The organism is Streptomyces sp. NPDC127177 (genome assembly GCF_042672475.1).
In the GTDB taxonomy this organism is placed as follows: Bacteria; Actinomycetota; Actinomycetes; order Streptomycetales; family Streptomycetaceae; genus Streptomyces.
This window is the reverse complement of the sequence record NZ_JBHXUW010000020.1, coordinates 1-57,671: the sequence shown is the minus strand read 5'-3', so window position 1 is coordinate 57,671 and position 57,671 is coordinate 1. Positions and strand designations below refer to the sequence as shown.

The 57,671-nt window shown below is 70.6% G+C and carries 48 protein-coding genes, 1 pseudogene and 1 riboswitch (1 of these 50 running past the window's edge); of the genes and pseudogenes, 36 read left to right on the top strand and 13 right to left on the bottom strand.

Features of this window, described 5'->3' with window-relative positions:
- The 3 genes from dprA to ACFVJX_RS14925 form a co-directional block, all read left to right on the top strand.
- Nucleotides 1–685 carry the 3' portion of a DNA-processing protein DprA gene (dprA, locus tag ACFVJX_RS14935; protein ID WP_384131442.1) on the top strand. It extends 590 nt beyond the left edge of the window, so only the last 685 of its 1,275 coding nucleotides appear in the window; the start codon falls outside the window, past its left edge; its stop codon occupies nt 683–685.
- 325 nt (nt 686–1,010) lie between these two features.
- Nucleotides 1,011–1,847 (top strand): RNA polymerase sigma factor WhiG, encoded by an 837-nt coding sequence (gene whiG / locus ACFVJX_RS14930; RefSeq protein ID WP_073739112.1) that lies wholly within the window; start codon nt 1,011–1,013, stop codon nt 1,845–1,847.
- A gap of 118 nt (nt 1,848–1,965) precedes the next feature.
- Nucleotides 1,966–2,544, top strand: coding sequence for a TetR/AcrR family transcriptional regulator (locus ACFVJX_RS14925; protein WP_384131543.1), 579 nt, complete (start codon nt 1,966–1,968; stop codon nt 2,542–2,544).
- Nucleotides 2,545–2,869: 325 nt separating this feature from the next.
- Here ACFVJX_RS14925 and ACFVJX_RS14920 read toward each other — a convergent pair.
- Nucleotides 2,870–3,554, bottom strand: a pseudogene (locus tag ACFVJX_RS14920) (M23 family metallopeptidase); the annotation flags it as partial.
- A gap of 277 nt (nt 3,555–3,831) precedes the next feature.
- Here ACFVJX_RS14920 and rpsB point away from each other — a divergent pair.
- The 9 genes from rpsB to ACFVJX_RS14875 all read left to right on the top strand — a co-directional run bounded on the left by rpsB (nt 3,832) and on the right by ACFVJX_RS14875 (nt 13,742).
- Nucleotides 3,832–4,779, top strand: coding sequence for a 30S ribosomal protein S2 (gene rpsB / locus ACFVJX_RS14915; RefSeq protein ID WP_384131445.1), 948 nt, complete (start codon nt 3,832–3,834; stop codon nt 4,777–4,779).
- A 98-nt stretch (nt 4,780–4,877) separates the two neighbouring features.
- A complete protein-coding gene (tsf, locus tag ACFVJX_RS14910; RefSeq protein ID WP_384131448.1) occupies nt 4,878–5,714 on the top strand; it encodes a translation elongation factor Ts in 837 nt (278 codons plus the stop codon).
- A gap of 158 nt (nt 5,715–5,872) precedes the next feature.
- Nucleotides 5,873–6,649: a UMP kinase gene (gene pyrH, locus ACFVJX_RS14905; RefSeq protein WP_384131451.1), complete on the top strand. Its 777-nt coding sequence runs from the start codon at nt 5,873–5,875 to the stop codon at nt 6,647–6,649.
- Nucleotides 6,650–6,817: 168 nt separating this feature from the next.
- Nucleotides 6,818–7,375 carry a ribosome recycling factor gene (frr, locus tag ACFVJX_RS14900; protein WP_030928366.1) on the top strand — a complete coding sequence of 186 codons (558 nt, stop codon included), beginning with the start codon at nt 6,818–6,820 and terminating at the stop codon, nt 7,373–7,375.
- Nucleotides 7,375–8,460 carry a phosphatidate cytidylyltransferase gene (locus ACFVJX_RS14895; RefSeq protein WP_384131453.1) on the top strand — a complete coding sequence of 362 codons (1,086 nt, stop codon included), beginning with the start codon at nt 7,375–7,377 and terminating at the stop codon, nt 8,458–8,460. Before frr ends, ACFVJX_RS14895 begins: the two co-directional genes overlap by 1 nt.
- Before the next feature lie 104 nt (nt 8,461–8,564).
- Nucleotides 8,565–9,671 (top strand): 23S rRNA (adenine(2503)-C(2))-methyltransferase RlmN, encoded by a 1,107-nt coding sequence (gene rlmN, locus ACFVJX_RS14890; protein ID WP_384131456.1) that lies wholly within the window; start codon nt 8,565–8,567, stop codon nt 9,669–9,671.
- A gap of 41 nt (nt 9,672–9,712) precedes the next feature.
- Nucleotides 9,713–9,829: riboswitch (TPP riboswitch) on the top strand.
- Nucleotides 9,830–9,910: 81 nt separating this feature from the next.
- Nucleotides 9,911–11,014 carry a thiamine ABC transporter substrate binding subunit gene (locus ACFVJX_RS14885; RefSeq protein ID WP_384131459.1) on the top strand — a complete coding sequence of 368 codons (1,104 nt, stop codon included), beginning with the start codon at nt 9,911–9,913 and terminating at the stop codon, nt 11,012–11,014.
- A gap of 86 nt (nt 11,015–11,100) precedes the next feature.
- Nucleotides 11,101–12,714, top strand: a complete 1,614-nt coding sequence (locus tag ACFVJX_RS14880) for an ABC transporter permease (RefSeq protein WP_384131545.1) — start codon at nt 11,101–11,103, stop codon at nt 12,712–12,714.
- A gap of 2 nt (nt 12,715–12,716) precedes the next feature.
- Nucleotides 12,717–13,742: an ABC transporter ATP-binding protein gene (locus ACFVJX_RS14875; RefSeq protein ID WP_384131462.1), complete on the top strand. Its 1,026-nt coding sequence runs from the start codon at nt 12,717–12,719 to the stop codon at nt 13,740–13,742.
- A gap of 13 nt (nt 13,743–13,755) precedes the next feature.
- Here ACFVJX_RS14875 and ACFVJX_RS14870 read toward each other — a convergent pair whose 3' ends face one another.
- Nucleotides 13,756–14,349 carry a LuxR C-terminal-related transcriptional regulator gene (locus ACFVJX_RS14870; RefSeq protein ID WP_385744757.1) on the bottom strand — a complete coding sequence of 198 codons (594 nt, stop codon included), beginning with the start codon at nt 14,347–14,349 and terminating at the stop codon, nt 13,756–13,758.
- Here ACFVJX_RS14870 and ACFVJX_RS14865 point away from each other — a divergent pair.
- Complete coding sequence (locus tag ACFVJX_RS14865; RefSeq protein ID WP_385744754.1) at nt 14,339–14,512, top strand: hypothetical protein; 174 nt, start codon at nt 14,339–14,341, stop codon at nt 14,510–14,512. The two genes, ACFVJX_RS14870 and ACFVJX_RS14865, sit on opposite strands and share 11 nt — an antisense overlap.
- A gap of 157 nt (nt 14,513–14,669) precedes the next feature.
- Here the strand turns inward: ACFVJX_RS14865 and ACFVJX_RS14860 are convergent, their stop codons facing one another.
- The 5 genes from ACFVJX_RS14860 to ACFVJX_RS14840 all read right to left on the bottom strand — a co-directional run bounded on the left by ACFVJX_RS14860 (nt 14,670) and on the right by ACFVJX_RS14840 (nt 19,996).
- A complete protein-coding gene (locus ACFVJX_RS14860; RefSeq protein WP_384131463.1) occupies nt 14,670–15,791 on the bottom strand; it encodes an LOG family protein in 1,122 nt (373 codons plus the stop codon).
- Between the two features lie 171 nt (nt 15,792–15,962).
- The gene (locus ACFVJX_RS14855) at nt 15,963–17,150 is read right to left on the bottom strand and encodes a hypothetical protein (protein WP_384131466.1); all 1,188 of its coding nucleotides are present in this window, start codon (nt 17,148–17,150) and stop codon (nt 15,963–15,965) included.
- On the bottom strand, nt 17,132–17,869 hold the full coding sequence (locus ACFVJX_RS14850; protein ID WP_384131469.1) for an ABC transporter ATP-binding protein: 738 nt from the start codon (nt 17,867–17,869) through the stop codon (nt 17,132–17,134). Before ACFVJX_RS14850 ends, ACFVJX_RS14855 begins: the two co-directional genes overlap by 19 nt.
- Nucleotides 17,870–18,125: 256 nt before the next feature.
- Nucleotides 18,126–19,505, bottom strand: coding sequence for an aspartate aminotransferase family protein (locus ACFVJX_RS14845; RefSeq protein ID WP_384131472.1), 1,380 nt, complete (start codon nt 19,503–19,505; stop codon nt 18,126–18,128).
- Nucleotides 19,490–19,996: an Lrp/AsnC family transcriptional regulator gene (locus ACFVJX_RS14840; protein WP_384131475.1), complete on the bottom strand. Its 507-nt coding sequence runs from the start codon at nt 19,994–19,996 to the stop codon at nt 19,490–19,492. Before ACFVJX_RS14840 ends, ACFVJX_RS14845 begins: the two co-directional genes overlap by 16 nt.
- 163 nt (nt 19,997–20,159) lie before the next feature.
- Between ACFVJX_RS14840 and ACFVJX_RS14835 the strand changes: the two genes are divergently transcribed.
- From ACFVJX_RS14835 to ACFVJX_RS14820, 4 genes are all read left to right on the top strand, one after another.
- On the top strand, nt 20,160–21,599 hold the full coding sequence (locus tag ACFVJX_RS14835) for a gamma-aminobutyraldehyde dehydrogenase (protein WP_384131478.1): 1,440 nt from the start codon (nt 20,160–20,162) through the stop codon (nt 21,597–21,599).
- Nucleotides 21,600–21,808: 209 nt separating this feature from the next.
- Entirely contained in the window at nt 21,809–22,972 is a 1,164-nt protein-coding gene (locus ACFVJX_RS14830; protein ID WP_384131548.1) for a spermidine/putrescine ABC transporter substrate-binding protein, read from the top strand.
- Nucleotides 22,973–23,261: 289 nt separating this feature from the next.
- Nucleotides 23,262–25,028 carry a glycosyl hydrolase family 28-related protein gene (locus tag ACFVJX_RS14825; protein WP_384131481.1) on the top strand — a complete coding sequence of 589 codons (1,767 nt, stop codon included), beginning with the start codon at nt 23,262–23,264 and terminating at the stop codon, nt 25,026–25,028.
- 39 nt (nt 25,029–25,067) lie between these two features.
- A complete protein-coding gene (locus tag ACFVJX_RS14820) occupies nt 25,068–26,990 on the top strand; it encodes a glycosyl hydrolase family 28-related protein (protein ID WP_384131484.1) in 1,923 nt (640 codons plus the stop codon).
- A 70-nt stretch (nt 26,991–27,060) separates the two neighbouring features.
- On the opposite strand, the gene ACFVJX_RS14815 is transcribed toward ACFVJX_RS14820, so the two are convergent.
- The 3 genes from ACFVJX_RS14815 to ACFVJX_RS14805 all read right to left on the bottom strand — a co-directional run bounded on the left by ACFVJX_RS14815 (nt 27,061) and on the right by ACFVJX_RS14805 (nt 29,693).
- Nucleotides 27,061–27,867, bottom strand: a complete 807-nt coding sequence (locus ACFVJX_RS14815) for an SAM-dependent methyltransferase (RefSeq protein ID WP_384131487.1) — start codon at nt 27,865–27,867, stop codon at nt 27,061–27,063.
- A gap of 63 nt (nt 27,868–27,930) precedes the next feature.
- On the bottom strand, nt 27,931–28,635 hold the full coding sequence (locus ACFVJX_RS14810; protein ID WP_384131490.1) for a glycerophosphodiester phosphodiesterase: 705 nt from the start codon (nt 28,633–28,635) through the stop codon (nt 27,931–27,933).
- A gap of 23 nt (nt 28,636–28,658) precedes the next feature.
- Entirely contained in the window at nt 28,659–29,693 is a 1,035-nt protein-coding gene (locus ACFVJX_RS14805) for an adenosine deaminase (protein ID WP_384131493.1), read from the bottom strand.
- 119 nt (nt 29,694–29,812) lie between these two features.
- On the opposite strand from ACFVJX_RS14805, the gene ACFVJX_RS14800 reads away from it, so the two are divergent.
- Entirely contained in the window at nt 29,813–30,649 is an 837-nt protein-coding gene (locus tag ACFVJX_RS14800) for a DUF4190 domain-containing protein (protein ID WP_384131495.1), read from the top strand.
- Between the two features lie 90 nt (nt 30,650–30,739).
- On the opposite strand, the gene ACFVJX_RS14795 is transcribed toward ACFVJX_RS14800, so the two are convergent.
- Nucleotides 30,740–31,291 (bottom strand): NADAR family protein, encoded by a 552-nt coding sequence (locus ACFVJX_RS14795; protein ID WP_384131551.1) that lies wholly within the window; start codon nt 31,289–31,291, stop codon nt 30,740–30,742.
- Between the two features lie 216 nt (nt 31,292–31,507).
- Between ACFVJX_RS14795 and ACFVJX_RS14790 the strand changes: the two genes are divergently transcribed.
- From ACFVJX_RS14790 to ACFVJX_RS14755, 8 genes are all read left to right on the top strand, one after another.
- Nucleotides 31,508–33,022: a gamma-aminobutyraldehyde dehydrogenase gene (locus ACFVJX_RS14790; protein WP_384131497.1), complete on the top strand. Its 1,515-nt coding sequence runs from the start codon at nt 31,508–31,510 to the stop codon at nt 33,020–33,022.
- Nucleotides 33,023–33,051: 29 nt separating this feature from the next.
- Nucleotides 33,052–34,302 carry a spermidine/putrescine ABC transporter substrate-binding protein gene (locus ACFVJX_RS14785; protein ID WP_384131499.1) on the top strand — a complete coding sequence of 417 codons (1,251 nt, stop codon included), beginning with the start codon at nt 33,052–33,054 and terminating at the stop codon, nt 34,300–34,302.
- Nucleotides 34,303–34,356: 54 nt separating this feature from the next.
- Nucleotides 34,357–35,505 (top strand): ABC transporter ATP-binding protein, encoded by a 1,149-nt coding sequence (locus ACFVJX_RS14780; RefSeq protein ID WP_384131501.1) that lies wholly within the window; start codon nt 34,357–34,359, stop codon nt 35,503–35,505.
- Nucleotides 35,502–36,428, top strand: a complete 927-nt coding sequence (locus ACFVJX_RS14775) for an ABC transporter permease (RefSeq protein WP_384131504.1) — start codon at nt 35,502–35,504, stop codon at nt 36,426–36,428. The genes ACFVJX_RS14780 and ACFVJX_RS14775 overlap by 4 nt, the downstream gene beginning before the upstream one ends.
- On the top strand, nt 36,428–37,231 hold the full coding sequence (locus tag ACFVJX_RS14770) for an ABC transporter permease (RefSeq protein WP_384131507.1): 804 nt from the start codon (nt 36,428–36,430) through the stop codon (nt 37,229–37,231). The genes ACFVJX_RS14775 and ACFVJX_RS14770 overlap by 1 nt, the downstream gene beginning before the upstream one ends.
- A 23-nt stretch (nt 37,232–37,254) precedes the next feature.
- Nucleotides 37,255–38,670 (top strand): NAD(P)/FAD-dependent oxidoreductase, encoded by a 1,416-nt coding sequence (locus ACFVJX_RS14765; protein ID WP_384131510.1) that lies wholly within the window; start codon nt 37,255–37,257, stop codon nt 38,668–38,670.
- 137 nt (nt 38,671–38,807) lie between these two features.
- The gene (locus ACFVJX_RS14760; protein ID WP_384131513.1) at nt 38,808–39,266 is read left to right on the top strand and encodes a hypothetical protein; all 459 of its coding nucleotides are present in this window, start codon (nt 38,808–38,810) and stop codon (nt 39,264–39,266) included.
- A gap of 88 nt (nt 39,267–39,354) precedes the next feature.
- Complete coding sequence (locus tag ACFVJX_RS14755) at nt 39,355–41,184, top strand: chitinase (protein WP_384131516.1); 1,830 nt, start codon at nt 39,355–39,357, stop codon at nt 41,182–41,184.
- Here ACFVJX_RS14755 and ACFVJX_RS14750 read toward each other — a convergent pair.
- Together ACFVJX_RS14750 and gabT are read right to left on the bottom strand one after the other, a co-directional pair.
- Complete coding sequence (locus ACFVJX_RS14750; protein ID WP_384131519.1) at nt 41,135–41,980, bottom strand: phosphatase PAP2 family protein; 846 nt, start codon at nt 41,978–41,980, stop codon at nt 41,135–41,137. The genes ACFVJX_RS14755 and ACFVJX_RS14750 overlap by 50 nt on opposite strands.
- 211 nt (nt 41,981–42,191) lie before the next feature.
- Complete coding sequence (gabT, locus tag ACFVJX_RS14745) at nt 42,192–43,532, bottom strand: 4-aminobutyrate--2-oxoglutarate transaminase (RefSeq protein WP_384131522.1); 1,341 nt, start codon at nt 43,530–43,532, stop codon at nt 42,192–42,194.
- 244 nt (nt 43,533–43,776) lie between these two features.
- Here gabT and ACFVJX_RS14740 point away from each other — a divergent pair, with 244 nt between their 5' ends.
- From ACFVJX_RS14740 to ACFVJX_RS14695, 10 genes are all read left to right on the top strand, one after another.
- The gene (locus ACFVJX_RS14740) at nt 43,777–46,275 is read left to right on the top strand and encodes an ATP/GTP-binding protein (RefSeq protein WP_384131525.1); all 2,499 of its coding nucleotides are present in this window, start codon (nt 43,777–43,779) and stop codon (nt 46,273–46,275) included.
- 121 nt (nt 46,276–46,396) lie between these two features.
- Nucleotides 46,397–47,962 carry a PucR family transcriptional regulator gene (locus ACFVJX_RS14735; RefSeq protein ID WP_384131528.1) on the top strand — a complete coding sequence of 522 codons (1,566 nt, stop codon included), beginning with the start codon at nt 46,397–46,399 and terminating at the stop codon, nt 47,960–47,962.
- Between the two features lie 235 nt (nt 47,963–48,197).
- On the top strand, nt 48,198–49,643 hold the full coding sequence (locus tag ACFVJX_RS14730; protein WP_384131531.1) for an aldehyde dehydrogenase family protein: 1,446 nt from the start codon (nt 48,198–48,200) through the stop codon (nt 49,641–49,643).
- 249 nt (nt 49,644–49,892) lie between these two features.
- On the top strand, nt 49,893–51,854 hold the full coding sequence (locus tag ACFVJX_RS14725) for an acyl-CoA dehydrogenase family protein (RefSeq protein ID WP_384131534.1): 1,962 nt from the start codon (nt 49,893–49,895) through the stop codon (nt 51,852–51,854).
- Nucleotides 51,855–51,939: 85 nt separating this feature from the next.
- Nucleotides 51,940–53,184 carry a 3-phosphoshikimate 1-carboxyvinyltransferase gene (gene aroA, locus ACFVJX_RS14720; RefSeq protein WP_384195836.1) on the top strand — a complete coding sequence of 415 codons (1,245 nt, stop codon included), beginning with the start codon at nt 51,940–51,942 and terminating at the stop codon, nt 53,182–53,184.
- Nucleotides 53,185–53,206: 22 nt separating this feature from the next.
- A complete protein-coding gene (locus ACFVJX_RS14715) occupies nt 53,207–53,701 on the top strand; it encodes a nucleotidyltransferase domain-containing protein (RefSeq protein WP_384136863.1) in 495 nt (164 codons plus the stop codon).
- Nucleotides 53,702–53,779: 78 nt separating this feature from the next.
- The gene (locus tag ACFVJX_RS14710) at nt 53,780–54,544 is read left to right on the top strand and encodes a hypothetical protein (protein ID WP_384136861.1); all 765 of its coding nucleotides are present in this window, start codon (nt 53,780–53,782) and stop codon (nt 54,542–54,544) included.
- A 73-nt stretch (nt 54,545–54,617) separates the two neighbouring features.
- Complete coding sequence (gene dxr / locus ACFVJX_RS14705) at nt 54,618–55,880, top strand: 1-deoxy-D-xylulose-5-phosphate reductoisomerase (protein ID WP_384136859.1); 1,263 nt, start codon at nt 54,618–54,620, stop codon at nt 55,878–55,880.
- Entirely contained in the window at nt 55,877–57,187 is a 1,311-nt protein-coding gene (locus tag ACFVJX_RS14700; protein WP_384136857.1) for a M50 family metallopeptidase, read from the top strand. Before dxr ends, ACFVJX_RS14700 begins: the two co-directional genes overlap by 4 nt.
- A gap of 184 nt (nt 57,188–57,371) precedes the next feature.
- Nucleotides 57,372–57,671 (top strand): flavodoxin-dependent (E)-4-hydroxy-3-methylbut-2-enyl-diphosphate synthase (locus tag ACFVJX_RS14695; RefSeq protein ID WP_385744737.1); only part of this gene is annotated, 300 nt, incomplete at its 3' end.

The window sequence follows — 57,671 nt, the reverse complement described above, 5'->3', positions numbered from 1 at the left end:
CTTCGGTGTCGACGGGGCCGCTCACCGGGGCGCGCTCGCCGCGGGTGGGGCGACGACGGCGGTGCTGGCCTGCGGGGTGGACGTCGCCTACCCCCGCGGGCATGCCGAACTGATCGGGCGCATGGCCGAACAGGGACTGGTGATCGGCGAACTGCCACCCGCCGATCACCCCACCCGGACCAGATTCATCCTCCGGAACAGGGTGATCGCCGCGTTGACGCGGGGGACCGTCGTGGTCGAGGCCGAACACCGCAGCGGCTCCCTGGTCACGGCGCGCTGCGCCCAGCGGCTCGGCCGCTTCACCATGGGCGTCCCGGGGCCCGCCACCAGCGGTCTGTCGGCAGGTGTCCATGAACTGCTGCGGGGCGAGGGCGTGCTGGTGACGGATGCCGCGGAAGTCGCCGAACTGGTGGGAGACATGGGGGAACTCGCACCGTCGCGACGCGGTCCGGTGCTCCCGCGCGATCTGCTCGACGCGGTCTGCACCCGGGTGCTCGACGCGTTGCCTGGCCGCGGCGCCACCGACGTACGCGAGGTGGCCCGTACCGCGGGAACGAGTGCCGACGAGGCGCTCGCCAGGCTGTACGAACTGCACTCACTGGGGTTCGTCGAACGTCAAGGCGAGGGATGGCAGTTGACGCGAAGGCCCACTTGCAATGACGACGCGCGGCGAGGCGGTTCTTGACCTGGGGCATTCGGGTGAAAAGGTGATGCCGATGACCTCGGCGGATCGTTCGGCAGCGCCTCCGGGACCGGCGCGGGACGCGTCGGTCCCGGAGGTGGCCATGTCCTCGTCCGCGTGCGCCGCCGCGTCCTCGGTGGCCGTCGGAGCGGTCTGCGGTCCGGCGTCCCGCGCGGCACCCGCTGCCGTGTCCGTTCGCCCGGAATCGCACTGCTCCGATCCCATATCCTGCGCGCACTGCGACACTTCAGTCACGCTACGCTCACAAGGATCCTGCCCCAGACGTACATCCCCCAGCACTTCACAGCAGAACGGCTCAAGGCACCACATGCCCCAGCACACCTCCGGGTCTGACCGCGCGGCAGTACCACCGGCTGCGCGTGGCACTGTGCGCCCTCCCGCCCCCTCCTCGCTCGACGAGTTGTGGCGTTCGTACAAGACGACGGGCGACGAGCGGCTGCGGGAGCAGCTGATCCTGCACTACTCGCCCCTGGTGAAGTACGTCGCCGGCCGGGTGAGCGTCGGCCTGCCCTCCAACGTCGAGCAGGCCGACTTCGTCTCCTCCGGGGTCTTCGGGCTGATCGACGCGATCGAGAAGTTCGACATCGAGCGTGCGATCAAGTTCGAGACGTACGCGATCACCCGTATCCGGGGCGCGATGATCGACGAACTCCGGGCCCTGGACTGGATCCCGCGCTCCGTGCGACAGAAGGCGCGGGCCGTCGAGCGCGCCTACGCCACGCTGGAGGCGCGGCTGCGGCGCACTCCGTCGGAGGCGGAGGTCGCTGCGGAGATGGAGATCGGGCTGGAGGAACTCCACGCGGTTTTCAGCCAGTTGTCGCTGGCGAACGTGGTCGCGCTGGAAGAGCTGCTCCATGTGGGCGGCGAGGGCGGTGACCGGCTGAGCCTGATGGACACGCTTGAGGACACCGCCGCCGACAATCCGGTGGAGGTGGCCGAGGGCCGTGAGCTCAGAAGGCTGCTCGCCCGGGCGATCAACACCCTCCCCGACCGCGAGAAGACGGTCGTCACGCTCTACTACTACGAGGGCCTGACCCTCGCAGAGATCGGCAACGTCCTCGGCGTCACGGAGAGCCGGGTCAGCCAGATCCACACCAAGTCGGTACTGCAGCTGCGGGCGAAACTGGCCGACGCCGGACGCTGAGACGGCCCCCGGGCGCCGCCCGGCCGGCCCTGCTCCAGCCACGGATCGGGGCCGCCCGCCCCCTGACGGGCACCGGCCGCCGTAGAGTGGAGCCGTGCCCAGGATTCGAGCGGCCTCCGTGGCCGAGCACCGGACCATGCAGCGCGGCGCCCTCCTGGACGCAGCGCGTTCCCTGCTGTCCGAGGGAGGCACGGAGGCCTTGACCTTCCCCGCCCTCGCCGAGCGCACGGGCCTCGCCCGGTCCTCCGTCTACGAGTACTTCCGCTCCCGCGCCGCCGTCGTCGAGGAGCTCTGCGCCGTCGACTTCCCCGTCTGGGCGGCGGAGGTGGAGAGCGCGATGGAGCGGGCGGGGACGCCGGAGGAGAAGATCGAGGCGTACGTACGACGGCAGCTCGATCTAGTCGGGGACCGGCGCCACCGGGCCGTCGTCGCCATCTCCGCGAGCGAGCTGGATGCCGGCGCCCGGGAGAAGATCCGCGCCGCGCACGGCGGGCTGATCGCCATGATCGTCGAGGCGCTCGTCGATCTGGGCCACGAGCAGCCCCGGCTGGCGGCCATGCTGCTGCAGGGCTCTGTGGACGCCGCGGTGCGCCGTATCGAGCTGAGTGTGGCGGAGGAGCCCGGAGTGATCGCGGACACCGCCGTCGCCATGATCCTCCGCGGTGTCCGGGGCGCGGCCCCCGGCGGACAGGACTGACGCCGGCGCATCGCCGCGACCCCCGGCAGCAGCACGCAACCGGCGGATGTGCCTGCCGGAAGCAGCACCCCGGCCGGAAGTGCCGCCCCTGTCGGACTCCCCGCCCGGGGCGGAGGCGCTGTCCCTGCCGGAGTTGCCGCCAGGGGCGGAATCAGTGCCTCTGCCGGGGTCGCCGCCCTGGCCGTAAGCAGCGTCTCTGCCGGGGTCGCCGCCCCTGCCGTAAGCCGCGCCCCTGCCGGACTCCCCGCCCCGGCCCGATGTGCCGCCCCGGCCGCCATCACCGTCTCGGAGGCCGGGTTCGTGCTGGATTGCGGTGGTACAGATGAATCCGGTTCGGGTACGCCGGTCACTGGCAGCAGACGGGAGGGTCCGCGTCGCAGCAGTGAGGGTGGCAGCAACGACAGCGGGTCCAGATAGGCCTCCGCGCGCCGCAGCCCCCAGTGCAGACAGCCGGACGGACAGTGGAACGGCCCTTGCGCCATGACCGCCACCACCTGTCCCGCGGTGACCTCGTCCCCCTTCGTGACCAGCGGCCGCACCGGCTCGTACGTGGTCCGCAGCGGCGGATCGCCCGTCCCGGCCAGCTCGATCGCCAGCACTCCGCGCCCTGCGACGGCGCCCGCGAAAGAGACCCGGCCGGAAGCGGCCGCGAGCACCGCCGTCTCCGGTCCGGCGGCGAGATCCACCCCGCGGTGCCCGCGCCCGTAGTCCGTGGCGGGCGGCTCCCAGCCCCGCACGACGGAGGGCCGGCCCTCCAGCGGCCAGACCCGTCCGCGGTCCGGCGGCGGACCGGGCGGAGCGGGCGCGGTGATGTCCGCGGCCGGCCGCTCGGCTTCGGTGGCCGCCGCCCCGCACCACCACCCCGACGCGAGCAGCGCCGTGGCGATCGCCGCCGAGGCGACCCGCAGCAGGCGCCGAGGTCCGCCAGGGCCGCGGCGCGGCCTCCCGCCCTGCGCACCGCGGCTGCCGGTCCGGACCCGGCATCCGGGCCGGTCAGATGTGTTTCGCATGGCCCAACCGTCCCCCGGCGACCCGGTTCGTGGGGGATCATGGACCGGATCTGTGGAGTACCGGCCGGTTGTGGACAGCGCCGTCACCTGGCACTCGACGGGTCCCGTACACTTCTTGTGGCGATCCGGGTCACCGGGTCGACTTCGCACGCCCCGCCATCTCCCTCTCTTCGGAGCTGGCCGCGCTCCTCGGTCCCTCGTGGCACGGCGCGTCGGGGCGTCAGGCGCGACAGCAAACCTGCGGTCGCGATAACCGAGTACCTCAAGGAGTACGGCCATGGCCGTCGTCACGATGCGGGAGCTGCTGGAAAGCGGCGTCCACTTCGGTCACCAGACCCGTCGTTGGAACCCGAAGATGAAGCGCTTCATCTTCACGGAGCGCAACGGCATCTACATCATCGACCTGCTCCAGTCGCTGTCGTACATCGACCGCGCCTACGAGTTCGTCAAGGAGACCGTCGCCCACGGCGGCTCCATCATGTTCGTGGGTACGAAGAAGCAGGCCCAGGAGGCCATCGCCGAGCAGGCGACGCGCGTCGGCATGCCGTACGTCAACCAGCGTTGGCTCGGTGGCATGCTCACCAACTTCTCCACCGTCTACAAGCGCCTTCAGCGTCTGAAGGAGCTCGAGCTCATCGACTTCGAGGACGTGGCCGCCTCCGGCCTCACCAAGAAGGAGCTCCTGGTCCTCTCCCGCGAGAAGGCCAAGCTGGAGAAGACCCTCGGTGGTATCCGCGAGATGCAGAAGGTGCCGAGCGCCGTCTGGATCGTCGACACCAAGAAGGAGCACATCGCCGTCGGTGAGGCGCGCAAGCTCCACATCCCGGTCGTCGCGATCCTGGACACCAACTGCGACCCCGACGAGGTCGACTACAAGATCCCGGGCAACGACGACGCGATCCGGTCCGTCACCCTGCTCACCCGCGTGATCGCCGACGCCGTCGCCGAGGGCCTCATCGCCCGCTCCGGCGCTGCGACCGGCGACTCGAAGCCGGGCGAGAAGGCCGCCGGCGAGCCGCTCGCCGAGTGGGAGCGTGACCTGCTCGAGGGCGACAAGAAGGCCGACGCCGAGGTCCAGACCTCCGCCGAGACCGAGAAGGTCGCGGACGCCGAGGCCGCCGACGCCCCGGCCGCCGAGGCTGCTGCCGAGGCCCCCGCCACCGAGACGCCGGCCGCCGAGGCCCCCGCTGCCGAGGCTCCGGCCGCGGACGCCGAGCAGGCCTGACACCCGTCACGGCTGACGACGGCGGGGGCCGGTGCGCAGGCACCGCCCCCGCCGTTCACCCGTAGATCTTTCAGACTTCGAGAGAGAAATACAGACTCATGGCGAACTACACCGCCGCTGACGTCAAGAAGCTCCGTGAGCTCACCGGCGCCGGCATGATGGACTGCAAGAAGGCGCTCGACGAGGCCGACGGCAACGTCGACGGAGCCGTCGAGGCACTCCGTATCAAGGGCCAGAAGGGCGTCGCCAAGCGCGAGGGCCGTTCTGCCGAGAACGGCGCGGTCGTCTCCGTCGTCTCCGATGACAAGACGTCCGGCGTCCTGCTCGAGCTGAAGTGCGAGACCGACTTCGTCGCCAAGGGTGACAAGTTCCAGGCCGTCGCCAACGCGCTCGCCGCTCACGTCGCCGCGTCCTCCCCGGCCGACATCGAGGCGCTCCTCGCCTCCGAGATCGAGCCCGGCAAGACCGTGCAGGCGTACGTGGACGAGGCCAACGCCAACCTCGGCGAGAAGATCGTCCTGGACCGCTTCGCGCAGTTCACCGGCGCCTTCGTCTCCGTGTACATGCACCGCACCATGCCCGACCTGCCGCCGCAGATCGGTGTCCTGGTCGAGCTCGACAAGGCCGACGCCGACCTGGCGAAGGGCCTTGCCCAGCACATCGCCGCCTTCGCGCCGAAGTACCTCTCCCGCGAGGACGTCCCGGCCGAGGTCGTCGAGACCGAGCGTCGTGTCGCCGAGGAGACCACGCGCGCCGAGGGCAAGCCCGAGGCCGCGCTCCCGAAGATCGTCGAGGGTCGCGTCAACGGCTTCTTCAAGGAGGCCACCCTCCTCGGCCAGCCGTACGCGCTGGACAACAAGAAGACCGTCCAGAAGGTCCTGGACGAGGCCGGTGTCACCCTGAAGCGCTTCGCGCGCATCAAGGTCGGCATCTGAGTCCGTCCGCGAAAAACGGTGGACCCCGATAGGGTCTGGTGCAGTCGACGGCCGCACACCGCCGTACGACCGCAGATCTGACGAGGAGGCCATTGCCGCTGAGGGACATCCGACCCACCGGCAATGGCCTTCTTCGTATGTGCACGAGGAGAGTCTCCATGAACAAGGGCGCGGACGCCGCAACAGGTGACCACAGGCGCGACGACGGCAAGGTGTCCGGACGCTTCATGCTGAAGCTGTCCGGAGAGGCGTTCGCCGGCGGCGGGGGTCTCGGTGTCGACCCCGACGTCGTGCACGCCATCGCACGCGAGATCGCGGCGGTCGTCCGGGACGGCGCGGAAATCGCGATCGTCATCGGCGGCGGCAACTTCTTCCGTGGCGCCGAGCTCCAGCAGCGCGGCATGGACCGGGCCCGGTCCGACTACATGGGCATGCTCGGCACGGTCATGAACTGCCTGGCGCTCCAGGACTTCCTGGAGAAGGAGGGCATCGACTCCCGCGTCCAGACGGCCATCACCATGGGTCAGGTCGCGGAGCCGTACATCCCGCTGCGCGCCGTACGGCACCTGGAGAAGGGGCGCGTCGTCATCTTCGGCGCCGGTATGGGCATGCCGTACTTCTCCACCGACACCACCGCGGCACAGCGCGCCCTGGAGATCGACGCCGAGGCCCTGCTGATGGGCAAGAACGGTGTGGACGGGGTCTACGACTCCGACCCGAAGACCAACCCCGGAGCGGTGAAGTTCGACGCGCTGGAGTACAGCGAGGTGCTCGCCCGCGATCTCAAGGTCGCCGACGCCACCGCCATCACGCTCTGCCGTGACAACCAGCTGCCGATCCTCGTCTTCGAACTGACGACCGCGGGCAATATCGCCCGTGCCGTCAAGGGTGAGAAGATCGGCTCGCTCGTGAGTGACCAGGGCACCCGGGCCTGAGAACCGGGGGACCGAGCCGGGGAGACCCGGTGAGTTCCCGGGGCCCACGGGAGGGCCCCGAATGATGGACAACGGCCTGCCGGTCGGACACCGTGCAGGTGAGGACGCGACGCAGGACCCGCCGGGCCCGAGCACGCCGGGCCCACTCAAGACACGCAGGAGCACGTGGTGATCGAAGAAACCCTCCTCGAGGCCGAGGAGAAGATGGAGAAGGCCGTCGTGGTCGCGAAAGAGGACTTCGCCGCGATCCGCACCGGCCGTGCGCACCCGGCGATGTTCAACAAGATCGTCGCCGACTACTACGGTGCGCTGACCCCGATCAACCAGCTGGCCTCGTTCTCGGTGCCCGAGCCCCGTATGGCCGTCGTGACGCCGTTCGACAAGAGCGCGCTGCGCAACATCGAGCAGGCCATCCGCGACTCCGACCTCGGCGTCAATCCGAGCAACGACGGCAATATCATCCGGGTGAACTTCCCCGACCTCACCGAGGAGCGTCGTCGCGACTACATCAAGGTCGCGAAGACGAAGGCCGAGGACTCCAAGATCTCGATCCGGGCCGTCCGCCGCAAGGCCAAGGAGACCCTGGACAAGCTGGTCAAGGACAAGGAGTCCGGCGAGGACGAGGTACGCCGCGCCGAGAAGGAGCTCGACGACACCACCGCGAAGTACGTCGCGCAGGTGGACGAGCTGCTGAAGCACAAGGAAGCCGAGCTGCTCGAAGTCTGATGAACGACTCTTCCTGGGGCGCCCCGCAGGGCGCCGGTCAGTGGACCGCTCCCGAGATGCGGTCCGCTCCGGCGGGTCCTGCATACGATGTGCATAACGCCCAGCAGACTCGGCCCATGCCCATCGTGCCGGACGTTCCCGACGCAGGTAGAGACGCTGACGACCGTGATGACAGGGACCAGGGGGCCGGACGCCTGAGCGGCGGCCTCCTGTTCCGCGACGAGAAGCCGCAGGAGCCCATGTCCACCGCGCCACCACCCCCGCAGAAGAAGCGTGCGGGCCGTGATCTCGGATCCGCCATAGGGGTCGGCGTTGGGCTGGGTGCCGTCGTCGTCGCCTCGCTCTTCATCGTCAAGGCCGTCTTCGTCGGTGTGGTCGTGGTCGCCGTCGTCGTCGGTCTCTGGGAGCTCACCTCCCGGCTGGAGGAGCGCAAGGGGATCAAGGCCCCGCTGATCCCTCTCGCCGTCGGCGGTGCGGCCATGGTCGTCGCCGGTTACGCGCGAGGGGCCGAGGGCGCCTGGGCCGCCATGGCGCTGACCGCCCTCGCGGTGCTGGTCTGGCGGATGACCGAACCGCCGGAGGGCTACCTCAAGGACGTCACGGCCGGGGTGTTCGCCGCGTTCTACGTCCCCTTCCTGGCCACCTTCGTCGCCATGCTGCTGAGGGCGGACGACGGGCCGCAGCGGGTCCTGACGTTCCTGCTGCTGACCGTGGTCAGTGACACCGGCGCGTACGCCGTCGGCTGGCGGTTCGGCAAGCACAAGCTCGCCCCGAGGATCAGCCCCGGAAAGACCCGCGAGGGCCTCTTCGGAGCCGTCACCTTCGCCATGGTGGCCGGAGCCCTGTGCATGCAGTTCCTGATCGACGGCGGCTCCTGGTGGCAGGGCCTGCTGCTCGGCCTCGTGGTCGCGGCCAGCGCCACCCTCGGTGACCTGGGCGAGTCCATGATCAAGCGGGATCTCGGGATCAAGGACATGGGCACGCTGCTCCCCGGGCACGGCGGGATCATGGACCGGCTGGACTCCCTGCTGCCGACCGCCCCGGTGGTCTGGCTGCTGATGGTGATTTTCGTCGGCTCCAGCTGACCTACCGCTGAGTCACCCATTCTGACCTGCGATTTTATGAGTGAGGGTCCGTTGTCCACAGGGCGGCGGGCCCTCACTGTTCTGTCTGCGACACTGGAAGAACCATGCCTAAGCCCGGAGAACTCACTTTTGTCGCGCCCCGCGGAGCCAAGAAGCCGCCGCGGCACCTCGCCGACCTCACGCCCGCCGAGCGCAAGGAAGCCGTCGCCGCGACCGGCGAGAAGCCCTTCCGCGCGCAGCAGCTCTCGCAGCACTACTTCGCGCGGTACGCGCACGACCCGTCGGAGTGGACCAACATCCCCGCCGCGTCGCGGGACAAGCTCGCCGAGGCGCTGTTCCCCGAGCTGATGTCCGTGATCCGCCACATCAGCTGTGACGACGACACCACCCGCAAGACGCTGTGGAAGCTGCACGACGGGACGCTGGTCGAGTCCGTCCTGATGCGCTACCCCGAGCGGGTCACGATGTGCATCTCCTCGCAGGCGGGCTGCGGGATGAACTGCCCGTTCTGCGCCACCGGGCAGGCCGGCCTCGACCGCAACCTCTCGACCGCGGAGATCGTCCACCAGATCGTGGACGGCATGCGGGCGTTGCGCGACGGCGAGGTCCCGGGAGGCCCGGCGCGGCTCTCCAACATCGTCTTCATGGGCATGGGCGAGCCGCTCGCCAACTACAACCGCGTGGTCGGGGCGATCCGCCGGCTGACCGACCCCGAGCCCGACGGGCTGGGGCTGTCGCAGCGCGGGATCACCGTCTCCACAGTCGGCCTGGTGCCGGCGATGCTGCGGTTCGCCGACGAGGGCTTCAAGTGCCGTCTCGCCGTGTCGCTGCACGCCCCCGACGACGAGCTGCGCGACACCCTCGTACCGGTCAACACCCGGTGGAAGGTGCGCGAGGTGCTGGACGCCGCGTGGGAGTACGCGGAGAAGTCCGGACGCCGCATCTCCATCGAGTACGCGCTGATCCGCGACATCAACGACCAGGCCTGGCGCGGCGACCGGCTGGGCCGGCTCCTCAAGGGCAAGCGGGTGCACGTCAACCTGATCCCGCTGAACCCCACGCCCGGCTCGAAGTGGACCGCCTCGAGGCCCGAGGACGAGAAGGCCTTCGTCGAGGCCATCGCCGCCCACGGGGTGCCGGTGACCGTGCGGGACACCCGCGGTCAGGAGATCGACGGGGCCTGCGGGCAGCTGGCGGCATCCGAGCGCTGAGGCCGAAAACGGCCGTGTAGCCTGGGGCTCGAATCAACTTCATATTCCGACAGGGGAGCGCCACAGCGCTGAGAGTGCGGCACCGAGGACAGGTTGGCCGCAGACCCTCTGAACCTCGCCCGGGTCATTCCGGGTAGGAAGTTCGGACCTTACTCAAGCTGTTGCGCCCTGCCCGCTTCCGGTTCTCCACCGGCGCGGGCAGGGCCGCGTCTCTTCCTGGTCATCCCAGGAGGAATCACATGAGCACCACCAAGAAGATCGCGGTGACGGCCGTCGCCGCCGCGCTCGGAGCCACGGCGCTCGCCGGATGCGGAAGCTCCGACGACTCGGCGTCCGGCTCCGGACCCTCCGGGGGTTCCGGCTCCAAGACCGTCACACTCGTCAGCCACGACTCCTTCAACGCCTCCAAGGGCGTACTGAAGGAGTTCACCCGGGAGACCGGCTACACCGTCAAGGTGCTGAAGAGCGGAGACGCGGGCGCCGCCCTCAACCAGGAGATCCTGACCAAGGGCTCGCCCCGGGGCGATGTGTTCTTCGGCGTCGACAACACCCTCCTCTCGCGCGCCCTCGACAACGGTCTCTTCACGCCGTACGCGGCCAAGGGGCTCGGCCAGGTCGCGGACGACGTCCAGCTGGACGCGGCGAAGCACCGGGTCACCCCGGTCGACACCGGCGACATCTGCGTCAACTACGACAAGAAGTACTTCGCCGACAAGAAGCTCGCGCCGCCGAAGTCCTTCGACGACCTGGCGAAGCCCGCGTACAAGGACCTCCTCGTCACCGAGAACGCCGCGACCTCATCGCCCGGCCTCGGCTTCCTCCTCGGGACCGTCGCCACGTACGGCAAGGACGGCTACCAGGACTACTGGAAGAAGCTGAAGAACAACGGCGTCAAGGTCGTCGACGGCTGGGAGCAGGCGTACAACGAGGAGTTCTCCGGCTCCGCGGGCGGCAGGAAGGCCAAGGCCGACCGGCCGCTCGTCGTCAGCTACGCCTCCAGCCCGCCCGTCGAGGTGCTGTACGCGGACCCGAAGCCGAAGACCGCCCCGACCGGGGTCGCCACCGGGACGTGCTTCCGCCAGATCGAGTTCGCCGGTCTGCTGGACGGTGCCAAGAACGAGGCGGGCGGCAAGGCCCTGCTGGACTTCCTGATCGGCAAGAAGTTCCAGGAGGACATGCCGCTCAACATGTTCGTCAGCCCGGTGACCAAGGGGGCGAAGGTGCCGGACCTCTTCACGAAGTTCGGCGCCACCGTCGGCAAACCGACGACCGTCGCACCGGACACGATCGCCAAGAACCGTGAGCAGTGGGTCCAGTCATGGTCCTCGCTCGTAGTGAAGTAGCGAAGCCTCCCGTACGCGGACCGGGCGCGGGCGGGAAGGGCGCGCGCGCCCGGGCGCGGCGCGGGAGCGCGGTGCGGCTCGGCCTGATGGCCGTGCCCGTCGCCTTCTTCGCGCTGTTCTTCGCCTACCCCGTCGTCGCGATCGTCGGACGCGGACTCAAGGCCGACGGCGTCTGGCAGTTCGGTCGGTTCGGCGAGGTGCTGACCCGGCCGGACATCCTGGACGTCCTCTGGTTCACCCTCTGGCAGGCGCTCGCCTCGACCGCGCTGACCCTGCTGATCGCCCTGCCGGGCGCCTACGTGTTCGCCCGGTTCGACTTCCCGGGCAAGCAGTTGCTGCGGGCGGTCGTCACCGTGCCGTTCGTCCTGCCGACCGTCGTCGTGGGCACCGCGTTCCTCGCGTTGCTCGGCCGCGGCGGCCTCCTCGACGACCTGTGGGGCGTACGGCTCGACACCACCGTGTGGGCGATCCTGCTGGCCCACGTCTTCTTCAACTACGCCGTCGTCGTACGTACCGTCGGCGGGCTCTGGTCGCAGCTCGACCCCCGCCAGGAGGAGGCCGCACGGGTCCTGGGCGCCGGGCGCTTCGCCGCCTGGCGGCGCGTCACCCTTCCGGCGCTCGCCCCAGCCCTGGCCGCCGCGGCGCTGATGGTCTTCCTCTTCACCTTCACCTCGTTCGGCGTCGTGCAGATCCTCGGCGGTCCCGGCTTCTCCACCCTGGAGGTGGAGATCTACCGGCAGACCGCGCAACTGCTGGCCCTGCCCACGGCCGCCGTGCTGACGCTGGTGCAGTTCGCCGCCGTCGGCGCCATCCTCGCCGTGCACGCCTGGACCGTTCGGCGCAGGGAGACCGCGCTGAGGCTGGTCGACCCTTCGCAGACCGCCCGCAGGCCGCGCGGCCCGGGCCAGTGGGCGTTGCTCACCGGGGTTCTGCTGACCGTGCTGGTGCTCATACTGCTGCCGCTCGCCGTGCTGGTGGAGCGCTCGCTCGACCTGTCCGGCGGCCATGGCTTCGCCTACTACCGGGCGCTGGCATCGGCGGACGCGAACAGTGGGACGTTCCTGGTCGCGCCCCTCGAAGCGATCTGGAACTCGCTCCAGTACGCCCTGGCCGCCACGGCCATCGCACTCGTCGTCGGGGGCCTGGCCGCGGCGGCGCTGACCAGGCGCGCCGGACGGCTGGTCCGGGGCTTCGACGCCCTGCTGATGCTGCCCCTCGGGGTCTCCGCCGTCACCGTCGGCTTCGGCTTCCTGATCACGCTGGACAAGCCGCCGCTCGACCTGCGGACCTCCTGGATCCTGGTGCCGCTCGCCCAGGCGCTGGTCGGGGTGCCGTTCGTCGTACGGACCATGCTGCCGGTGCTGCGCGCGGTGGACGGCAGGCTCCGCGAGGCGGCCGCGGTGCTCGGCGCCTCACCGCTGCGGGCCTGGCGGGAGGTGGACCTGCCGCTGGTGCGCCGGGCGCTGCTGGTCGCGGCGGGCTTCGCGTTCGCCGTGTCGCTCGGCGAGTTCGGTGCGACGGTGTTCATCGCACGGCCCGACAACCCCACGCTCCCGGTCGCCGTCGCGCGGCTGCTGGGACGGTCCGGGGATCTCAACTACGGGCAGGCGATGGCCCTCAGCACCATTCTGATGCTCGTGTGCGCGATTTCGCTGCTGCTGCTCGAACGTATCCGCACCTACCGATCCGGGGAGTTCTAGGGATGCTGACACTCGAATCGGCCACCGTCCGTTTCGGTGAACGGGCCGCGCTCGACAGTGTGGACCTGGAGGTCGCCGAGCACGAGATCGTCTGCGTGCTGGGGCCGAGCGGCAGCGGGAAGTCGACCCTCCTCCGGGTGGTCGCCGGGCTCCAGCACCCCGACGGCGGGCGGGTCCTGCTCGACGGCGCGGACCAGGCCGGCGTGCCCGTGCACCGGCGGGGACTTGGCCTGATGTTCCAGGACCACCAGCTGTTCCCGCACCGGGACGTCGGTGCCAACGTCGCCTTCGGACTGCGGATGCACGGCGTGAGCCGGAGCGAACAGGACCGTGAGGTCGCCGAACTCCTCGATCTGGTGGGGCTGCCCGGCGCCGAACGGCGGGCCGTCGCCGCACTCTCGGGCGGCGAACAGCAGCGTGTCGCCCTGGCGCGGGCGCTGGCCCCCCGGCCCAAGCTGCTGATGCTGGACGAACCACTGGGCCAGCTGGACCGCAGCCTGCGCGAACGCCTCGTCGTCGAACTGCGCACCCTGTTCGGACGCCTGGGCACCACAGTGCTCGCCGTCACCCACGACCAGGGCGAGGCGTTCGCACTGGCCGACCGGGTCGTCGTGATGCGCGACGGACGCATCGCCCAGGTCGGCTCCCCCGTCGAGGTCTGGCAGCAGCCCGCATCGGCCTTCGTCGCCCGCTTCCTCGGCTTCGACAACGTGGTGGAGGCCACCGTCACCGGTGAGACGGCCGATACGGAATGGGGCAAGGTGCCGGTGCCCGCAGGATCACAGCAGGGCTCCTGCGATCTGCTGGTGCGACCGGCCGGGGTGCTGATCGGCGCCCCCGAGGACGGCCTGCGCTGCACCGTGGCCGCACGCACCTTCCGGGGCAATCACGTCGCCGTGACGCTGCACCCCGAGCACGGGCCGTCCCTGGACGCCGAGTGCCCGTTGCGCGCCACACCACAGGAGGGCGCCTCGGTCGGCGTCACCTTCGACGCGTCGGAGAGCGTCGTGCTGCCCGCCCTTTTCTGACCGGGCCGTTGGATCATCCGCCCGCGCCCCGCCCCGCCGACGGTGTCCCGCCCGCACCGCCCCCCGCCACTACCAGGCCCAGTTCGTACGCCAGGATCACCGCCTGCGCCCGGTCCCGCAGCTCCATCTTCGCGAACAGCCGGTTGATGTGGGTCTTGACCGTGTGCGCGGTGATGGTGAGCCGGTCGGCGATGTCCGCGTTCGACAGGCCCCGGGCTATCAGCACCAGCACCTCCACCTCGCGCCCGGTCAGTCCCTCGACCGAGCGCGCGGGCGGAGCGGCGACCCGCTGCCGGGTGAACTCCGCGATCAGCCGGCCCGTGACGTCCGGGGAGAGCAGTGCCTGCCCGTCGGCCACCACCCGCACCGCGTGCAGCAGTTCGGGAAACGTCGCGTCCTTCAGCAGGAAACCGCTGGCGCCCGCCGTCAGCGCGTCGTACACGTACTCGTCGAGCCCGAACGTCGTCAGCATCAGCGCCCTGGTCGCACCGCCCGAGCCGGCGATGATCTCGCGCGCCGCGTCGATGCCGTTCAGCCCCGGCATCCGGATGTCGAGCAGGGCCGGGGTGACCGGGCACCTGGTCGACGGGCGGGACGTGCCGGGCATCGCGGCCCGGCTCGTCGGTCTCCTCCGCGACCGCGACACCGCCGCCGCGATGGGGGAGAAGGGGCGCGCCCGCGTGCGGGCGGAGTGGGGCTGGGACGGGACGTACGAGCGGCTGGCGGGGCTGCTGGCCGATGGCCAGGGGCGGGGCGGAGACGGGCGTTGAACGATGCCCCGCCCCGGCCATCTCACGGACAGCCGGGCGGGCTCCCGGGGGTTTTCTTCAGGGTGGGTGTGGTGTTCCCGGCCGGTGCTGCTTCGTCGGCAGCCGGGCGGGATCCCGAGGGTTCTCTCCAGGGGGCGGGCGGTATTCCCGGCCGGTGTTACTTCGCCGACAGCCGGGCCAACTCCTCGGGTGCTTCCTCCACCGTGTCGACCAGCGCGATCCGGGACTCCATCGGCCGGTCCGCGGCCAGTGCCCGCAGCAGGGGCCACGCGGGCAGCTCCCGGGTCCAGTGGTCCCGTCCCACCAGCACCATCGGAACCGGTTCACCGCGTGAGCCGTAGTAGTTCGGGGTGGTGCTGTCGAAGATCTCCTGGACGGTGCCCGCCGCGCCCGGAAGGAAGATCACTCCTGCCGTCGAGCGGGCCAGCAGCCCGTCCTCGCGCAGGGCGTTGGCGAAGTACTTGGCGATGTGGTCGGCGAACGGGTTCGGCGGCTCGTGGCCGTAGAACCAGGTGGGGATGGAGACGGAGCCGCCGCCGTCCGGCCACCGCTCCCGCACGGCGAACGCCGCCAGCGCCCAGTCGGAGACGGACGGGACGAACGAGGGCGCCGCGGCCAGGAGTTCGCAGGCCTTGTCCAGCATGGCGTCGGAGTGCGGCGCGGCGTAGGCGCCGAGGTTCGCCGCCTCCATCGCGCCCGGCCCGCCGCCGGTGGCCACCGTCAGACCGCTGCGGGCCAGGGTCCGGCCGAGGCGGGCCGCGGCCGTGTACGCGTCGCTGCCCCGGGCCGTGGCGTGACCGCCCATCACACCGACCACCCGCGCCCCGACGAGGAGTTCGTCCAGCGCGTCGGAGACCGCGTCGTCGTGGAGTGCGCGCAGCATCGACGCGAACGCGTCACCGTTGGACCGGGTCCGCTGGAACCAGCGGTAGGCGCGGGCGTCCGGCGTCCCCTCGTAACCGCCCTTCGTCAGCCCGTCGTAGAGCGCGTCGGGGGAGTAGAGCAGGCCCCGGTACGGGTCGAAGGGGAGACCCGGCACCGGCGGGAAGACGAACGCGCCGTCGGCCCGTACCTTCGTCGCCGCGTCGGGCTCCATGGGGCAGCCGAGGAAGACGGCGCCCGATGTGTCGGCCGCCAGCAGGGCGGCACTGCGCTCCGTCAGGTCGACCGACTGGACGCGGTGTCCGGCCAGCGAACCGGCGGCCACCGCCTCGTCGAACGCGGTGAGCGACTCGATCTCGGCGCCCGGGGCGGGAAAACTCTCGTCCGGATAGTCCACGTCCTCATGCTACGGAGCGGAGAGCGCCCGGCCCCGGCCGGGTTCGGAGGCCCCGGCCGGGGCCAAGAGGGCCAGGAGACCGGGCGAACCGGACAAGGCCCGCCCGGCGAGAATCCGCCCGGCGACGGCCCGCCCGTCGACGACCCGTCAGCCGGTCAGCCGGTCACTCCGTCAGCCCGTCAGTGGAAGAGCGGCCAGCTCGGCGATCGCCCAGGTCAGCGGGGCGAAGACGAGCAGCAGTACCGCCGCTCGCAGCGCCGTCGCGGCCCGCAGTGCCGACGCCGGGGCGCCCAGCCGCAGCAGGGCCCTGGCCGTTTCCGCGCGGGCCTGCCGTGCCTCCAGCGCCGACGTCAGCAGTGTCGCCGTCGTGCAGCCGATGACGAGCACGGCGCCGAGCGCGGTGAGCGGTCCGAACGGCCGGGGGCCCGTCCCGTACAGCGCGAACGCGGCGATGACCGCCGAGAGCACCGCGCAGACGACGCCCAGCGGCCGGCCGATCCGGCGCGCCTCGTCCATCAGCACCCGGCCCGCCAGCAGACGTACCGCCCCCGGGCGCACCGCCTGGAGCAGCCGTCCGGCGAGATAGGTCAGCCCGGGGCCGGCCGTGGCGAGGCCGATCGCCGTCAGGGTCCACCCCACCAAAACCCAGGCCGGGGTGGAGTCGAGCTTTCCGGGGAGGGGGAACGGGCTGCCCGCCGAACCGCGGCTCGCGTACGCCTCGACGGCGAGGCCGGCGGCGGTCAGGGCCACGCCCCACGGCAGCCCGGTCGGCGGCGCTGCCGGGGCCGGGACCTGCTCCTCGGGCGGCACCAGGTCCTGCGAACCGTCCTGCACGCCGGCGGCCCGCACCGGCCGGGTGCGCAGCGCCACCGCGCTCGCCGTCGCCGCCGCCGCGGGCACCAGCGTCAGCAGGAGCACGACGGCTGCCAGCGGCAGTGACGCGTCCGCACCCAGCAGCCCGGCCGCGGCGCCGTCGAACGGCAGCCCCGTCAGATCGCCGCGCAGATGCAGGAAGAACAGCAGCGCCACCATGGAGCCAAGGGTGCACGAGACAGCGGTGGAGACCGCGGCGAGCACACTGAGCCGGACCGGTCCGAGGCCGACGGCTGACAGCCCGGCGCGCGGGCGGGTGCCCGGGTCCGTCCGGGCCACGGCTACCGCGAACTGCACGGTGGCGGCCAGCGGGACGAAGCACCACAGCAGCCGCAGCACGGAGCCGGCGGAGTGCGCCGGATGCCCGGATGCGTACCCCAGGGTGCACAGGAGGAGGAAGCCGACCCCGGCGGACGCGGCCGCGACCAGCAGCCGCCTCATCAGGACCAGTGGGTGGGAACCGCGGGCTAGACGGAGAGCGAGCACGCCGCGCGGCCCTCCGTGTCGGTCTTGGCGGGCAGCGCGACCGTGGCGACCCGGCGCCCGTCCAGCAGCGGCACCGCGCGGTCCGCGAGTGCGGCGATCTCCGCGTCGTGCGTGGCGAGGACCACCGTGATGCCGTGCGAGCGGGCCGCGCTCGTCAGGGTGCGCAGCACATGGGTGCGATCGGTGCGGTGCAGGGTCGCGGTCGGCTCGTCGGCGAAGATCACCGCGGGGGCGGTGGTCAGCGCGCGGGCCACCGAGATCCGCTGTCGCTGGCTCTGCTGCAGGGTGTGCGGCCGCTTCTTGGCGCACGTGCCGATGTCCAGCCGCTCCAGCCACTCCATGGCGGCCTTCTTGGCCTCCCGGTGCGAGACACCGCGCAGCAGCAGCGGCAGGGCGGTGTTCTCCCAGGTGTTCAGCTCCGGGACGAGCTGGGGCTCGGGGGCGATCCAGCCGAACTTGTCGCGGCGCAGCCGTTCACGCAGTCGGGGCCCCATGGTGTGGACGGGGACGCTGTTGAACCACACCTCGCCCTGGGCGGGCACCAGTTGGCCGGACAGGCAGTGCAGCAGGGTCGTCTTCCCGCTGCCGCGCGGGCCGGTCACGGCGAGGATCTCGCCGTCGCGGACCCCCAGGGAGACCCCGCCGAGCGCGGGTGAGCCGTTGTGGGAGTGGTGCAGGGAACGCGCCCAGATCACGTCGTTGTCCGGCGGGGCCACCATGGCGTACACCTCGGTTCAGATCAGATATCCCGTTCCCCCGTACGGGGGAACGAAGAGGGGGGCCGATCGGTCACTCGGCACCGTAAGGATTCGGACCGCGGTGTGCGCACAGCACGCGGCCCGGGTGCGCCTCTTCCCACTCGACTGGGCGCATCCGGGCCGCGTGGGCCGTATGAAATGACCGCTGACGGACCATCGGGGGACGGTCAAGCGGTGGTCAAACCGGGCTCGCTCGATCACCCGATCGACATCTGGTTCAGAGCTTCGTCCAGGCCTCCGTCAGGACGGACCGCAGAATGCCCTCGATCTCGTCGAACGTGGACTGGTCGGAGATCAGCGGCGGGGCGAGCTGGACGACCGGGTCGCCGCGGTCGTCGGCCCGGCAGTACAGGCCGCTGTCGTACAGCGCCTTGGAGAGGAAGCCGTACAGGACGCGCTCGGTCTCCTCGTCGGTGAACGTCTCCTTGGTGACCTTGTCCTTCACCAGCTCGATGCCGTAGAAGAAGCCGTTGCCGCGGACGTCACCGACGATCGGCAGGTCGAGCAGCTTCCGCAGCGTGGTGAAGAAGGCGTTCTCGTTGTCGAGGACGTGCTGGTTGAGGCCCTCGCGTTCGAAGATGTCGAGGTTGGCGAGGCCGACCGCGGCGGAGACCGGGTGGCCGCCGAAGGTGTAGCCGTGCAGGAAGGTGTTGTCACCCTCGTAGAACGGCTCGGCGAGCCGGTCGGAGATGATGCAGGCACCGATCGGTGAGTAGCCCGAGGTCATGCCCTTGGCGCAGGTGATCATGTCCGGCACGTAGTCGAACTTGTCGCAGGCGAACATCGTGCCGAGCCTGCCGAAGGCGCAGATGACCTCGTCGGAGACGAGCAGCACGTCGTACTTGTCGCAGATCTCGCGGACGCGCTGGAAGTAGCCGGGCGGGGGCGGGAAACAGCCGCCCGCGTTCTGTACGGGCTCCAGGAAGACGGCCGCGACGGTGTCCGCGCCCTCGAAGAGGATCTCCTGCTCGATCTGGTCGGCGGCCCAGCGGCCGAAGGCCTCCGGGTCGTCACCGAAGAGCGGGGCGCGGTAGATGTTGGTGTTCGGCACCTTGTGCGCGCCGGGGACCAGCGGCTCGAAGGGGGCCTTGAGGGCCGGCAGGCCGGTGATGGACAGCGCGCCCTGCGGGGTGCCGTGGTAGGCGACCGCGCGCGAGATGACCTTGTACTTGGTCGGCTTGCCCGTGAGCTTGAAGTACTGCTTCGCCAGCTTCCAGGCGGTCTCGACGGCCTCGCCGCCGCCGGTGGTGAAGAAGACCTTGTTGAGGTCGCCCGGGGCGTAGCCGGCGAGGCGCTCGGCCAGCTCCACTGCCTTGGGGTGGGCGTAGGACCACACCGGGAAGAAGGCCAGCTCCTGCGCCTGCTTGTAGGCCGCCTCGGCGAGCTCGTGCCGGCCGTGGCCGGCGTTGACCACGAACAGGCCGGACAGCCCGTCGAGGTAGCGCTTGCCCTGATCGTCGAAGATGTAGGTGCCCTCGCCACGCACGATGGTGGGAACGCTTGCGTTCTCGTAGTCCGACATGCGGGTGAAGTGCATCCACAGGTGGTCGTACGCGGTCCGGCTCAGGTCCTTGCTCACGGCTATCGGGTTCCCCACATATAGGTCTGCTTCTTGAGCTTGAGGTAGACGAAGCTCTCGGTGGAGCGCACCCCGGGAATGGCCCGGATGCGGGTGCTGATCGTCTCCAGCAGGTGGTCGTCGTCCTCGCAGACGATCTCCACCATCAGGTCGAAGGAGCCCGCGGTCATCACCACGTACTCGCACTCGGTCATGGCCGACAGGGCTTCCGCGACGGGGTCGAGGTCTCCCTCGACCTTGATCCCGACCATCGCCTGACGTCTGAAGCCCACGGTGAGCGGGTCGGTGACGGCGACGATCTGCATCACGCCCTGGTCGAGCAGCTTCTGGACGCGCTGGCGCACGGCCGCCTCGGACAGGCCGACGGCCTTGCCGATCGCGGCGTACGGACGACGCCCGTCCTCCTGGAGCTGCTCGATGATTGCGAGGGACACGGCATCGACCGACGGGGACGACCCGTTCCCGGTCCTGGAGTCTGCGCTGCGGCTGGCCACGGAGTCACTGTGCACCGGGACTCGTCTGTCTTGCAACCCTCAATCGATGAAATTCGTTGTCGATGGGTCCAGATCTCACCGAATCCGAAGTTGGCGGCGGGTGGGTATGTCGAAAGCGTTACCCGAGCGACTACGCTGGACGTCTCACCCATTGGACTTGAGAGCAGGAGGGCCGGCTGTGACCACCGAGGTGCGCCGTCTGCGCAACTACATCAACGGAGAGTTCCGCGACGCTGCCGACGGGCGGACCATCGACGTGGTCAACCCGGTGACGGAAGAGGTCTACGCGACATCACCGCTCTCCGGCACGGCCGATGTCGATGCCGCCATGGACGCCGCCGCCGCTGCCTTCCCCGCCTGGCGCGACGTCACGCCCGCCGAGCGTCAGCGCGCCCTGCTGAAGATCGCGGACGCCTTCGAGGAGCGCGCCGAGGACCTCATCGCGGCCGAGTCCGAGAACACCGGCAAGCCGGTCGGGCTCACCCGTACCGAGGAACTCCCGCCGATGGTCGACCAGATCCGCTTCTTCGCGGGGGCGGCCCGGCTGCTGGAGGGCCGCTCGGCCGGCGAGTACATGGAGGGGCTGACCTCCATCATCCGCCGTGAGCCGGTCGGCGTCTGCGCGCAGGTCGCGCCGTGGAACTACCCGATGATGATGGCCGTCTGGAAGTTCGCCCCGGCGCTCGCCGCGGGCAACACCGTCGTCATCAAGCCGTCCGACACCACCCCGGCATCCACCGTGCTGATCGCCGAGATCATCGGCCAGATCCTGCCCAAGGGTGTCTTCAACGTCATCTGCGGTGACCGTGACACCGGCCGCGCGATGGTCGAGCACCCGACCCCGGCGATGGCTTCCATCACCGGTTCGGTACGGGCGGGCATGCAGGTCGCCGAGTCCGCGGCCAAGGACGTCAAGCGGGTCCACCTGGAGCTCGGCGGCAAGGCGCCGGTCGTGGTGTTCGAGGACACCGACATCGCCAAGGCCGTCGAGGACATCTCGGTCGCGGGCTACTTCAACGCCGGTCAGGACTGTACGGCCGCGACCCGCGTCCTGGTCCAGGAGTCCATCCACGACGAGTTCGTCACCGCGCTGGCCAAGGCCGCGGCCGACACCAGGACCGGACAGCCGGACGACGAGGACGTGCTCTACGGCCCGTTGAACAACGCCAACCAGCTGAAGCAGGTCACCGGCTTCATCGAGCGGCTCCCCGCCCACGCCAGGGTCGAGGCGGGCGGGCACCGGGTCGGTGAGAAGGGCTACTTCTACGCCCCGACCGTCGTCTCCGGCCTCAAGCAGGACGACGAGATCATCCAGCACGAGGTCTTCGGTCCGGTCATCACCGTCCAGTCGTTCACGGACGAGGCCCAGGCCCTGGAGTGGGCGAACGGCGTCGAGTACGCCCTGGCCTCCTCGGTGTGGACCAAGGACCACGCGCGCGCCATGCGGATGTCCAAGAACCTCGACTTCGGCTGCGTGTGGATCAACACCCACATCCCGCTCGTCGCCGAGATGCCGCACGGCGGATTCAAGAAGTCCGGCTACGGCAAGGACCTCTCCGCCTACGGCTTCGAGGACTACACCCGCATCAAGCACGTCATGACCTCCCTCGACGGCTGACCGTCGCGGCGGGACGTACGGCCGCGGCCCCGGGCTCCTGCCCGGGGCCGCAGCCGTGCCCACCGCCCTGCACCGACGGGGTGCGCGCGGGCCCTCCCGCCATCGACAGGGTGTGCGCGGGGGCCGGTCACCGCTGGACGGTTGGTCCATTGCCCGCCGCACCCGCCGACCGGCATCCTGCGCAGGTGCGAGCGATCCCGAAGAACCCCATGTCCCGCCGGTCCCTGCTCCGCGTCCTCGGTGCCGGGGCGGCCGGCGCCGCACTGGCCGGCTGCGGAGTGCCCGCCGCCTATGTGCGGCCCGGCGACCGCGCCGGGCACGACTCCTCCGCCGACGACCACACCCTGCACTTCGCCAACTGGCCGCTCTACATCGACACCGACGACAGGAACCAGTCGAAGCGGCCCACCCTGGACGCCTTCAGCAAGCGCACCGGGATCTCCGTCACGTACACCGAGGAGATCAACGACAACGACGAGTTCTTCGGGAAGATCAGCCCCGCGCTGATGAACCACCAGCAGACCGGCCGCGACCTGATCGTCATCAGCGACTGGATGGCCGCCCGTTTCGTCCGGCTCGGCTGGGTCCAGGAGATGGACCGGGCCAAGCAGCCCAACGTGGCGAAGTACCTCGACCCGCAGCTGCGCTCGCCCGCCTTCGACAAGGGCCGTACGCACAGCGTGCCCTGGCAGTCCGGGATCACCGGCATCGCGTACAACCGAAAGAAGCTCGGCCGGGAGATCCAGCACCTGAGCGACCTCTGGGCGAGCGACCTGCGTGGCAAGGTGACACTGCTCTCCGGCCTGGACGAGTCCTTCGCCCTGCTGATGCAGGGCAACGGCGTCGACATCACCCGCTGGAAGAGCGACGACTTCTACGACATCTGCGATCAGGTGGAGAAGCTGGTGAAGACGAAGCACATCCGCCGCTTCACCGGCAACGACTACATCAAGGACCTCTCCACCGGTGACGTCCTCGCCTGCCAGGCCTACTCCGGCGACGTCATCCAGCTCCAGGCGGACAACCCCGACATCGAGTTCGTGGTGCCCGAGGAGGGGGCCGAGCTCTGGGCGGAATCGCTCATGATCCCCAACCTCGCCCACCACAAGCGCAACGCGGAGCGGCTCGTCGACTACTACTACGAGCCCCAGGTCGCCGCCGAGCTGGCGACCTGGGTCAACTACGTCTGTCCGGTCCCGGCCGCCCGCGACGTACTGGCCTCGTCGAAGGACGAGGAGACCGCCCAGCTCGCCGAGGACCCGCTGATATTCCCCGACGACGCCATGCGCAAGCGCCTCGCTATCGCCCGCGACATCACGTCCGAGGAGCGCACGGGGTTCGCCAAGAAGTGGAACTCCATCGTCGGGCTTTGAGACCCTTCCCCGGCAGCCCATGACGAGGGCTTTCAGCGGGCACTGAAGAAAATCACCGGCACCACGCGGAACGCGCGTGGTGCCGGTTCGTTGTGGGGCGGCACGGCTCTTTTCGCCGGCCCGCCCCCACCGCGCCTACGCACCAGTTGGTTGTTTCACCCCACTGTCAAAAATTTTCAATATCTGAGCGACATCTTGTGCTCATGTGTTCGTGATGCTTGAGTGTCAGGCGCTTCCCCCTCCCCACCACCCCCACCAGGAAGCGCCACCACAGAGGAATCGGAGTGTCATGCGCACGTCATCCCCCACACGTAGTCCGTACGCCCTCGCCGTCGCGATCGCCCTTGTGGGCACGGTCGTGGGCGTCACCGGTCAGGCCTCCGCCCAGCAGGCCCCGGTGCCGAGAGCGGCGGCAACGGCAGGCGCCGCCCTTCCCTTCAGCTCCACCGAGGCGGAGTCCGCCTCCACCACCGGCCAGAAGATCGGCCCCGACTACACCCAGGGCACCCTCGCCTCCGAGGCATCGGGCCGGCAGGCGGTGCGCCTGGCCGGCGGCCAGAGCGTGGAGTTCACCCTCGACAAGGCGGCCAACGCGGTGAACGTCGCCTACAACGTGCCCGACGGGCAGAGCGGTTCACTCGCCGTCTACGTCAACGGGACCAAGCTCGACGAGTCCCTGGCCGTCACCTCCAAGTACAGCTACGTCGACACCTCCTGGATCGCCGGCGCCAAGACCCACCACCTCTTCGACAACGCACGCCTCCTCCTCGGCCGGGACCTGGCCGCGGGCGACAAGGTGAAGCTGGAGGCGGCCTCCACCGAGGTCACCGTCGACGTCGCCGACTTCGAACAGGTCGACGCGCCGGCCGCCGAGCCGTCGGGTGCGGTCTCCGTCGTCGACAAGGGCGCCGACCCCACCGGACAGCAGGACTCCACGCAGGCCTTCCGGGACGCGATCGCCGAGGCCAGGACCGCCGGTGGCACCGTGTGGATCCCGGCGGGCGACTTCAAGCTGGACTCCGAGCTCAGCGGCGTCGAGAACGTGACGATCCAGGGCGCGGGCAGCTGGCACTCGGTCGTGCACGCCTCGCGGTTCATCAACCAGACCGGCTCCGCCGGCAAGGTCACCATCAAGGACTTCGCGGTCATCGGCGAGGTCACCGAGCGGGTCGACAGCAACCCGGACAACTTCGTCAACGGATCCCTCGGCCCGGACTCCCGGGTCAGCGGCATGTGGCTGCAGCACCTCAAGGTCGGCCTCTGGCTGACCGGGAACAACGACAACCTGGTCGTCGAGAACAACCGGATCCTCGACACCACCGCGGACGGCCTGAACCTCAACGGCAACGCCCGGGGTGTCCAGGTGCGCGACAACTTCCTGCGCAACCAGGGCGACGACGCGCTCGCGATGTGGTCGCTGAACGCCGCCGACACCGACTCCGCGTTCACGAACAACACCATCTCCCAGCCCAACCTGGCGAACGGCATAGCCATCTACGGCGGCAGCGACATCACCGTCAAGGGCAACCTGATCAGCGACACCAACGCGCTCGGCAGCGGCATCGCCATCTCCAACCAGAAGTTCGCCGACCCGTTCTTCCCCCTCGCCGGCACCATCACGGTCGCCGGGAACACCCTCGTACGCACCGGGGCCGTCAACCCCAACTGGGGCCACCCGATGGGTGCGCTGCGCGTGGACGCGTACGACAGTGCCATCGAGGCGGACGTGAACATCACGGACACCACCATCAAGGACAGCCCCTACAGCGCCTACGAGTTCGTCTCGGGCGGCGGCACCGGCACGGCCGTCAAAAACGTCACCGTCGACGGATCGGCCGTCGACGGGGTCGGCACGGTCGTCGTCCAGGCCGAGACCCCCGGCGCAGTGACGGTCTCGAACGTCACCGCCACCGGGGTCGGTGCGGCAGGCGTCTACAACTGCCCCTTCCCCGAAGGCTCGGGCACCTTCACGCTCACCGACGGCGGCGGCAACTCCGGCTGGGACAGCACCTGGGACGACTGCTCGGCCTGGCCCGAACCGGACAGCGGGAACTGAGACGTGTCCGCACCATCCCCCCACATCGAGAGGAACGCTGTGACCAGGAGAGACCGGAGCCGGCGGAGCATCGCCGTCACGCTCGGCGCCGCACTGACGGCCGCCTGGCTGCTGCCGAGCGCCGCACACGCGGCGCCGGTGGCGCCCGAAGCGTCCGTCGCCGCGGCCGACCGGGGCGCCGCGACCCCGTACGCCGAGTACGAGGCGGAGGACGGTACCTACGACGGCACCCTGCTGGAGACGGACGCCACGCGCACCTTCGGGCACACCAACTTCGCCACCGAGTCCTCGGGGCGCAAGTCGGTACGCCTCGACACCACCGGCCAGTACGTGGAGTTCACCTCGACCGGTACCACCAACTCCGTCGTCGTCCGCAACTCCATACCCGACGCACCGGGCGGAGGCGGCCAGGACAAGACGCTGAGCCTCTACGCCGACGGCACGTTCGTGCAGAAGCTGGACCTGTCGTCCAAGCACAGCTGGCTGTACGGCAGCACGGACGAGCCGGAAGGCCTCACGAACACCCCCGGCGGTGACGCACGGCGGCTGTTCGACGAGTCGCACGCACTGCTCGACAAGACCTACCCCGCGGGGACCACCTTCCGGCTGCAGCGCGACGCCGGTGACGACGCCGCGTACTACGTCGTCGACCTGGTCGACCTGGAGCAGGTGGCGCCGCCCGCGAGCAAGCCCGACGAGTGCACATCGATCACCGAGTACGGCGCCGTCCCCGACGACGGGAAGGACGACACGGACGCGATCCAGGCCGCCGTCACCGCCGATCAGAACGGTGAGATCGACTGTGTGTGGATCCCGGCCGGGCAGTGGCGGCAGGAGCAGAAGATCCTCACCGACGACCCGCAGGACCGCGGGGAGTACAACCAGGTCGGTATCCGCGACGTCACGATCCGGGGCGCCGGCATGTGGCACTCGCAGCTGTACTCCCTCACCCCGCCGCAGGACGCGGGCGGCATCAACCACCCGCACGAGGGCAACTTCGGCTTCGACATCGACGACAACACCAAGATCTCGGACATCGCGATCTTCGGCTCCGGCACCATCCGGGGCGGCGACGGCAACGCCGAGGGCGGCGTCGGACTCAACGGCCGGTTCGGCAAGAACACCAAGATCAGCAACGTGTGGATCGAGCATGCCAACGTCGGCACCTGGGTCGGCCGCGACTACAGCAACATCCCGGAGCTCTGGGGCCCCGGAGACGGGCTCGAATTCAGCGGGATGCGCATCCGCAACACCTACGCGGACGGCATCAACTTCACCAACGGCACCCGCAACTCCTCCGTCACCGACTCGTCCTTCCGCAACACCGGGGACGACGCCCTGGCGGTGTGGGCGAGCAAGTACGTCAAGGACCCCGCGGTGGACGTCGGCCACGACAACGTCTTCGGCAACAACACGATCCAGCTGCCGTGGCGGGCCAACGGCATCGCCGTGTACGGCGGCTACGGCAACAAGATCGAGAACAACCTCGTGTACGACACCATGAACTACCCCGGCATCATGCTGGCCACCGATCACGACCCGGTGCCCTTCTCCGGGGAGACGCTGATCGCGAACAACGGCCTCCACCGCACCGGCGGAGCGTTCTGGAACGAGGACCAGGAGTTCGGCGCGATCACCCTGTTCGCGCAGGGCTCCGACATCCCCGGCGTCACCATCCGTGACACCGACATCCAGGACTCGACGTACGACGGCATCCAGTTCAAGACCGGCGGGGGCGAGATCCCCGACGCCACGATCAGCAACGTGACGATCTCCGGATCCCCCAACGGCTCCGGCATCCTCGCCATGGGCGGCGCACGGGGCAGCGCGACCCTCACCGACGTGACGATCAGCGGATCGCGCGACGGAGACGTCCTGGTCGAACCCGGATCGCAGTTCGTGATCAACACGGACGCGGCACAGGCCCCCGCCGAGGTGCGGGGGAGTGGGCAGGGCCGGTAACGGCACGCCGTTTCGCCGGGCCGCCCGGATCCGTGCGCCGGATCCGGGCGGTCGCCGCGTCGTGGCCGGGTCAGCGCTTCCGGGCCACCGCGCCGAACTGGGCCACCTCGACGGAGCGTGTGCCGGACGCGGGGCGCCAGCGCGCGCAGGAGACGATGCCCGGTTCGACGAGATCGAGACCGGTGAGGAACGCGGCGAACTCGAAACGGCTGCGGGCGGTGATCGGGGGCGTGGCGTTCTCGTTCCAGAACCGCATCGCCGCCTCGTTGCCCTCGCCGCCCAGCTCCAGCGTGGGGTGGGTGAGGACCAGATAGCTGCCCGACGGCACCGCGGCCATCAGCTCCCGCACGATGCGCAGCGCCTCCTCCGTGTCCAGGACGAAGTTGAGGATGCCGAGGAGCATGACCGCGACCGGCCGCTCCAGGTCGAACGTCGGCCGGGCCGCCCGCAGGATCTCCTCCGGATGACGGGCGTCCGCGTCGATGTACTCGGTCGCGCCCTCCGGGGAACTGGTGAGCAGGGAACGGGCGTGCGCCAGAACGATCGGGTCGTTGTCGACGTACACGACGCGGGCGTCGGGTGCGGTGTGCTGGGCGACCTCATGCGTGTTGTCCGCGGTCGGCAGCCCGGTGCCGATGTCCAGGAACTGGCCGATGCCCGCGTCACCGGCCAGATACCGGACCGCCCGGCCGAGGAACGCCCGGTCGGCCCGGGCCACTTCACCGATGCCGGGATACATGCCGGTGACCCGGTCGCCCACGGCCCGGTCCACCGGGAAGTGGTCCTTGCCGCCGAGCCAGTAGTTCCAGACCCGGGCGTTGTGGGCGACGTCGGAACGGACGCGGGCGGGAACGGAGTTGCTGCGGGGGACGGACACGTCTGCTCCTCCGGCGCCGGGCCCGGCATCGGGACGATGGGTGCGTCCATGATGCCGGACCGATCAAGAGGCGGCGTGCCCGGCGGAGTTGACGATCAGGGTGTGCAGTACATCGACCCGGTTGGTGGTGATGGAGTCCACGCCCTGCCGGATCAGCCGGCGCATGGTGCGCCCGGTGTCCGCCGTCCAGGCCGAGACCAGCAGCCCGTCCCGGTGGTTGCGGTCCGTCAGCTCCCGGCTCACCAGCCCGAACCGGTAGTTCAGCCAGCGCGGCCGTACCGCCTCCAGCAGGGCCGCCCGCGGCGGTGCGAGTGTCGTCCAGGTCATCGCGATCTCGGCGGACGGATCGGCGGCCCGTACCCGCAGCATGGTCCCGGGGCCCGCGCAGTAGTAGGCGCGCTCACCTGCCCCGGACTCACGGACCACCCCGACGGTCCTGCGTACCGAGTCCTCGGTGGAGCCGGGCAGATCGACCATCACACGGTGCGCCCCGACGGCGAGCAGCGCCTCGCGCAGGGTGGGCACACCGCCCGACGTCAGCTCGGTCAGCTCCTGATGGGTCAGCCGGTCCAGCCGCAGGTCATGACCCCACAGCCGCTCCAGAGTGGCGTCGTGCAGCAGGACCGGCACACCGTCCCGGGTGACGCGGACGTCGATCTCGACCGCGTCCGCCCCCCGTTCGAGGGCGGAGCGGATCGAGGGGAGGGTGTTCTCGCGGACACGGTACGGATCGCCGCGATGGGCGACGGCGGTGACGGTGGTGGCCATGGAGCCATTGTCACCGCCGCGGCTCACCGGCCGGTGTCCGCCAGCCAGCTCGTCGTGTACGTGTCGATCTCGGCGGCCAGCGTGCGCTTGCCGGCCGGGTCGAGGAAGGACGCCTCGACGGCGTTCTTCGCGAGCGCGGCGAGCCCCCGCTCGTCGAGGCCGAGGAGGCGGGCCGCCACCGCGTACTCGTTGTTGAGGTCGGTACCGAACATGGGCGGATCGTCGCTGTTGATGGTCACCAGCACACCTGCCTGCACCATCTCCCGGACCGGGTGCTCCTCGATGTCCGCCACCGCGCGCGTCGCGATGTTCGACGTGGGGCAGACCTCCAGGGCGATCCGGTGCTCGGCGAGGTGCTCCAGCAGCTTCGGGTCACCGACGGAGCTGGTGCCGTGGCCGATCCGCTCCGCGCGCAGATGTGTCAGGGCGTCCCAGACCGTGCCGGGTCCTGTGGTCTCGCCGGCGTGCGGCACCGAGTGGAGGCCCGCGGCGATGGCCCGGTCGAAGTACGGCTTGAACTGCGGGCGCTCCACACCGATCTCCGGGCCGCCGAGACCGAAGGAGACCAGCCCTTCCGGCCGCAGGTCCACTGCGAGCCTGGTGGTCTCCTCGGCGGCCTCGAGTCCGGCCTCGCCGGGGATGTCGAAGCACCAGCGCAGCACCACCCCGAGTTCGGCCTCGGCCGCCTTGCGGGCGTCCTCTATGGCCTCCATGAAGGCCTGCTCCGGAATGCCGCGCCGGGTCGAGGAGAAGGGGGTGACGGTCAGTTCCGCGTAACGGATGTTCTGCCGCGCCATGTCCCGGGCGACCTCGAAGGTCAGCAGCCGGACGTCCTCCGGGGTGCGGATCAGGTCCACGACCGAGAGGTAGACGTCGATGAAGTGACCGAAGTCGGTGAAGGAGAAGTAGTCGGCCAGTGCCTCGGCGGCGGTGGGGACCTTTGAGTCGGGGTGGTGCGAGGCCAGCTCGGCGACGATGCGGGGCGAGGCCGAACCGACGTGGTGGACGTGGAGCTCGGCCTTGGGCAGCCCCGCGATGAAGGGGTGCAGATCGGTCATCGGATTCTCCGGGCAGAGGATGCGGGGCCCGGAAGGGTGTGGGAACCGGGCAGGGGACGGAAGTCATCGTAGGACGGGGGCTGCCCGTAGCATGACGGGCATCACGATGGGGGAGGCCCATGTCAGACAACACAGAGCGGCCCGTGGACGGGGCCGCGTCGCGCGATCCGTGGGCTCCACCGGACAGCCGGGTGCCGCTGGACAAGAAGGACGCCGGTGAAACCGGCCCGTCGACCGTGCACGACCAGCAGACCGTCACCTCGATGCCGGCCTCCGGGACCGATCCCGTCCAGGACGCGGCCGGTCAGCCGGGTGCCGGTACGGGGCCCGTACCCACGGTGGGCTTCGGCGCCGGACCGGAGGCCGGGCAGCCGTCCGGCCCCGGCGGCTGGTACGGCCCGGGGACCGTGCCGCCACCGCCGGTCGGCCCGCACGGCCCGGGTCAGCAGGGCCCCCCGCCGCACCCCGGTCAGTACGCCGGTCAGTACGGCTACCCCGCGCCGGCGGCCCCTCAGCCCGGCGGCCAGTACGGCTACCCGGCGGCGCCCGGCCCCCAGTACGGCGAATACCCCGGCTACCCGGGCTACCCCGGCTACGGGCAGAACGCCTGGGGCCCCCAGCCCGCGAACGGACTGGGCGTCGCCGCCCTGGTGCTCGGCATCATCGCGGTGGCCGGCTTCTGCGCGTACGGCCTCGGCGTCATCCTCGGCGTCCTCGCGCTGATCTTCGGCCTGATAGGCAGGGGCCGGGTCAACCGCGGCGAGGCCGACAACGGCGGGATGGCCCTCGCCGGCATCATCCTCGGTTCGATCGGCATCGTCTTCAGCGGCGCGTTCCTCGGCCTGGTCATCTGGGCCTGGAACAACGACGACTTCGACGAGCACGGCGATACCGGCTACGAGCCGACGTCGGCCGCCCTGGTCATCGATGCCCCGGTCGTCGACGTGATCCGGTAGGACCGGCTCCGGAGCCTCCCCCACGGGGGTGCAGTCCGGGCGCCGCCCGTGGGGCGGTGGGGGATCACTCCCGCCGCGCCACGGGCCGTTTCATATCGCTCCCGCACGGGTCCGCAGCCCGGCCCGTGCGTCCATCAGCGCGAACCCGAGCAGATTCAGTCCCCGCCAGGCCGCCGGGTCCTGCGCCCGCGGATCGTCCGCCGCCAGTCCGATGCCCCAGACGCGGTCCATCGGGCTCGCCTCGACCAGCACCCGCTCGCCGGTGCCCAGCAGGTACTCCCGCAGCGCCGCGTCCTGGCCGAACTTGTGAAGGCTTCCCGTCACCACGAGCCCGTACCGCTCGCGCTCCCAGACGGCCTCGTCGAAACCGCGGACCAGCCGGCCCGTCTTCTTCGCCTCAGCCGGGCTCTTCGCCGCCACCGCACGGGCCTGCGCCTCGGCGTCACCGAACAGCCGCGCCTTGCCGGCCATCATCCAGTGCTCCGCCGACGCGTACGTCACCCCGTCGACCGTGAACGGCGACGGCCACCACTGACTCAGGCAGCTCGCCCCGACCGTCCCGTCGGGCCGCGGCCGGTGGCCCCAGAACCTCAGGTATTTCACCGGCTCGCCCCGGCCGGTCCGCGCCACGAGGTCGTCCATGTGTTCCATGACACGGGAGTCTGGCATCCGCCACTGACACTACGTACGGGGAATTCCGTACCGACGCGACACATGGTCGACAGATTCCGTTGCGTAACCAAAAGGCAACAACGGAATCACTTGTTGGGTGCGGTCCCCTCTGTCAGGATCGGCACTCAAATCGAGCAGAAGCTACGCCGCCCCGGTCCTCGGGGGACAGCGGCGGAGGAGAGCGTGATGGGCAACAGCTTCCAGGTACAGGACCGTTTCGCCGACGGCGCGCAGTACATCGGCGGAAGACTGCGGCCCGGCACGTCGGGGCGCAGCCACGACGTGGTGAATCCGGCCACCGGCGAGACCGTCCACACCTACGAGCTCGCGGGCACCGCCGATGTGGACGCGGCCGTCGCCGCAGCCCGTGCCGCGTTCCCCGGCTGGTCGGGGGCCACCCCGGCCGAGCGGTCCGATGCGATGCACCGCTTCGCCGCAGTACTCGCCGGGCAGGCCGACGACTTCGCGTACGCGGAGTCCCTCCAGTGCGGCAAGCCGGTCAAGCTCTCGACCGGGTTCGACGTCCCGGGCACGGTCGACAACGCCGCCTTCTTCGCCGGTGCCGCCCGCCATCTGGAGGGGAAGTCCGCCGGTGAGTACTCCGGCGACCACACCTCGTACGTACGGCGTGAGGCGATCGGCGTCATCGGCTCCATCGCCCCCTGGAACTACCCGCTCCAGATGGCCGCCTGGAAGGTCCTCCCGGCCGTCGCCGCGGGCAACACCATCGTGCTGAAGCCGGCCGAGATCACCCCGCTGACCTCGCTGATGTTCGCGCAGGCGGCCACCGAGGCCGGCATCCCGGACGGTGTCATCAACATCGTCAGCGGCGCCGGCAGGGACGCCGGAGAACACCTCGTGGGCCACCCCGACGTCGTGATGACCTCCTTCACGGGCTCCACCGCCGTCGGCAGGCGGGTCGCGGAGATCGCCACCTCCACCGTCAAACGCCTCCACCTCGAACTCGGCGGCAAGGCCCCCTTCGTGGTCTTCGACGACGCCGACCTGGAGGCCGCGGTCAACGGAGCGGTCGCCGGATCCCTCATCAACACCGGCCAGGACTGCACGGCAGCCACCCGGGCCTACGTCCAGCGCCCGCTGTACGACGCCTTCGTGCGGGGCGTCGCCGAGCTGATGGAGACCGTCCGGCTGGGCGACCCGTTCGACCCGGCCACCGATCTCGGCCCGCTGATCAGCCACGCCCAGCGCGACCGGGTCGCCGGGTTCGTCGAGCGCGCCCGCGCCTACGCCACCGTCGTCACCGGCGGCGAGGCCCCCGGCGGCCCGCTGGCCGGCGGCGCCTACTACCGGCCGACGCTGATCACCGACGCGGCCCAGGACAGCGAGATCGTCCAGTCCGAGATCTTCGGCCCGGTCCTGGTCGTGCTGCCCTTCGACACCGACGACGAAGGCATCGCGCTGGCCAACGACACCCCCTACGGTCTCGCCGCGTCCGCCTGGAGCCGCGACCTGTACCGGGCGGGCCGCGCCACCCGCGAGATCAAGGCGGGCTGCGTCTGGATCAACGACCACATCCCGATCCTCAGCGAGATGCCGCACGGCGGATACAAGGCCAGCGGCTTCGGCAAGGACATGTCCGTGTACTCCTTCGAGGAGTACACGCAGGTCAAGCACGTGATGTACGACAACACCGCGGTCGCCCGGAAGGACTGGCACCGCACGATCTTCGGGGACCGATAGCCGCACACCCACCCGAAAGGGCAATGCGCATGGAGCAGTACGAGCACGGGCGTCTCTCCGCGGCACAGCTGGCCGCGATGCGTCGCACTCTGACCAGCGGCAGGGGCGCCCTCACCCGCCGATCGCTGCTGCGCGCCTCCGGTACCGGCGCGCTCACCCTCGGCGGACTGGGCGCGCTGAGCGCGTGCGGAATCCCTCCCGCGAAACGGGAGGAGGACGCCGCCGCGGCCTCGGACGACCACTCGGCCAAGGAGAAGCAGGTCAACTTCTCCAACTGGACCGAGTACATGGACGTCACCGACGACGGCAAGCACCGCCCCACCCTGGAGCAGTTCACCGCACGCACCGGGATCAAGGTCAAGTACACCGAGGACATCAACGACAACGTCGAGTTCTTCGGCAAGATCAAGCCGCAGCTCGCGGCAGGCCAGGACACCGGCCGCGACATCATCTGCGTCACCGACTGGCTGGCCGCCCGTATCGTCCGCCTCGGCTGGGCACAGAAGCTGGACCCCTCGAACCTGCCGCACGCCTACGCCAACCTCTCGGCCCAGTTCCGCTCCCCGGACTGGGACCCCGGCCGCGCCTACTCCTACCCCTGGGCCGGCATCCCCACCGTCATCGCCTACAACTCCAAGGCGACCGGCGGCCGCAGGATCGACTCCGTCAGCCAGCTGCTCGACGACCCGAAGCTCAAGGGCCGGGTCAGCTTCCTCTCGGAGATGCGCGACTCCATCGGCATGACCCTGCTCGACATGGGCAAGGACCCCGCCACCTTCACCGACGCCGACTACGACGCCGCGATCGGCCGGCTCCAGAAGGGTGTCGACAGGAACCAGATCCGCCGCTTCACCGGCAACGACTACACCGCGGATCTCGACAAGGGCGATATCGCCGCCTGCGTCGCCTGGGCCGGCGACATCATCCAGCTCCAGGCCGGCAACCCGGACATCAAGTACGCGATCCCCGCCGCGGGCTACGTCATATCCAGCGACAACATGCTGGTCCCGGTGAAGGCACGGCACAAGACCAACGCCGAGAAGCTCATGGACCACTACTACCGGCCCCCGGTCGCCGCCGAACTCGCCGCGTACATCAACTTCGTCTGCCCGGTCGACGGCGTCCGTGACGAGCTCGCCAGGATCGACCGGTCGATGGCCGACAACCCGCTGATCCTCCCGGACAAGAAGATGGCGGCCGCCTCGCACGCCTTCCGTTCCCTGTCCGCCGAGGAAGAGACGGCGTACGAGGAGAAGTTCGCCAAGCTCATCGGCGCCTGACCGCCACGCTCTGCCTCCCCCGATCTCCCTCTGACACCACCGGGACCGCGATCCATGACACAGCAGCAGACAGGCGGCGACGTCCGCCTCACCGGGATCAGCAAGACGTACGGCTCCTTCGCCGCCGTCCGACCGCTCGATCTGACCGTCCCGCAAGGCTCCTTCTTCGCGCTGCTCGGCGCGTCCGGCTGCGGCAAGACCACCACCCTGCGGATGATCGCGGGCCTGGAGGAGGCCACCACCGGCACCATCTCGCTCGGCGGCCGGGACATCACCGACCTCCCGCCCTACAAGCGGCCCGTCAACACCGTCTTCCAGAGCTACGCGCTCTTCCCGCACCTCGACATCACGGAGAACGTCGCCTTCGGACTGCGCAGGCGCGGCATCAAGTCGGTCAAGAAGCAGGTCGACGACATGCTGGAGCTGGTCCAGCTCGGCGACTTCGCCCGGCGCAAACCGCACCAGCTCTCCGGCGGCCAGCAACAGCGCGTCGCCGTCGCCCGCGCGCTGATCAACCACCCCCAGGTACTGCTCCTCGACGAGCCGCTAGGCGCCCTCGACCTCAAGCTGCGCCGCCAGATGCAGCTCGAACTCAAGCGCATCCAGACCGAGGTCGGCATCACCTTCGTCCATGTCACCCACGACCAGGAGGAGGCCATGACCATGGCCGACACCGTCGCGGTGATGAACGCGGGCCGGGTCGAGCAGCTCGGCGACCCCGCCGACCTCTACGAGAACCCGCGGACGACGTTCGTCGCCAACTTCCTCGGCACCTCGAACCTCATCGAGGGCGAGGTCGTCTCCACCGGCGCCGACATCGTCGTATCGGCCAGTGGTGGGAAGCTGCGGCTGCCCGCCGGCCGATGTCCCGCGCCGACCGCGAAGGGCGGCAAGCTGCTCCTCGGCATCCGCCCCGAGAAGATCTCCCTCGCGCACCGCGACGACGCGGACGCGATAGCGGAGGGCCGCAACCGGGTCACCGGACGGATCGTCGACTCCAGCTTCATCGGCGTCTCCACGCAGTACGTGGTGGAGAGCCCGGCCGGTAAGTCGCTCCAGGTCTACGAGCAGAACATCGAGCGTGACGCCAGGCTCACCCCGGGGGCCGAGGTCGTCCTGCACTGGAACCCGGCGCACACCTTCGGACTCGACGCCGACCAGGACATCGCCGCCGGTGTGGAGACGGTGGAGGACGCGGCGTGACCGTCACCCAGGAGGCGCCGTCCGCTCCCCTCGAGGAGCCGCAGGCGCGCAAGCCCTCCACCCGCAAGCGCCTCGTCCCCTACTGGCTGCTGCTGCCCGGCATCCTGTGGCTCGTGGTCTTCTTCGCGCTGCCGCTGATCTACCAGGCGTCGACCTCCGTCCAGACCGGGTCCCTGGAGAAGGGCTTCGAGGTCACCTGGCACTTCCGGACGTACTGGGACGCGCTGGCCGACTACTACCCGCAGTTCGTCCGGTCCCTGCTGTACGCGGGCACCGCGACCATCCTGTGTCTGCTGCTCGGCTACCCGCTCGCCTACCTCATCGCCTTCAAGGCAGGGCGCTGGCGCAACCTGGTGCTGGTGCTCGTCATCGCACCCTTCTTCACCAGCTTCCTGATCCGCACCCTGGCCTGGAAGACGATCCTCGCGGACGGCGGCGCCGTCGTGGACGTGCTGAACACCCTGCACGTCCTGGACGTCACCAGCTGGCTCGGCTGGACCGAGTCCAACCGGGTGCTGGCCACACCGATGGCGGTGGTCTGCGGACTCACGTACAACTTCCTGCCGTTCATGATCCTTCCGCTCTACACCTCGCTCGAGCGGATCGACGGCCGGCTACACGAGGCGGCCAGGGACCTCTACGCGACACCCGCCACCACCTTCCGCAAGGTGACGTTCCCGCTCTCCATGCCGGGCGTCGTCTCCGGGACCCTGCTGACCTTCATCCCGGCCAGCGGCGACTACGTCAACGCGGAACTGCTGGGCTCCACCGACACCAAGATGGTCGGCAGCGTGATCCAGACCCAGTTCCTGCGCGTCCTCGACTACCCGACGGCGGCCGCGCTCTCCTTCATCCTGATGGCGGTCGTCCTGATCGCGGTCACTCTCTACATCCGCCGCTCCGGGACGGAGGACCTGGTCTGATGCCCCTGCTGCGCCGGCTGCGACGCCATCTGGTCGTCATCGCGGGTCTGCTGACCCTCGCCTACATGATCCTGCCGAACATCGTCGTCATGGTGTTCTCCTTCAACAAGCCGAACGGGCGGTTCAACTACTCCTGGCAGCGCTTCTCGACGGACGCCTGGAAGGACCCCTGCGGGGTCGCCGACATGTGCGGCTCCCTCTCGCTCTCCCTCCAGATCGCCGTCTGGGCCACGGTCGGCGCGACCGTGCTCGGCACGATGATCGCGTTCGCCCTGGTCCGCTACCGCTTCCGGGCGCGCGGCGCGATCAACTCGCTGATCTTCCTGCCGATGGCGATGCCCGAGGTCGTCATGGCCGCGTCCCTGCTCACGCTGTTCCTCAACATGGGCGCGCAGCTGGGCTTCTGGACGATCCTCATCGCCCACATCATGTTCTGCCTCAGCTTCGTCGTGACGGCCGTCAAGGCCCGGGTCATGTCGATGGACCCCCGGCTGGAGGAAGCGGCCCGCGATCTGTACGCCGGGCCCGTGCAGACCTTCGTACGGGTGACCCTGCCGATCGCGGCCCCCGGAATCGCCGCGGGAGCGCTGCTCGCGTTCGCGCTCTCCTTCGACGACTTCATCATCACCAATTTCAACGCGGGCTCGACCGTCACCTTCCCCATGTTCGTCTGGGGATCGGCACAGCGCGGCACACCCGTGCAGATCAACGTCATCGGTACGGCGATGTTCATCATCGCGGTACTGGTGGTTCTCGCCGGCCAGCTGATCGCGAACCGGCGGAAGAACGGCGCACGACCCTGAAAGTCCCGAAGGAGTTGGAAACCATGGCCCCAGTTGCCATGCGCACCTCTGCCCGATCACTCGCCGACGCGAAGCCGGTCTCGTTCTGGCTGGACGACCCCGGCCGGCCCGACGCGCTCCCCGCCCTCACCGGCGACGAGCACTGCGACCTCCTCGTCATCGGCGCAGGCTACAGCGGACTGTGGACCGCGCTGCTCGCCAAGGAACGCGAACCGGAACGCGATGTCGTCCTGATCGAGGGGCACGAGACGGGCTGGGCCGCCTCGGGCCGCAACGGCGGATTCTGCGCCGCCTCGCTCACCCACGGGCTGCCCAACGGACTGGAGCGCTGGCCCGACGAGATCAGGAAGCTGGAGGAGCTGGGCGCCCGCAACCTCGACGCCATCGAGGAGGCGGTGGCCCGCTACGCCATCGACTGCGAGTTCGAGCGGACCGGCGAGATCGATGTCGCCACCCAGCCCCGTCAGCTCGAAGAGCTGCGGGAATGGCAGCAGGAGGCCGAACGGCACGGATTCGGCGGGGTGGAGTTCCTCGACCGGGACGCCCTGCGCGCGGAAGTCGACTCACCGACATTCCTGGGCGGTCTCTGGGACCGGCGCGGGGTCGCGATGCTGCACCCCGCGAAGCTCGCCTGGGGTCTGAAGCAGGCCTGTCTCGACCTGGGGGTACGGATCTACGAGCACACCCGCGGACTGGAACTGGCCGGAACCGGAACCGGAATGGCGGTCCGCACCCCGTACGGAAGGGTCCTCGCCCGCCGGGTCGCCCTCGGCACCAACATCTTCCCCTCGCTCGTGAAGCGGGTGCGCCCGTTCACCGTCCCGGTCTACGACTACGCGCTGATGACGGAGCCGCTGACCGCCGACCAGCTCGCCGCCATCGGCTGGCGGAACCGGCAGGGGCTCGGTGACAGCGCCAACCAGTTCCACTACTTCCGGCTCTCCGCCGACAACCGGATCCTGTGGGGCGGATACGACGCGATCTATCCTTACGGGGGCCGGCTCAGCGCCGATCTCGACCAGCGGCCGGAAACGTTCCTGAAGCTCGCCGGACAGTTCTTCGAATGCTTCCCGCAACTGGCCGGGGTGCGTTTCACCCATGCCTGGGGCGGTGCGATCGACACCTGCTCCAGATTCTCCGCGTTCTTCGGCACGGCCCATCAGGGCCGGGTCGCCTATGCCGCCGGATACACCGGACTCGGCGTCGGAGCCACCCGGTTCGGGGCCGACGTCATGCTCGACCTCCTCGCGGGCGGGCGGACCGAGCGGACGACGCTGGAGATGGTGCGCAGCAAGCCGATGCCGTTCCCGCCGGAGCCCCTCGCCTGGGCCGGGATCGAGCTGACGAAGCGCTCGCTGGCCAGGGCCGACGCCAACGGCGGCCACCGCAACCTGTGGCTGCGCACGATGGACCGCATGGGGCTCGGCTTCGACAGCTGAGCGGCGGCCCCGCCGCCGGGTGACCCACTTCACTACCGATTGGTAGCCGAACCCGCGTAATGGATCGGCCCGACCCCGCTCTCTCCCGTGAACGCACCGGCAACTCCCTGCCGGTACGCAACGGAACGGAGGCGGTCATGACTGGCCCAGGGGTCAAGGCAGCGGTGGAGTGGCTCGCGTCGGTGGCACCGGACCCGGACGCCTGCCGGCGGGAGTGGGAGCGCAATCCGCGGGGGATCGCGCTCCTTCCCGCCGGCCGGCGCTGGGACGTACTGATCCTTCCGGCGGAGCTGGGCTATCCGACGCTCGACGTGCTCACCCGGCTCATCGACCGGCCGGGGCCGGTCCTCTCGGACTTCGGCGAGGCCCGCATGGGGTTCTTCGTGCCGCCGGGCACCGTCGACCGGTGGATCGGCACGGGAATCCGGGGCGTCGGCCGGGGCGCCTGGATCGTGGTGCCCCACCCGGGGCGGGCCGCGGGCGGGGTGCGCTGGCTGATTCCGCCGGACGGATCGGGCACGCTCACCGACGCCACACTGCTGGAACTCGCGATGCACGAGGCCGCGGGAGGGGCCGCTTCGGGGGACGGAGTTTAGGCGGCTGCTGCCAGAGGTCTTGACAACCTGATTGGTCTGGACCATGTTGTGCGCGCCACACTCAATTCCCCCTTGCACGGAGGCCGTTGTGGAACGCACGGGACCCCCCGCCCGCATTACCGGAATTCTGGCCGCCTTCACGGCGGCCCTGCTGGCCGTCGGCGGCCTGGCAGCATCGGCGCCGAGCGCGGCGGCGGCCGACGTCGATCTGGCGCGCAACGGAAACTTCGAGGCGGGCCTGGACGGCTGGAGCTGTACGGGTGGCAGCGGAGTCGCTGTCAGCACCCCCGTGCACGGCGGCACCAAGGCGCTCATGGCGACCCCGGCAGGCAGCGACAACGCCAAGTGCTCCCAGACCGTCCGGGTTGAGCCCGACTCCACGTACACGCTCAGCAGCTGGGTGCGGGGCAGCTACGTCTACCTGGGCGCGGACGGCACGGGCACCACCGACGTGTCCACCTGGACGCAGTCCGCCTCCGACTGGACGCGGCTCACCACCACGTTCAGGACGGGCGCGTCCACCACCTCGGTCAACGTGTACACACACGGCTGGTACGGCACCCCGGCGTACTACGCCGACGACTTCACCCTCGTCGGCCCCGGCGGCGACCCGGTCTCGCTTCCGGCGGTGCCCGCAGGGCTCAGGGCCGGCACCCCCACCACGTCCTCGGTCCCGCTGTCCTGGACCGCCGCCGCAGGCGCCACCGGGTACAACGTCTACCGGGGAGGCGCGAAGGTCCTCTCCACCACCGGCACATCGGCGACCGTGACGGGCCTCGCCGCCTCGACGGCGTACAGCTTCCAGGTCGCCGCCACGAACGCGGCGGGCGAGTCCGCCAAGTCGGCCGCCGTCCCCGCCACCACCACGGCGGGCGGCAGCGGGGGAGAGAGCAGCGCGGACCTGCCGGCCCACGCACTCGTCGGCTATCTGCACTCCAGCTTCGCCAACGGCTCCGGCTACACGCGGATGGCCGACGTGCCCGACTCCTGGGACGTCATCGACCTGGCCTTCGGCGAGCCGACCTCCGTCACATCCGGGGACATCCGGTTCTCGCTCTGCCCGGTGGCCGAGTGCCCGGGCGTCGAGTCGGCGGCCGAGTTCAAGGCCGCCATCAAGGCAAAGCAGGCCGCGGGGAAGAAGGTCCTGATCTCCATCGGCGGCCAGAACGGGCAGGTACAGCTCGCCACCACCGCCGCCCGTGACACCTTCGTCTCCTCGGTCAGCAAGATCATCGACGAGTACGGTCTGGACGGACTGGACATCGACTTCGAGGGCCACTCGCTCTCGCTGGACACCGGCGACACCGACTTCCGGAGCCCCACCACCCCCGTCATCGTCAACCTGATCTCCGCGGTGAAGACGCTCAAGGCCAAGTACGGCGAGAAGTTCGTCCTGACCATGGCCCCCGAGACCTTCTTCGTGCAGCTCGGCTACCAGTACTACGGATCGGGCCCGTGGGGCGGCCAGGACCCCCGCGCCGGCGCCTACCTCCCGGTCATCCACGCCCTGCGCGACGACCTCACCCTGCTGCACGTCCAGGACTACAACTCGGGCTCCATCATGGGTCTGGACGGCCAGTACCACTCGATGGGCGGCGCCGACTTCCACATCGCGATGACCGACATGCTGCTGGCCGGCTTCCCGGTGGCGGGCGACGGGACCAAGGTCTTCCCGGGGCTCCGCCCCGACCAGGTCTCGATCGGTCTGCCGGCCTCCACCCAGGCGGGCAACGGCCACACCTCGCCCGCCGAGGTCACCAAGGCACTGAACTGCCTGACGAAGAAGACCGACTGCGGCTCGTACGCCACCCACGGCACCTGGTCCGGGCTCCGCGGGCTGATGACCTGGTCGATCAACTGGGACCGCTTCAACAACTGGGAGTTCTCGAAGAACTTCGACGCGTACTTCGGCGGCTGAGTCCTCCGCGGCCGAGCCGCAGCGGTAGGAGGAACAGCGGGAGGAGCAGCAGCCCGCACAGGAACCAGCTGCCCAGCACGTCCAGCGGCCAGTGATAGCCGCGCAGCACCAGACCGATGCCCGTCGCCGCCGTCAGCAGGACAGCGGCGACGGGCATCATCCACCGGCGTCCCACATGAGGGGCGAGCAGCAGCGCCGCGGCTCCGTAGGCCACCGCGGCGGTCGCCGCGTGGCCCGACGGGTAGTAACCGGTGGCATCGGTCAGCGGCCCCGGGCGGGCGATCCAGTCCTTGAGCGGCACGACGAGCAGCGGCACGGCGGCCATCGTCAGCGCCGCGACCACCGGTGCGCGGCGCGCACCGCGCACCAGCGACCAGACGAGCGCGCAGCCCAGCACCGGGAGCGCGACCTGCATGTTGCCGAGGTCGGCGAGGAATTCGGTCAACCGGGCCGGGCCGTGGCCGACGAGGGCGCGGCCGGTGCGCTCGTCGAGACGGCGCAACGGGCCCTCGGCCGCGATCTGCCAGGTGGTGAGTGCGAACAGGGCACCCAGGCCCGACACCACGGAGAGGAGAAGAGCCGTCCGCCCCGGAACAGGGGGGGTTGTTCCGGGGCGGACGGTGGGACCGGTGTGCCGCGCGCCCCGGGGGGTGTGGGGCGGGCGGCCATCCGATCGGTGAGGAGTTCCGGAGCCCGAGGCTCCAGTGGTGTGCGCGAAGGCACAACCAGGACGGCGCTGGGGGAGCTCCGACCCGGTATCGCCCGCAGTCCCCTGCGGGCGGGGTGTTTCTCTCATCTGCGGAAACCGTACGTCAGGCGATGGGGGGACCGACAGCGGGAACGGTAACCCGCCATTGCCCCCGCACACCTTCTTCACAGGCCCTCACCCGGGCACCGGTCATCCCCGGAGAAAACGCCGCGCCGTCGTCGTGCGCGCCGCTTTCGTGCGCCGCTTCCGTGCGCCGCTTCCGTGCGCCGTGCCGACGCTTTTGCGCACCGCGCCGGGATCAGACCGTGGCGAAGGCCTGCTCGATGACGTCGAGCCCCTCGACCAGCAGGTCCTCGCCGATCACCAGCGGCGGCAGGAAGCGCAGGACGTTGCCGTACGTGCCACAGGTCAGGACGAGGACGCCCTCGGCGTGGCACGCCTTCGCGAGCTGCGCGGCCGCCTCCGGGTTCGGGTCCTTGGTGCCGGACCTCACCAGTTCGATCGCGATCATGGCGCCGCGGCCGCGGATGTCACCGATGAGGTCGCCGTTCGGCAGCTTCGCCTGCATCTCGGCGAGCCGGCCCTTCATGACCTCCTCGATCCGCTTCGCCCTCCCGTTCAGGTCCAGCTCGCGCATCGTCTCGATCGCCCCGAGCGCACCGGCGCAGGCGACCGGGTTTCCGCCGTACGTGCCGCCGAGGCCGCCGGCGTGCGCGGCGTCCATGATCTCGGCGCGGCCGGTCACGGCGGAGAGCGGGAGGCCGCCCGCGATGCCCTTGGCGGTGGTGATCAGGTCCGGGACGATGCCCTCGTCCTCGCAGGCGAACCACTGGCCGGTGCGGCAGAAGCCGGACTGGATCTCGTCGGCGACGAAGACGATGCCGTTCTCCTCGGCGAACCGCGCGATCGCCGGGAGGAAGCCCTTGGCCGGCTCGATGAACCCGCCCTCGCCGAGCACCGGCTCGATGATGATCGCGGCGACGTTGTCCGCGCCGATCTGCTTGGTGATCTCGTCGATGGCCTGCGCGGACGCCTCCGCACCGGCGTTCTCCGCACCCGTCGGCCAGCGGTAGCCGTACGCCACCGGCACCCGGTAGACCTCGGGGGCGAACGGGCCGAAGCCCTGCTTGTACGGCATGTTCTTCGCCGTCAGCGCCATCGTGAGGTTGGTCCGGCCGTGGTAGCCGTGGTCGAAGACGACGACGGCGGTGCGCTTGGTGTAGGCACGGGCGATCTTCACCGCGTTCTCGACGGCCTCGGCGCCCGAGTTGAACAGCGCCGACTTCTTCGCGTGGTCGCCCGGCGTCAGCTCGGCGAGCTGCTCACAGACCTCCACGTACCCCTCGTACGGAGTGACCATGAAACAGGTGTGGGTGAAGTCGGCGAGCTGCGCGGACGCGCGGCGCACCACCGCCTCGGCGGAGGCGCCGACCGACGTCACGGCGATACCGGAACCGAAGTCGATCAGCCGGTTGCCGTCCACGTCCTCGACGATCCCGCCACCGGCACGGGCGGTGAACACCGGCAGGGTGGAGCCCACACCTGCGGCGACCGTCGCGAGGCGGCGGGCCTGCAGCTCCACCGACTTCGGTCCGGGAATGGCGGTGACGACGCGGCGCTCCTGCGGAATAGCGGTCATGCGGGGCTCCTGGGGGTGTTTCGGACGCTTCTCTTTCTGCAGGCTAGGGGCGGCGGCGGCGCTCGGGCATGCTCCGATCGGGAGTGATGAGGGGCGTGTCCTTGTCCGCGACGGACAGAAGGCGCCCCGGGGCCGCACCGCCCCGGGACCGTCACTATCCGGGCGCGTTGCTGAACTCCCCGTGTGCGCGCACTAGATTGGCCGGTGCAGCGGTCGGACCTGGCTGGTCAGGGGGCAACGGTTCATGGACAACGAAGGCACGCACGGCGCCCGGGGCGCACGGGGTGCGCAGCCCCCGGACGCCCGCAGCGGGCCGGTGCCGGCGCCGGCCGGACCGCCCCCGGCGATCCCGCCCGGCCCGCCCCCCGTCGCGCCGCCCGCGTTCCCCCCGACCGTTCCGCCGCCCGCGGCGGAGCCCACCGCCACGACGCCGGTCCGGCCCACCGCCCAGCCCGGCCGGGACGGCACCGCCGGTACGCCGACGGCCGACTGGCTGAACGCGCCGCGCCCCGACAGCGACCCCGGTGTGTGGCGCTACGCCTACGTGCCGAGGCCCCCCGAGCGGGCGCCGCGCCCCTCCCTGGTGGGCCCAGCGGCCACGTTCGTCCTGTGGCTCCTGCTGTGGCTGCTGCTCACCGAACGTGCCGTCCCCTATGTGTTCAAGCCGATCGAGATCATCACCGGACCCGAATGGTGGGTGTTCGGCGGGCTGAGGGAGGACGCGCCCCCGCTCGTGGTCAACTCCACCACGCTCTACTACCAGATCCTGGTCCTCGCCCTGGGCTTCTGGGCCGCCAGGATCGGTGGCTGGGCGCATCTCTTCCGCTACTACGCGGGGGAGCGCCTGGACCGGGCCAGGTTCGTGGTCTCGGCGGCCGGGGCGCTCCTCACCGTGTGGCTCGTGTGGACCCGGCGGGTGCCGCTGGCGGACGTGATCCTGCCGGCCGTGCCCACCAGTTGGATGCAGGGCGGCGGGAACCAGTACGCCGCCCTGTTCGTCTCGATCGTGCTCTACGCCCTGATCGGCACCGCGATCGTGTGGCCGTTCGCCCGGATCGGCCAGTGGTCGACGGAGCTCGGCCCCTTCCTGCGGCGGCTGCGTAACCAGGAGCCGGAGCCGGAGCGGCCCCAGGCCGTCCCCGCACGGCCGGGGACCGCCCCCGCACCCGCCGGACCGGCCCCGGCGGACTGGCCCGAGCTGCGGGCCGCCGGGCGCCCGGACGCCGCGGAGGCACTGACGGCAGCCGTTCGTACCGGCCGGATGAACGACGTCGACTGCGTACGGCTGCGCCATGCCTGGGCCGTCGCCCGGACCCGTCCCGACCGTCTCGAATCCTTCACCGACACCGTGCTGCGCAAGGGTCCGGGCGCCTATATGCATCCGTCGGGCGCCCGCGATCTGCCGCTGCGCACCGCTCCGCACGACCCCCTCACGGGCCAGGTCCGGATCGGCGGCTGTGCTGACGACCCGCGCAACCCCTATCCGCGCCGCGGTTCGGGCATGGCCCTGGAGCCCGCCTCGCTGGGAACGTCCCTGCTGGCGGTGGGGCCACCCGGTTCGGGGAAGACCGCCGCTGTGGTCCGGCCGGTCATCGAGTCCCTCGCCATCAGGGCGCTCACCGGCCAGGCCGCGGTGCTCGCCGTCGGCGGGGCGGGCGCCCAGCTGGGTCCCGACGAGGCCTACGACGTCGTCGTCAGGATCGGCGACCCCGCGTCCGTACACGACTTCGACCTGTACGGCGGCACGACCGACCCCGACGAGGCCGCGATCGCCCTCGCGGAGGGACTGGCCGGCGACATCCCCGGACTGGACAGCCGCCGCGCTGGCACCGTCCTCGGCCAGCTTCTCGGCCCCTACCGCACCGTGCACGGCAGGTTCCCCGGCGTTCCCGAACTCCGCGAGCTCCTCGAAGGCTCCGTCACCGCCCTGACCCGCCTGCGCCAGGCCCTGGAGTCCGGCGGCCACCACGCGATGCTGCGCGAGCTGGACGCCCGTGCCCGGCAGGCAGGCGGCTCGGGGGACCCGGCCGCCGTCCTGGCCGACCGGATCGCCGCACTCGACCGTCCGGCCTTCGCCGGGTTCTTCTCCACGGGCGAGGACGCCCGGCCGTTCTCGCTGCGGTCCCTGGAACAGCACCCGCTGCGAGTGCGCATCGATCTGCCGGAACGGGCACACGCCGAGGCGTCCCGGGTGCTGGCCCGCCTCGTCCTCGCCCAGTTCAACGCGATCGCCGCGGCCCGCTCGGACCGCTCGCTGTTCGTCTGTCTGGTCCTGGACGACGCCACGCACGCCATCACCGCCGAAACCGTCCGGGGGATCCGGCGGCTGCGCTCCGTCAACGCCGGCGCGGTCCTGGCCCTGCGGACTCTGGACGACGTGCCCGAAGCGCTGCACACCGCCCTGCTCGGGTCCGTCGGCTGCGCCATGGCCTTCGCCGGCGTCTCGACCTGGGACGGCAAACGCTTCGCCGAGGCCTGGGGCAAGGAGTGGGTGGAGGTCCGCGAGGTCGCCCAGCACGGCGTCTTCGCCGACCAGCCGCTCACCCGCGCCCTGCACGCCCTGCGGAAGCTGGCCACCGGCAAGGCGGTGACCACCGACGCCGTGACCGTGCGCCAGGTCGAGCGGGAACGCTGGTCCGCCTCCGGACTGGCCTACGAACTGCCGGCCGGTCACGCGGTGCTCTCCCTGACCACCGTCGACGGCGAACACGCACCCCCTCTCCTGGTGGATTTGGGAAGCTGAGGGGTTACGCGGCAGTAGCGCAGGGAGCGGTTACGGGAACCCTGCCGCCCTGGCAGAATCGACGACAGCCGTTCATACGGGACGGCGAAATCGACGCCCCCTCCCAAAGGTCGCCCGTCCCATGCCCCCCACTCTCGCCTCGCTCGCCCAGCACTCGGCGCTCAAGCTCACGGTCCGTGCGGGGGCGGACCGGCTCGATGTCCCCGTGCGCTGGGCACACGCCAGTGAGCTGGCCGACCCCGTTCCCTACATGGAGGGCGGTGAGCTGCTGCTGATCACCGCGACCAATCTCGACGCCGAGAGCCCCGAGGCCATGCAGCGGTACGTGCGGCGGCTGGCCGGCTCCGGGGTCGTCGGGGTGGGCTTCGCCGTGGGTGTCAACTACGACGAGGTGCCGAAGGCGGTGATCGACGCCGCCGAGGAAGCGGGGCTGCCGCTCCTCGAAGTGCCCCGCCGCACCCCCTTCATCGCCATCGCCAAGGCCGTGTCGTCGGAGATCGCCGCCGACCAGTACCGGGCCGTGACCGCCGGTTTCGAGGCGCAGCGCGAACTCACCAGGGCGGCGCTCGCCGGGGACGGGCCCGCTGAGCTCCTCACCCGGCTCGCCGCCCACGTCGACGGCTGGGCCGCGCTGTACGACGCCTCGGGGGCCGTCGTGGCCGCGGCTCCCGACTGGGCCGCCCGCCGCGCCGCCCGGCTCACCCCGGACGTGGAGCGCCTGCGGGACCGCCCGGCCCCCGCCAGCGTGGTCGTCGGCGGCTCCGACGACCGGGTCGAGCTCCAGTCCCTGGGCACCGGCCGCCGGGCCCGCGGCGCACTCGCCGTCGGCACCGGGGCGGCACTCGGCACCGCGGAGCGTTACGCCGTGCACTCGGCGGTCGCCCTGCTCACCCTCACCACCGCCCGCTCCCGATCGCTCCAGGGCGCCGAACAGCGGTTGGGCGCGGCGGTGCTGCGCATGCTGCTCGCCGGCCAGCCCGACCACGCGCGCGGCGTCGCCGGGGATCTGTACGGCGGGCTGCTGGACGCGCCGTTCCGGCTGCTCATCGCCGAAGCCTCCGAACCCTCCACCACCGCGCGGCTGGCCGAGGCCATGGAGACCGCGGCCGCCCGGTCGGGCGAGACCGTGCTGATGGTGCCCGAGGGTGAACGCCTCGTCGTCCTGGCCGCCGACGGCGGCGCCGCCGTCGGCGCCTGCACCACCTACACGCAGGCCCAGGAGGAACGGCCCGCGCACGAACCGGCGGAGGACACCGTCGTGGTCGTGGGCCTCTCCGCCCCCGCCGGGCCGATCGCCGTCTCGGCCGCGTACAAGCAGGCCGAGCAGGCGCTGTCGGTGGCCCGAAGACGGGGCAGGGCCCTGGTCGAGCACGAGGAGCTGGCGGCCGGATCGGTCGTCCCGCTGCTCGCGGACGACGCCGTACGGGCCTTCGCCGACGCCATGCTCCGCGCCCTGTACGAGCACGACACCAAGGGCCGCGGCGACCTGGTCGCCTCCCTGCGGGCCTGGCTCTCCCACCACGGCCAGTGGGACGCCGCGGCCGCGGACCTGGGGGTGCACCGGCACACCCTGCGCTACCGCATGCGCAGGGTGGAGGAGATCCTCGGCCGTTCCCTGGACGATCCGGACACCCGGATGGAACTCTGGCTGGCCCTCAAGGTCACCAGCCCCCCGACGGTGTCCTAGGACCTGCTCGAAGGCCCCGCCTGTCCCTGCTTTCGAAACCCCGCCCTGCCCCTGCTTTCCGATTTCCAAGCACGTCCCAGGGCCTTTCCCCGGGCTTTTCGAGCAACCACGGGTTCATCCGACAAACCGGCGCGTCCCGGAGCACCTCTGCTCCACGCCGGACAAACGCCAGGCGCGGGGCCCGGCCCTACGGTGGGGGACGGAACACCCACGACGTCGAAGGGCCGGAACCTCCATGACCTCCACCCACGCCTTCTGGCTGGCCGGCCGCGAGGCCACCGGCGAGGAAACCCTCGACGTCACCAGCCCCTGGGACGGCCGTCCCGTCGGAACCGTCGGCGTGCCGACCGAGGCCCAGATCGAGGAGGCCGTCGCCGCGGCCCACGCCGTGCGCGACGAGTTCGCCGCGACCCCGGCCCACGTCCGCGCCGCCGCGCTCGACCACGTGGCACGGCGCCTGACGGAGCGCACCGAGGAGATCGCCCAGGTGATCTCCGCAGAGAACGGCAAGCCCATCAAGTGGGCGCGCGGCGAGGTCGGCCGGGCCGTCTCGGTGTTCCGCTTCGCCTCCGAGGAGGCCCGCCGGTTCAACAGCGGCGACGCCCAGCGCCTGGACACCGACGCCGGTGGTACGGGACGGCTCGGCCTGACCCGCCGCTTCCCGCGCGGCACCGTCCTCGGCATCGCACCCTTCAACTTCCCGCTGAACCTCAGCGCGCACAAGGTGGCCCCGGCCATCGCCGTCGGTGCCCCGATCATCCTCAAGCCCGCCCCGGCCACCCCGATCTCGTCGCTCATCCTGGGCGAGCTGCTGGCCGAGACCGACCTGCCGGCCGGCTCCTGGTCCGTCCTGACGGTCCCCAACGACCGGATGCCCGCCCTGGTGCAGGACGAGCGGCTGCCCGTGATCTCGTTCACCGGCTCCGCCCCCGTCGGCTACTCGATCATGGACTCCGTGCCGCGCAAGCACTGCACCCTGGAGCTCGGCGGCAACGGCGCCGCGGTCGTCCTCGGCGACTACGCCTCCGAGGAGGACCTGGACTGGGCCGCGACCCGTATCGCGACCTTCTCCAACTACCAGGGCGGCCAGTCCTGCATCTCGGTGCAGCGCGTCATCGCGGACGCCGCGGTCTACGACCGGCTTCTCCCGAAGATCGTCGCCGCGGTCGAGGCCCAGGTCACTGGAGACCCGTCCGACGCCGCCACCGACGTCGGCCCGCTGGTCAGCGAGGACGCGGCCAAGCGCGTCGAGTCCTGGGTCGACGAGGCGGTGGAGGCCGGCGGCAAGCTGCTCACCGGCGGCAGGCGGGACGGGGCGAGCTACGCGCCGACCGTACTCACCGAGCTCCCCGACGGCGTCAGCCTCTCCTGCGAGGAGGTCTTCGGACCGGTCCTCTCGGTGCAGAGGGTGGACGGCGAGGCCGAGGCGTTCGCCTCCGTCAACTCCTCCAAGTACGGCCTCCAGGCAGGCGTGTTCACCCACGACCTGCAGACCGCCTTCCGCGCCCACCGCGCGCTGGAGGTCGGCGGCGTGATCATCGGCGACGTCCCCTCGTACCGTGCGGACCAGATGCCGTACGGCGGCACCAAGCAGTCCGGCGTCGGCCGGGAGGGCGTCCGGTACGCCATGGACGACTACACCTACGAGCGTGTCCTGGTCCTCACCGGCCTCGCCCTGTAGCCGTCCCGGCGGACGAACGGCCGGATCCCCGCGCGGTGGGATCCGGCCGTTCCGGGATTCCGCGAGCGGGGATGGCCACTGGAGTGGCGGCCGACCCGATCGGAGTCCCGAGGATGGTGGCAACGGCAGGAATCGGGTACATACGGACGAGTAGAACCGGTCGATACGCGTCGGCGGGCCCGCACACCGGGCCGTCCGTGGGTCTGCCGGACCACCCACCCGACGACGACGCGGCGAGGTGAGCTCCTCATGTCCGCACCATCCGCACAACGACCCTCCGCACACCAGCACACGCCCAAGGTCTCCGAGCGCGAAGCGCGCCAAGTGGCCGAGGACGCGCGTGAACGGGACTGGCACAAGCCCAGTTTCGCCAAGGAACTCTTCCTGGGCCGCTTCCGTCTCAACCTGATCCACCCGCATCCGCTGCCGGCCGGCGAGGACGTCCGGCGCGGCGAGGAGTTCCTCGCCCGGCTGCGCGAGTTCTGCGACACCAGGATCGACGGCGCCCTGATCGAGCGCGAGGCCAGGATCCCCGACGAGGTGGTCAACGGCCTCAAGGAGCTCGGCGCGCTGGGCATGAAGATCGACGTCAAGTACGGCGGTCTCGGCCTGACGCAGGTGTACTACAACAGGGCCCTCGCCCTGGTCGGTTCCGCCAGCCCGGCGATCGGCGCCCTGCTCTCCGCCCACCAGTCCATCGGTGTGCCGCAGCCGCTGAAGGTCTTCGGCAGCCAGGAGCAGAAGGACACCTTCCTGCCCCGGCTCGCCCGCAGCGACATCTCGGCGTTCCTCCTCACCGAGCCCGACGTCGGGTCCGACCCGGCACGCCTCGCGACGTCCGCCGTCCCGGACGGCTCGGACTACGTGCTCGACGGCGTGAAGCTGTGGACGACCAACGGGGTCGTCGCCGACCTGCTCGTCGTCATGGCCCGGGTCCCGAAGTCCGACGGCCACAAGGGCGGCATCACCGCCTTCGTGGTCGAGGCGGACTCCCCGGGCATCACCGTGGAGAACCGCAACGCGTTCATGGGCCTGCGCGGCCTGGAGAACGGCGTCACCCGTTTCCACCGGGTCCGCGTCCCCGCGGCGAACCGGATCGGGCCGGAGGGCGCCGGGCTCAAGATCGCGCTCACCACCCTCAACACCGGCCGGCTCTCGCTGCCCGCCATGTGCGTCGGCTCCGGGAAGTGGTGTCTGAAGATCGCCCGCGAGTGGTCGGCGGTCCGCGAGCAGTGGGGCAGGCCGGTCGCCCGGCACGAGGCGGTCGGCTCGAAGATCGCCTTCATCGCCGCGACCACCTTCGCCCTGGAAGCGGTCGTCGACCTCTCCTCCCAGATGGCCGACGAGAACCGCAACGACATCCGGATCGAGGCCGCGCTCGCCAAGCTGTACGGCTCCGAGATGGGCTGTCTGATGGCCGACGAGCTCGTCCAGATCCGCGGCGGCCGGGGCTTCGAGACGGCGGACTCCCTCGCCGCACGCGGCGAACGGGCCGTCCCCGCCGAGCAGATGCTCCGGGACATGCGCATCAACCGGATCTTCGAGGGCTCGACGGAGATCATGCACCTGCTGATCGCCCGGGAGGCCGTCGACGCCCACCTGAAGGTCGCCGGGGACATCATCGACCCCGACAAGCCGTTCTCCGCCAAGGCGAAGGCCGGCGCGAACGCCGCGGGTTTCTACGCCCGGTGGCTGCCCAAGCTCGTCGCCGGACCCGGACAGGTCCCCGGCACCTACGCGGAGTTCAACCCCGCGGGCCACGCCGACCTGTCCGGACACCTGCGCTACGTCGAACGCTCCTCCCGCAAGCTGGCCCGCTCCACCTTCTACGCCATGTCGCGCTGGCAGGGCCGGATGGAGACCAAGCAGGGCTTCCTCGGCCGGGTCGTCGACATCGGCGCGGAACTCTTCGCGATGAGCGCCGCCTGCGTCCGGGCCGAGCTCCTGCGCGGCGACGACGACCACGGCCGTGAGGCCTACCAGCTCGCCGACGCGTTCTGCCACCAGTCCCGTGTCCGGGTCGAGGAGCTCTTCACCCGGCTGTGGTCCAACACCGACGACCTGGACAGGCGCGTGGTCGACGGCGTCCTGTCGGGCACGTACACCTGGCTGGAGGAGGGCATCGTCGACCCGAGCGGCGAAGGCCCGTGGATCGCCGACGCCACCCCGGGCGCCTCCACCCGGGACAACGTCCACCGGCCGATCCGCTGAGCCCCTGACGCAGGACCCGGCGGGGCGCGTCCACTCGTTGGACGCGCCCCGCCACCACGCGTGCGGCACGGCAGGATGAGCGACCGTGACCGTCATCCACGTCCCCGGCTCCAAGTCCGTCACCGCGCGCGCCCTCTTCCTGGCCGCCGCCGCGAACGGCACCAGCACGCTCGTACGTCCGCTGATCTCGGACGACACCGAAGGCTTCGCCGAAGGGCTGACCGGCCTCGGCTACGAGGTGGCGCGGGAGGCGGACCGCTGGCGCGTCGTGGGACGCCCGGCCGGCCCCGCCGCCGCCGAGGCCGACATCCACTGCCGTGACGGGGCGACCACGGCCCGTTTCCTGCCGACCCTCGCCGCGGCCGGCACGAGCGGCAGCTACCGTTTCGACGCCTCCGCGCAGATGCGCCGCCGCCCTCTCGCCCCGCTCACCGAGGCGCTGCGGGCACTCGGTGTCGACCTCCACCACGAGGAGGCCGAGGGCCACCACCCGCTGCGGATCAGCGCCGCGGGCATCAAGGGCGGCGAACTGACACTGGACGCCGGACAGTCCAGCCAGTACCTCACCGCGCTCCTGATGCTCGGACCGCTGACGGCCGAGGGGCTCCGGATCGACGTCACCGATCTGGTGTCGGCGCCCTACATCGAGATCACCCTGGCGATGATGCGGAGCTTCGGGGTCGAGGTCGGCCGCGGCGGCCCCGGTGACAACGTGTTCACCGTGCCGCCCGGCGGCTACCGGGCCACCACGTACGCCGTCGAGCCGGACGCCTCCACCGCGAGCTACTTCTTCGCCGCGGCGGCCCTCACCGGCCGGGAGGTGACCGTCCCCGGGCTGGGGAAGGACGCACTCCAGGGGGACCTGCGGTTCGTCGACGTGCTGCGACGGATGGGCGCCGAGGTGCACATGGACGCCCGCTCCACCACCGTCCGCTCCACCGGGACGCTCCGCGGCCTCACCGTCAACATGCGCGACATCTCCGACACCATGCCGACACTGGCCGCGATCGCCCCCCACGCCTCCGGGCCGGTGCGCATCGAGGACGTCGGCAACACCCGGGTGAAGGAGTGCGACCGGCTGGAGGCGTGCGCCGGGAACCTGCGGCGGATGGGCATCACCGTCGCGACGGGTCCGGACTGGATAGAGATCCTGCCCGGCACGCCGCGGGCCACCGAGATCGCCACCCACGGCGACCACCGCATCGTCATGTCGTTCGCCGTCGCCGGTCTGCGGACCCCCGGCATCACCTACGACGACCCGGGCTGCGTACGCAAGACCTTCCCGCGCTTCCACGAGGAGTTCGCCGAATTCGCGAAGCTCACGGCCTGACCGGAGGGATAGGCTCCCCGGCATGATGTCCGCATCCGACGTGCTGTCCGTCCTGTCGGTGCTGCGCGGGGCCGGCGCGGATGTGGTGCTGGCCGGCGGCTGGGGGATCGACGCGCTGATCGGCGAGGAGACCCGCGGCCACAGGGACCTCGACCTGCTGCACCGCCACGAACAGGAACCCGCCCTCGTCGCCGCCCTGACGGCGGCCGGTTACGCGCAGACCCTCGACCGGCGCCCCGTGCGGTTCGTCCTCAGCCACCCCGCCGGTCCCGAAATCGATCTGCACCCCCTGCGGTTCGCGCCGGACGGCTCGGCGGTCCAGTCGTCGTTCGACCCCGATCAGCCCTTCCGCTACCCGGCGGAGTGCTTCGTCACCGGCACCGTGGACGGCACGCCGGTGCGCTGCATCTCGGCCCGTCAGCAGGTCGATTTCCACCAGGGGTACGAGCCCGGGCCGGCCGATCTGCACGACATGGCACAGCTCCGCAGGGTGTTCGGCGTGGCCACGCATTTCTGAACCCGGCCGGCATGCAGCACAATCGGGCGTCGGTCGGCAGCACGACGGACGACGGGACGACAGCGAATGGGGACAGGAATGTACGGGGCGAGGAACGTGCGGGGACGGCGCCGGACGGCAGTCGTCGCGATCGCGGCCGCGATGGCTCTGGGCCTGACCGCCTGCGGCAGTGACGACGACAGCGCGGGCGGCTCCGCCGGTGCGGACAAGGACGGCAAGGCCTCGGACCGGGCCTCCGCGCCCGGCGCGGCAGACGAGGCACGACTGACGGCAGCCTCCTTCACCGACGGCGAGAAGGTCGGCACGTACACCGCGTCCGAGTACGCCCTCGACGGCCCCCTCGGCGACGCCTACACCGCGCAGCCGGCAGGCTGCCAGCCGCTCGTCAGCCTCGCCGCGGAGGTCAGCGACCCCGACCCCACCGCCCAGGTGCAGCGCAAGGCCGACATCCCCGCCGAGATGCTCGGTGTCACCACCGACATCACCCTGCGCAGTTACGGCAAGGGCGGGGCCGAAACCGTCATGAAGGCACTCGACAAGGCAGGCAAGGACTGCGCCGGAGGCTTCACCGAACAGCGGGCCGTCGCCCGTGCCAAGTACCTGGAGGTCGAGCCGGCCAAGGCCCCCGCCTTCGCGGCCGAGACCGACGGGGCGAAGGCCTACCGCTTCACCATCCTCGACGTGAAGGGGAAGGAGAAGCTGTACGAGTACCTCACCGTCGTCCGCTCCGGCTCCACCACTCTCGCCTTCCGCGCGGAGATCAGCTCCACCAAGGACATCGGCGGGGTGCCGCCCGAGATCATGGCCGCGCAGTGGTCGAAGTTCCGCGCGGCCAAGGCCTGAGGCCCCGGTGAGCGAGCAGCCACGACCCGGCGCGCGGGGCGCGCGGTCCACGCACACAGCGGATGCGGCAACAATGGGGGCCATGAGCGACAGCCCCGCCCCCCTCGCCGACCCGCACCTCGTCTTCGACGCCGTGGAAGGACGCCGGGATCTCGTCATCCTCGGCTCCACCGGGTCCATCGGCACCCAGGCCATCGACCTGGTGCTGCGCAATCCCGACCGCTTCCGTGTCACCGCGCTCTCCGCGGCGGGCGGCCGGGTCCCCCTCCTCGCCGAACAGGCCCGCCTGCTGCGGGTGCGTACGGTCGCGGTCGCCTCTCCCGAAGCGGTGCCCGCCCTGCGCGAGGCGCTGCTGCACGAGTACGGGCCGGGCGAGCCGATCCCCGAGATCCTGGCCGGGCCCGAAGCGGCAACGGAGCTGGCGGCCGGTGACTGCCACACCGTGCTCAACGGCATCACGGGTTCGATCGGCCTCGCCCCGACGCTGGCCGCGCTCAGGGCGGGCCGCACCCTGGCACTGGCCAACAAGGAGTCGCTGATCGTCGGCGGCCCGCTGGTCAAGGCGCTGGCCGCGCCCGGGCAGATCATCCCGGTCGACTCCGAGCACGCCGCTCTCTTCCAGGCGCTCGCGGCGGGCAAGCGCGCCGATGTGCGCAAGCTCGTCGTCACCGCGTCCGGCGGCCCGTTCCGCGGACGCACCAGGAGCGAGCTCGGGGACGTCACCAGGGAACAGGCCCTCGCGCACCCGACCTGGGCCATGGGGCCGGTCATCACGATCAACTCGGCGACCCTGGTCAACAAGGGCCTCGAGGTCATCGAGGCCCATCTCCTCTACGACATCCCGTTCGACCGGATCGAGGTCGTGGTCCACCCCCAGTCGTATGTCCACTCCATGGTGGAGTTCACCGACGGCTCCACCCTCGCCCAGGCGACCCCGCCCGACATGGGCGGGCCGATCGCCATCGGCCTCGGCTGGCCGCAGCGCGTACCCGACGCGGCCCCCGCCTTCGACTGGTCGAAGGCCTCGTCCTGGGAGTTCTTCCCGCTGGACACCGAGGCCTTCCCGTCGGTCGGGCTCGCCCGCCACGTCGGGGCCCTGGGCGGCACCGCGCCGGCGGTGTTCAACGCCGCCAACGAGGAGTGCGTGGACGCGTTCCTCGACGGCCGGCTGGCATTCAACGGCATCATGGACACCGTCACCGCGGTGGTGGCCGAACACGGAACGCCCCCGACGGGAACTTCCCTCACCGTCGCGGACGTCCTTGAAGCGGAGGCCTGGGCACGGACCCGGGCCCGGGAACTCTCGGCCGAGGCCGCAGCGGAGGCGCGCGCATGAGTATGACGTCGGTCCTGTTGACCGTTCTGGGTATCGCCGTCTTTGTCATCGGACTGCTGTTCTCCATCGCCTGGCACGAGCTGGGTCACCTCTCGACCGCGAAGCTCTTCGGTATCCGCGTACCCCAGTACATGGTCGGCTTCGGCCCGACGATCTGGTCGCGCAAGAAGGGCGACACGGAGTACGGGTTCAAGGCGATCCCGGCGGGCGGCTACATCCGCATGATCGGGATGTTCCCCCCGGGGCTCGACGGCCGGATCGAGGCGCGTTCCACCTCGCCGTGGCGCGGCATGATCGAGGACGCCAGGTCGGCGGCCTTCGAGGAGCTGGAACCGGGCGACGAGAAGCGGCTCTTCTACACGCGCAAGCCGTGGAAGCGCATGATCGTCATGTTCGCCGGGCCGTTCATGAACCTGATCCTGGCCGTCGTGATCTTCCTCGGCGTGGCCATGACCTTCGGGTTCCAGACCCAGACGACCCAGGTCGCCGGCGTCCAGAAGTGCGTGATCTCGCAGAGCGAGAACCGCGAGACCTGCAAGTCGTCCGACCCGGTCTCGCCCGCCCAGGCAGCCGGACTGCGGGAGGGCGACAAGATCGTCGCCTTCAACGGCACGAAGATCGACAAGTGGTCCACGCTCTCCGACCGGATCCGCGACACGATCGGCCCCGCCACCATCACCGTCCAGCGCGGCGGCCAGGAGCAGACCCTGCACGCCGTGCTCAGGAAGAACGCGGTGGCGAAGAAGGACTCCGACGGCGAGGTCATCCCCGGCAAGTTCGTCTCCGCCGGCTACCTCGGATTCGCGGCGCAGACGGAGATCGTGCCGCTCTCCTTCGGTGACTCGGTCGTCCGCATGGGCGACATGATCGAGAACGGCGTCGATTCGATCATCGACCTGCCGTCCAAGATCCCCGCGCTCTGGAGCGCGGCCTTCTCGGACGGCGACCGTGCGGCCGACTCCCCGGTCGGCGTCGTCGGCGCGGCCAGGATCGGCGGCGAGGTGATGACGCTGGACGTCCCGGCGCAGAACCAGATCGCGATGATGCTGTTCCTGCTGGCCGGCTTCAACCTCTCGCTGTTCCTCTTCAACATGCTGCCCCTGCTGCCGCTCGACGGCGGTCACATCGCGGGAGCGCTGTGGGAGGCGATCCGGCGCAACGCGGCGCGGATCTTCCAGCGCCCCGACCCCGGCCCGTTCGACGTCGCCAAGCTGATGCCCGTCGCCTATGTCGTGGCCGGGATGTTCATCTGCTTCACCCTGCTCGTGCTGGTGGCCGATGTCGTCAATCCGGTCAAGATCTCCTGACCGGCGCGACGGATGTGCCTGCTGTATCCCGAGTGACGTCGGATGCGCGTGATGCGTCCGGTCGCCCACATTTTGTGCGGGCGCCGGATGCCGTGTGCCTCAGGTTGTCCTCGGTGCCGTAACCTCGAAGGTCGGAGCCCGCCGATCTCGGGACCTTGATCCACACCTTGGGGATGCTCAGCGCATGACTGCGATTTCTCTCGGAATGCCTACCGTTCCGACTCAGCTCGCCGTACGGCGGGTCAGCCGCAAGATCCAGGTCGGGTCGGTGGCGGTCGGTGGGGACGCGCCGGTTTCGGTGCAGTCGATGACGACGACGCGTACGTCGGACATCGGTGCGACGTTGCAGCAGATCGCGGAGCTGACGGCGTCGGGTTGTCAGATCGTGCGGGTGGCGTGCCCGACGCAGGATGATGCGGACGCGCTCAGGACGATCGCTTCGAAGTCGCAGATCCCGGTGATCGCGGATATTCACTTCCAGCCG

What these genes read in the sequence shown, in the direction of transcription:
- ACFVJX_RS14870 (WP_385744757.1), bottom strand. Translation starts at nt 14,349, where the DNA reads ATGCCCGGCACGTCCCGCCCGTCGACCAGGTGCCCGGTCACCCCGGCC.
- dxr (WP_384136859.1), top strand. Translation starts at nt 54,618, where the DNA reads ATGGGGGCCATGAGCGACAGCCCCGCCCCCCTCGCCGACCCGCACCTC.
- whiG (WP_073739112.1), top strand. Translation starts at nt 1,011, where the DNA reads ATGCCCCAGCACACCTCCGGGTCTGACCGCGCGGCAGTACCACCGGCT.
- ACFVJX_RS14800 (WP_384131495.1), top strand. Translation starts at nt 29,813, where the DNA reads ATGTCAGACAACACAGAGCGGCCCGTGGACGGGGCCGCGTCGCGCGAT.
- ACFVJX_RS14795 (WP_384131551.1), bottom strand. Translation starts at nt 31,291, where the DNA reads ATGGACGACCTCGTGGCGCGGACCGGCCGGGGCGAGCCGGTGAAATAC.
- ACFVJX_RS14765 (WP_384131510.1), top strand. Translation starts at nt 37,255, where the DNA reads ATGGCCCCAGTTGCCATGCGCACCTCTGCCCGATCACTCGCCGACGCG.
- ACFVJX_RS14790 (WP_384131497.1), top strand. Translation starts at nt 31,508, where the DNA reads ATGGGCAACAGCTTCCAGGTACAGGACCGTTTCGCCGACGGCGCGCAG.
- ACFVJX_RS14805 (WP_384131493.1), bottom strand. Translation starts at nt 29,693, where the DNA reads ATGACCGATCTGCACCCCTTCATCGCGGGGCTGCCCAAGGCCGAGCTC.
- ACFVJX_RS14710 (WP_384136861.1), top strand. Translation starts at nt 53,780, where the DNA reads ATGTACGGGGCGAGGAACGTGCGGGGACGGCGCCGGACGGCAGTCGTC.
- ACFVJX_RS14700 (WP_384136857.1), top strand. Translation starts at nt 55,877, where the DNA reads ATGAGTATGACGTCGGTCCTGTTGACCGTTCTGGGTATCGCCGTCTTT.
- ACFVJX_RS14810 (WP_384131490.1), bottom strand. Translation starts at nt 28,635, where the DNA reads ATGGCCACCACCGTCACCGCCGTCGCCCATCGCGGCGATCCGTACCGT.
- rlmN (WP_384131456.1), top strand. Translation starts at nt 8,565, where the DNA reads ATGCCTAAGCCCGGAGAACTCACTTTTGTCGCGCCCCGCGGAGCCAAG.
- ACFVJX_RS14770 (WP_384131507.1), top strand. Translation starts at nt 36,428, where the DNA reads ATGCCCCTGCTGCGCCGGCTGCGACGCCATCTGGTCGTCATCGCGGGT.
- ACFVJX_RS14825 (WP_384131481.1), top strand. Translation starts at nt 23,262, where the DNA reads ATGCGCACGTCATCCCCCACACGTAGTCCGTACGCCCTCGCCGTCGCG.
- ACFVJX_RS14895 (WP_384131453.1), top strand. Translation starts at nt 7,375, where the DNA reads ATGAACGACTCTTCCTGGGGCGCCCCGCAGGGCGCCGGTCAGTGGACC.
- ACFVJX_RS14880 (WP_384131545.1), top strand. Translation starts at nt 11,101, where the DNA reads ATGGCCGTGCCCGTCGCCTTCTTCGCGCTGTTCTTCGCCTACCCCGTC.
- ACFVJX_RS14760 (WP_384131513.1), top strand. Translation starts at nt 38,808, where the DNA reads ATGACTGGCCCAGGGGTCAAGGCAGCGGTGGAGTGGCTCGCGTCGGTG.
- ACFVJX_RS14735 (WP_384131528.1), top strand. Translation starts at nt 46,397, where the DNA reads ATGCCCCCCACTCTCGCCTCGCTCGCCCAGCACTCGGCGCTCAAGCTC.
- ACFVJX_RS14885 (WP_384131459.1), top strand. Translation starts at nt 9,911, where the DNA reads ATGAGCACCACCAAGAAGATCGCGGTGACGGCCGTCGCCGCCGCGCTC.
- ACFVJX_RS14730 (WP_384131531.1), top strand. Translation starts at nt 48,198, where the DNA reads ATGACCTCCACCCACGCCTTCTGGCTGGCCGGCCGCGAGGCCACCGGC.
- ACFVJX_RS14830 (WP_384131548.1), top strand. Translation starts at nt 21,809, where the DNA reads ATGTCCCGCCGGTCCCTGCTCCGCGTCCTCGGTGCCGGGGCGGCCGGC.
- pyrH (WP_384131451.1), top strand. Translation starts at nt 5,873, where the DNA reads ATGAACAAGGGCGCGGACGCCGCAACAGGTGACCACAGGCGCGACGAC.
- ACFVJX_RS14785 (WP_384131499.1), top strand. Translation starts at nt 33,052, where the DNA reads ATGGAGCAGTACGAGCACGGGCGTCTCTCCGCGGCACAGCTGGCCGCG.
- ACFVJX_RS14780 (WP_384131501.1), top strand. Translation starts at nt 34,357, where the DNA reads ATGACACAGCAGCAGACAGGCGGCGACGTCCGCCTCACCGGGATCAGC.
- ACFVJX_RS14850 (WP_384131469.1), bottom strand. Translation starts at nt 17,869, where the DNA reads ATGGTGGCCCCGCCGGACAACGACGTGATCTGGGCGCGTTCCCTGCAC.
- ACFVJX_RS14750 (WP_384131519.1), bottom strand. Translation starts at nt 41,980, where the DNA reads ATGAGAGAAACACCCCGCCCGCAGGGGACTGCGGGCGATACCGGGTCG.
- ACFVJX_RS14740 (WP_384131525.1), top strand. Translation starts at nt 43,777, where the DNA reads ATGGACAACGAAGGCACGCACGGCGCCCGGGGCGCACGGGGTGCGCAG.
- ACFVJX_RS14725 (WP_384131534.1), top strand. Translation starts at nt 49,893, where the DNA reads ATGTCCGCACCATCCGCACAACGACCCTCCGCACACCAGCACACGCCC.
- rpsB (WP_384131445.1), top strand. Translation starts at nt 3,832, where the DNA reads ATGGCCGTCGTCACGATGCGGGAGCTGCTGGAAAGCGGCGTCCACTTC.
- gabT (WP_384131522.1), bottom strand. Translation starts at nt 43,532, where the DNA reads ATGACCGCTATTCCGCAGGAGCGCCGCGTCGTCACCGCCATTCCCGGA.
- tsf (WP_384131448.1), top strand. Translation starts at nt 4,878, where the DNA reads ATGGCGAACTACACCGCCGCTGACGTCAAGAAGCTCCGTGAGCTCACC.
- ACFVJX_RS14715 (WP_384136863.1), top strand. Translation starts at nt 53,207, where the DNA reads ATGATGTCCGCATCCGACGTGCTGTCCGTCCTGTCGGTGCTGCGCGGG.
- ACFVJX_RS14875 (WP_384131462.1), top strand. Translation starts at nt 12,717, where the DNA reads ATGCTGACACTCGAATCGGCCACCGTCCGTTTCGGTGAACGGGCCGCG.